Source organism: Atlantibacter sp. RC6 (assembly GCF_014193285.1).
GTDB lineage: Bacteria > Pseudomonadota > Gammaproteobacteria > Enterobacterales > Enterobacteriaceae > Atlantibacter.
Genome location: NZ_JACHZE010000006.1, coordinates 1 through 57,671, shown reverse-complemented (window position 1 = coordinate 57,671; position 57,671 = coordinate 1). Strand labels below are relative to the sequence as shown.

The window sequence follows — 57,671 nt, the reverse complement described above, 5'->3', positions numbered from 1 at the left end:
TGAAAGGGTTGCCAGAACTCCTGTAAGGAAGGTGAACCGTGTTGCAACACGCGTCTTTGATTGAACCTGGCGTGCTCAACCCCGAGCAGGCGTTTTTAACCGATGATAGCCGGGTGATTTTGCGCTTTGCCGCCGATGCCCTGACGGCGGGGATGGCGTCGGCACTGGTGACCCTGGTGGAGATCCGCGGCGGCGCGGCGCGTTCGCTGGGCGCGCAGATGGCGGTGCGTGAAGATGGGCAGTATTGCGGATTTGTTTCTGGCGGTTGCGTGGAGTCTGCGGTGGCTTATGAGGCGATGGAAGCGATGCTGGCTGGCGAGGACCGGACGATAAGTTATGGCGCGGGGTCGCCGTATTTCGATATCGTGCTGCCGTGCGGCGGCGGAATTACGCTGACCGTTCATATTTTACGCGCCGTTCAACCGCTACTGGCGGTGCTTAACAGACTGGAGCAGCGTCAACCGGCGGGGCTGCGTTATCGCCCGGATCAACAAATACTGGCCAGTAGCGAGCATCGGCCAACCGGCTGGCACGGCGCGGAGTTTGTGGTGAGCTATCGCCCGCGCGCGCGGGTCATGGTGATGGGTCACTCTCTTGAAGCGCAGGTGACGGCCAACCTGGCCCAGGCCGCGGGATTTGACGTCCATACCCTCGACAATCCCCAACCCGCGTTACCGCTAATCGATGCCGATACGGCGGTGCTGTTGCTTTATCACGATCTGCATCGCGAGCTTCCGCTATTGCAGGCCGCGCTGGCGGCCCAGCCGTTTTATATCGGCGCGCTGGGCAGCCGCTGCACCCATCAAAAGCGGGTAGCGGCGCTGGCTGAAGCAGGCTGGAGCCCGGAGGATATCGCGCGAATCAAAGCGCCCATCGGGATCTTCCCGAAAGCTCGCGATGCTCATTCCCTGGCGCTTTCGGTGCTGGCTGACGTGGCGGCGGCGCGCCATGCAGGCTGAGGGCGTTATCACGCCGCCGGTGGTGATTATTCTGGCTGCCGGTAAAGGGCAGCGGTTTCGCGATTCCGGCGGGCAAGTGCATAAGCTGGACGCCCTGCTTGATGGCAAAACGGTGCTGGCGCATGTGCTGGATGCGGTGAAGGCGGCTGGTTTGCCGTGGCATCTGGTCAGGCCGCAAGGCGGGACCGGCGGGATGGGGGAGTCAATCGCGCTCGGCGTAACGGCAACGGCGGGTGCTTCAGGATGGCTGATCCTGCCGGGAGATTTACCGCTTATTCAGCCTGATACACTACGGCGTGTTGCCCTTGCGCTCAGCGAGAAGCCGGTTGTGGTGCCGTATTATCAGTTGCAGCACGGCCACCCGGTGGGGTTTGGTCGTGATTACTTTATGGCGCTGAGCGCGTTGCAGGGGGATAAGGGTGCAGGAGGCATCGTGCAGATCGCGCATCAGCGCGGCGAAGTTGTATCACTGGCGCTTAGCGACAGGGGCATTGTTGAGGATGTCGACACGGCAGGGGATTTGCGTGCCATTCAGCACAGGCACGCCGCAACACCGACAATAAACCCGGCTTAATGCGCCGGGTGGGTCGTTATCTCACCGGCATACGGTATTCAATCATGCCGCTTTTCTTCGCAATCCAGTCATATAACCGCTGACCGCGCAGGTTGGTTTCATGGGTATGCCAGTAGAGATGGGCGGAGTGGCGTTTGCGAGCCTGTTGCTGCACATACTCGATAAGCTGTTTACCAATCTGCCTGCCGCGCATCTCTTCACTGACAAATAAATCCTCCAGATAGCAGTAGTCCGTTTCTGCCCAGGTAGAACGATGGAACAGATAGTGGACCAGACCGACAATTTTGCCATCGCATTTCGCCACCGCGCCGAATATCGGCTCAATCGGATTGAGAAAGCGGCTCCATGTCAGGCGAGTGATGTCGTCTGAAATATCTACGCGATAAAACAGCTGATAATTTTTCCATAACGGTAGCCAGTCGGCGTAATCCTGTTGGCTAACAGGCTCAATCGTGACGCGGGATACGGTTGGGTTATTCATGGTTATCCTTTTCTTTCGTTTGCTGTGATGACGGCTATGTTAATGGCGATTGTGGTTCCAAATAAGTGACACTTTTTGTATTTTTAACGGATCCACTTTTCTTCTCACGAGCTTCGCCATGAAAAAAACTGACGCTCCCGTGTTTCACGAGCTGTTGCTGGAAAAAGGCGTTATTAAGGACCAGGTCTATCATGCGCTGCGTAACGCCATCCTGGATGGACGGCTTGCTGGCGGCTCGAAGATCCCCTCAAGCCGCGCAATGGCGGAAATGATGGCGATTTCCCGCAATTCTGTGATTGCCGGATTCGAGCGGCTAATGGACGAAGGTTATCTTGAGACCCGCAAAGGGGCAGGAACGTTTGTCGCCCGGAGTATTCCGGACCGGCTTATCAACGAACATTATCCGAGAGTGTTGCATAACACGGTAACTCAAGTGGAACATACCCCGGTCAGCGATGGCGGAATGGAGCGGCTGTTTGCCGTTGGCGTAGGCTGTACCGATCTTTTCCCTCATGACCTGTGGGGAAGGTTGCTTGGACGAGTTTGGCGGCAGTCGCGGCGGGAACTGAGTTTACACACCAGCCCGTATGGCTACCTGCCGCTGCGCCGGGCGATCACCCGCTATATCCAGGCAACGCGGGGCGTTAATTGCCATGAAGATCAGGTGATTATTGTCAATGGGATCCAGCAGGCGCTGGATATCGCCGCTCGCGCTTTATTAACAACAGGCGATGAAGTCTGGCTGGACGATCCGGGTTATAACGGGGCGCGCGGCGTTTTCACCTCTGTGGGCGCAACGGTATGCCCGGTCAGGGTCGACAGCGATGGTATGGATATCGACGACGGTATTGACCGCTATCCCCAGGGGAAGTTGGTGTATACCGCCCCCTCTCACCAGTTCCCCTTAGGCGGGACGCTGAGTCTGCCGAGGCGTCTGGCGCTGCTGGAGTGGGCGAATGCGCATAATGCCTGGATATTCGAGGATGATTACAACAGTGAATTTCGTTACGCGGCACGGTCATTGCCGGCGTTGCAGGGGCTGGATACACATCAGCGAGTCATTTACGCCGGCACCTTCTCTAAAATGATGTATCCGGCGTTCCGGGTGGGTTTTTTAGTGGTTCCTCAGGCGTTACGCGAGCGTTTTATTACCACCCGCTATTATGCCGACCTCTGCAACGGCTATCTCGAACAGGCGGTATTAGCGCGATTTATTGAAGAGGGGCATTACGCCGCCCATGTGCGCCGGATACGTAAAGCCTGTTATGAACGCAAATCTGCGCTGGTGGCCGCTATCGAAAACGCTTTCCCACAGCAAATGACGGTGCATCCCACGGATTCAGGCGTGCATCTGGTGTGTTGGTTAAACAATGGCCTGACGGCTCGCGCGGTGCAGGACAAGGCACAGCAACTGGGGATGGGCATTCAGACGCTTGAGCGCTACTGCCAGCGGCCCCTGTCCCGGGAAGGGATCTTGCTGGGCTTTGCTAACCATCCGCCCGAAATCTTAACAGCAGGAATTCGCCGCCTGGCAGAGGTGATCTTACGTTAGTTACAACATACATTAAGCTGCGAACAGATAACTGAACGCCAGCTCAGTACCTTTATTTGTCAGGCAAGTAAGAAAGGGCAGAGTGAGCCCTGATTTGCGGCTCACTCTGAGGGGGAAATTAACGGCTGCTCCAGCGATGTTTAAGATAATCAACGGCCTGGCGCGTTTGCGGTTGTTCCAGATACGCTTCCCGGAACAGAATGGTGCCGTGGATATGCGGGTCAGATTCGTTCATATCGAGCTGTTTTTTCAGCTCCGGTACGCCGCCTTGCACCGTCCAGTCCGGTTCGTTTTTTGACGGTTCGCCCACTTTATACAGCGCAACGCCAATATACAGGCGGGTGTTGGTGGGTTTAACAACGTCCGACCACCATTTCGCCAGTACCCCATAGCGGGCCGCATCGCGGGCGAAGGGCCAGTAGATTTGTGGCGCGATGTAATCCAGCCAGCCTTTTTGCACCCAAAGACGGGTATCGGCGAAGGACTCATCATAGGCCGCTGCGCCACGGGTATCGGAACCGGCGGGATCGTGCGAGCGGTTCCGCCAGACCCCCGCAGGGCTGACGCCAAATTCGACGTTCGGGTTCAGCTGTTTAATGGTGCGGGAAACCTGCTCGATAAGCTGCGCCGTATTATGCCTGCGCCAGTCCGCTTTTGAGGCAAAGCCCTGACCGTACTGGCGCCAGGTCGGGTTATCATTCAGCGTGGAGGCGGGGGTTTCGGTATAGAAATAATCATCGAACTGCACGCCGTCCACCGGATAGCGCGCAACCACTTCCGCCACAATACTGGTGATCCAGTCGCGGGCTTCCGGAATGCCCGGGTCGAGCACAAAGCGGTCGCCCGAGGTGCGTATCCAGTCGCGATGCAGCACAAAAATGCTGGCAGGATTTAAGGGCAGGGTGCGGTTAAGCTCATTAACCGTTGAACTGCGGGTATTGGTGGAAACCCGATACGGATTAAACCACGCATGTACTTTCATGCCACGCTGATGCGCTTCATCGAGGATAAACTGCAGCGGATCGTAACCGGGATCTTTGCCGATCTCACCGGTCAGCATATCGGACCATGGCAGGATTTTTGATGGCCACAGCGCGGTGCCGTCGGGTTTAACCTGGAAAAACACCGTATTGATACCCATGCTTTTCAGGTTATCCAGCTTGGTGGTCAGCGCCTGCTTTTGCTGGCGAATCCGCGCATCCGGGCTCAGATTGACCGAGTTCACCGGCGGCCAGTCCAGGCGGGACACGGTCGCCAACCAGACGCCGCGCATCGGTTGCGGGTTTTGCCCTGGCTTATCAGGCAGCGGCTGCTTTGCCACTGGCGGCAATGGCGTAACCAGTGACTTCGGCGGCTCGGAGGAACAACTGGCGAGCAACAGCGCGGCGACAATAATTTTTACGCCCGCGAAACGGGGAAAGCGACGAGTATTGATGATGAGACACTCCCTTTATTCTGATCGTCATTTACGTGGCTTCAGGCGGTACAGAACCCGCCAGGCGAGTCAGTATATACCTGACTTGCGCGCAGCGGCAGCTTATCGCAGCCGGTTGATATTGTTGTTTAACTGAGACTGGATATCGCGCAGCGTAGCGCGGGTAATTTGCCCCGGCAGGAGGTGTTCAGCCATCCCCGCAAAGCCGGTTGCGACATCGGCAATGCGCTCAATGATCTGGCTGATTTCTGTTTCTGCCAGTTCAGCTTCCTGAGTGCCTAGCGCCAGAAGATGCTGACGATGAATATCCAGTGCTTCGCCCATTACATCCATCTGATGATATCCACCGGGCCCATCGCAATACGTAACATCAAAGGCGGGGGCCAGTTCCCACATCCCGGTTGACGACATTCGGTAAGCGAAGTTTTTAGGATGGTCGTCCCGGTTGTTAAAGATGACGTTAAATACCACGCGCTCAAAGGCGCGCGCGGTTTCACGCACATCATTGGTGCAAAGCCGCGTGGCGCGTAAAAAATTAATGTAATCCAGTGAACCCGCTACCTGGTAGTTGGCGCCGGTAAACGCCGCGAGACTTTGCATCGGGACCCGCAATCCCTGGTTTCGGTCAAACCTGCGCGTGGCAAAAGCTGACTGCCCGCCAGGCAAATCAAAATATTCACTTTCTGATGTGTCGATGCCGCACTGGCGCAGGCAATGGGCATAGACCATTTCAATCGCGCACACTTCCGGATGTTCATTTCTGGCAGGAAATTTTATCAGCCAGGGCTCCAGCCCAGCCGTAGAGGCTGTGGTGAAATGGCCTGTGGCGTTATCACGATATAATAGCGCTTTCGGTCTGGCGCCCTGCGGGGAGCCGCCCATCTGTAACAATCTGGACAGAAATTCTCCGCCTTCACCATCAAGAACTTCCTGTACTTCGCCAGCCAACTGGCTTAATGGAATATCCTCCGTTGCGCTTAACGCTTCAGGCTGGACAGGGACAAATGACATCGCACCCATGGCATTCTCGCCAATATAAGTGAGCCTCTCCAGCGGGCTGATTCGTGCCGGATTTAACCCGCGTTGCCTGAACAGGCGATCCATGAGCAGCATCCCCCAGCCGTCAGGGAGCGAATCGTACACCGGGCCCGGCAGCCCGAGTTGATGTGCGGGAAAATCGCGCCGCAAACGGGGCCCGTTTAACGGCAGAGAGAGAAGGGAGAGCTCCAGACCTTTTTCCAACGCAGTCTGGCTGTACTCGAACATAATTAAGGGGCGGCCAGTAAGGGCGGTTGTGATCGCCAGCGTACCCCAAAGCCACCGTTCACCCCATCCCTGATAATAAACCTCGACACTAGCCGGCATCATGATTCCTTTTCTTGATTCGCTGACGGTTAAGACTCTCTTCATAGCGGCGTAAATCGTCAAGACTTTCCAGCTTTGGTTGAAACAGTTGTTCCAGTTCCTGAAGGCGGCCCAATACCATCGCCACGCGCACGACGCTTTCGAAGCCGATGTTTTTGCCGGATTCGAGATTGGATACCGTGTTGACGCCTACGCCCGCTCTGGCGGCGACCTCAGACTGTGTCATTTGCCGGGCAATGCGCTCCTGGCGTAAACGTTCACAAAGCAGCTTAACGATTTCACCAGGCTTCTGGAGAGATAAATCCATTTTAATGGGTCTTATAGGTAAAAAACGCAGATAACACACATTATAACAGATTTACGATAAAGCCACATCAGGCTTGCGTGTGGTGCTCGCGACGAAAATTGTCCAGAGGGATGCCCTGAAATGTACTACGTTCAGTAAAACAACGTTTACCGGAGAACACATGAAACCTTTAGCGCTTTTGGTGTTAACGAGCCTGACGCTTTCGGGCTGCGGCGCCAATAATACCGCGCCAGCCACGGCGATCCCGGGGGGAAAAACGTCCACAAGCCTGCGCACGTTAGAAACCGGCGCGCAAGTTATTCAATCCCGTCCGCCGGTAGAGGCAATAAGCGCCTATCTGGATGGTTTCCACTTTTATAGCGGGGATAAAGATGGCCAGATGGAGGCGCATCACTACGTGACGGTACTCAATGACGATGTGATGCAGGCGGTGATTTATGATGCGAACACTCACGATGCCCGGCTGATGGGCGTTGAGTACATCATTAGCGAACGTCTGTTCAGAACGCTGCCGCCGGACGAGAAAAAGCTGTGGCACAGCCATCAATATGAAGTGAAATCGGGCAGTCTGATTGCGCCGGGTTTACCGGCGGTAGCGGACAAGGCGTTGATGAACAAAATTGTTAACACCTATGGGAAAACCTGGCACACCTGGCATACCGATCGCGACAAAACGCTACCGCTCGGCATTCCGGCGTTAATGATGGGATTTACGGAGGAAGGGCAGCTTGACCCCGCGCTGCTGGCCGACCGGGATCGGCGGTTTGATGTCAATACGCAGGAGATTAAACAGCAACGACAAGATGTGCTGGCACGGCCGGTCGCAGAAGGCGCCAATGCCTGGGAGCGCGGCGACGTTATTCAACTGAAGCGGGTAGAGGGCCCGGGTGAACACAGGCATGGTGAAACGCATCAGTTCGGATTATCGGAGCAAACGAAAGACGCTGAAAATTGATCTCGAAAGCTAAGATGTAAAATAAAATCATCCAAATTACGGCGGTATACATCTGGCTGGCTCCGCGCTGTTTGCGGGGCTACGCCACTGAGCCATCAGCAAGATAAGATGAATCTGACCAAAATTATATTACCTGAACGGCTGTGAGCGAAGACTCAATCAAAAGAGGATGTGTACAGGCTTTAAAACTTCTCAGGAAGCTTGCTGATAGTAATTAATTTCCCTCTGTTCATTTCAATGAATCCGCCTTCTTTCAACGCCGCCAGGATACGCATCACTCCGCTACGGGATAGATGCGTTTTCTCCCGGATATAACGCTCAACGGTGGTATTCTCCCTTATAAAGGGGGGCTCGTTGATTAACTCATACAGTTGAGCACGGATAAGGTCATAGGCGGACGGGGCGGATAGTTGTTCGCCGGAGTGAAAAAGTTTACCCGCCAGCCCCATCATATACTTTGCCAGTGGTTCCCAAAGTTGATTAGCGTTGATTATGTTATAAACGGCTTCCGTTTCCAGAATGACAACCTCACACAGCACCTGTGTTTTGATATAGGCATCCGTTTCCTTTTTGTGCGTATTACTTAGACCAAGCAATGCCGGCCCGGAAACCGTAGCAATTAGCCTGTCATCGCTACTGCGGTAAACCGCACCGCTTCCTTTAAGGATGACATAGCAAAAACGTTTATTGCCCACATGAAAAGATAAACGACGTCGCGGGAGAATGCGCTTTATTTCTGCATCGCGCGTTAAATATTCAATCAATTGAGGAGCAAATTCTGACGGATGCAAAATTAAAGAAGGTGAAATATGCGTAGTCATTTTTATACCTGTCAAAAAGGCTTGTGCTTTGACGGTAAGTATAATGTGACTTCAGAATTTGCTCACAAAAAGTAACGATCAGAGGGTCAGAACTTGAGCGGTAACTCGTTGATTGCCACCAGAACCCCACGGTTCAGCTCGATGTAACCCGCATCGCGAAGTTCAGCGAGAATGCGCATTATGCCGCTGCGGGACAGGTAGGTGCGGCTTTGGATGTAGTTGGCGGCGGTAATATTGTTGCGAATACGCTCCGACTCGTTCATCAGTTCCTGAAGGTGAAAACGGATTATCTCGAAGGATGACATTTGTGAAATCAGTGTGCAGTGCTCGTAAACACGCGACGCTGTGTATATTAGCAGCTTGCATAAGCTCTCCCACAGTCCAAGACTCTCAATCAGCAAATTAAATCGCTCAAGTGGTAATCGAGTCATTATGGCATTTTCATTTATACGGATATAGAGATTTTCAGCCTGCGAAAACTGATTGCTGACGCCCAGAACAAACATTGCCCGTTCAGAATTGAGAACCATTCCATCACCACGACGATTAAGCGTAACGCTGCCCTGATGAAGTAAATAGCAGACCCGATTTTTACCGGAACGATAACGTAGGATTTCGCCTTTATTGGCCTGGAATACCGTCCCAAACGGCGCGATTTCTTTAATTATTTTTTCAATGTCTGAGGTAGGCTTACACGCCTGCACAAATTTCCCACCCATAGTTTCCATGGTGGTGATTTTTGTATTCATGGCCTTAACTCCAGGCAACCTATTTTGGCAAAGAGATAAGGTAGTAATTATCGGCCTGATAAAATAAGAAATAAATAATCCTTTGATGTCAAAGTAGACTGCATTAGTAACATATATGCAACACGGTTGGTGTGGTCTAAAAATATCAACCACACTTGTTAAATCAATGTGAATATTACAATCTACGAGTGGATTAAAAAGATATTGTATAAAAAAATGTATTTCTATAAATTTCACTCAGCAAGAGAAGGAATGGAAAGAAGTGTCGCTTAAGGCAATTCTCATTCTAATGATTGCAACACTGGAAATGAAATGATTGGTGAAAAACATCTCTGGGTATTTTTCGCTACAGGATGTTATTACCTGAGTTTCAGAAACTTATAAACTTAATAAAGTTAATAGAGTAATAAGGAATTTTTTTCATGAAAAAGAATATTATCGCTGCTGCAATCGTAGCTACTGCTGCACTGTCTATGTCTAACGCTTTTGCTACAGCTGGCATCGTGAACTTCAACGGTGAAATTCTGGATACAGCGTGCACCGTTGATGTAGGTTCTCAGAATCAGACCGTTGATCTGGGTCGTTATAACCGTTCTGAGTTCGTCAACGCAGGTGATGTGACTGCTGCTAAGAAATTCAGCATCGTGCTGAAAGATTGCCCGGCTTCTGTAAGTTCTGCATTCGTACGCTTCGACGGTACGCCTGATTCTTACAACTCTGATCTGCTGGCTATCGACAGCACAGTAGCGGGTGCTGCAACCGGCGTTGCTATCCACCTGATGACTGCTGATAAAGCTCACCTGCCGCTGCACGGTTCTAACGGCTACAGCTATCTGCTGTCTTCAACGACTGATAACACCCTGGATTTCTACGCACAGTATAAATCTACCACCACTGGCGTTACTGCTGGTCCGGCGAACTCTGTCGCCAACTTCTCTGTGGTCTACAACTAATTTTCCTGCTGGAAAATATATAAGGGCCGGTTTCCGGCCCTTTGCTATCGAGGTATAAAATGAACTTTCTGAGTAAATCTTTAATTGCCTGTGCAGTTATTCTTGCGGGCGCTTCAGCAGCCAATGCCGGTGCGGTCATTGGTGGAACGCGTGTAATTTATGATGGCAATAAAAAAGAAGCCTCTATTAGCGTTAATAATCCTGACTCAACGCCATATTTAATTCAGTCATGGGTGGAAACGTTAAACGGGCCAACTGAGAAAGCACCTTTTATTATCACACCGCCATTATATCGCCTGGATAAAGATCAGCAGAACGTTGAGCGTATCGTGCTTGCGGGTTCGTTACCCCAGGATAAAGAGTCACTGTTCTGGCTCAATATTAAAGCCATTCCTTCTGCGCCCCGTAAAGACAATACCTTACAGATCGCAGTGAAGACCCGTATCAAACTGATCTACCGCCCGGCGGCGCTTAAAGGCGTTGTTCCTGATGATCAGGCGGATAAATTAACCTGGCAGCGCGCCGGTAATCAGCTGCAGGTAACAAACCCAACCAATGTCGTGATGAATTTCAATGAAATAGACGTCAACGGTAAAAAGCTGGAAAACGTTTCGTATGTACTTCCGGGATCAACCGCGCGGTTTGATTTACCGGCAGGCGTCAACGGTGGGGCCGTTACGTTCAAAATAATTAATGATTACGGCGGCATCGGTAAAGCTCATAACGCCTCTTTGTAATAATCGCTGATGTCAAGGATAGATGCCCGGTTCTGATGGAGTAATATATTGATGAGTAGGAATAAACATAAACTAAAATTCAAACCTGCACGTCTCGCTTTATTAATCGCTTTTGCTCTTGAGGCCGTTTCCCATGGCGTCTACGCGCGCGATTATTTCAACCCGGAGCTAATCGAATTAGATAATCCGGGTATGAACAAAGCCGACCTTTCAGCATTTGAATCGGGTTCGCAATTACCTGGCACGTATCGTGTCGATGTCATTGTCGGCGAACAGATTGTTGACACCCGCGATATTCAATTCAGTACGGTCAAGGATGACAAGGGCGAGGAATCATTACAGCCATGCCTGAGCGTGGAAGAGCTTAAAAACTGGGGGGTTAAGACCGAGCAGTTTCCTGATCTGAACACCAACGGGCAATGCGCAAAACTGTCTGCCATTCCGCATGCCAGTGCCGAGTTCCTGTTTAGCGCCCAGCGTCTGGTGCTGAGTATTCCGCAGGCCGCAATGTCACCGCAGGCTCGCGGCTATGTTCCGCCAGAAATGTGGGACGAAGGGATCACTGCCGCAATGCTGAACTACAACCTGAGTGGTGCAAACAACTGGGCGCATAACGGTCAGGGCAGTAATACCAACAGCCAGTACGCGAACCTTCGCCCTGGTATCAACATTGGTCCGTGGCGGTTGCGCAATTACACAACCTGGAGCCGGGACAGCAATGGCAAAGACAAGTGGGATACCGTCTACACCTACGCTCAGCGGGCGATTATTCCCTTTAAAGCGCAGCTTACCGCCGGTGACAGTTCGTCCCCGGCAGATGTTTTTGACAGTATTCCGTTCCGCGGCGCCCAACTTGCTTCCGACGACGACATGATGCCGGACTCGCTGAAAGGTTATGCGCCAGTGGTGCGCGGCATTGCGCGAACTAACGCGCAGGTAATTGTTCGCCAGAACGGCTATCAGATTTATCAGAGCTATGTGGCGCCGGGTGCGTTTGAAATAACCGATATGTATCCGACCGGTGGCTCAGGGGACCTCTACGTTACCGTGAAAGAGAGTGACGGTAGCGAGCAACACTTCACCGTCGCATTTGCGTCGTTACCCGTGTTGCAACGTGAAGGGCGCTTCAAATACGCGGTCACCGGTGGTCAATATCGTTCCTACAATGGCGATGTAGATAAAACCCCGTTCAGCCAGCTCACCGGGATTTACGGTCTGCCTTATGGTTTGACGCTTTATGGCGGGATGCAGGAGTCCAGCAAATATCAGTCGCTGGCGCTGGGTATCGGTAAAAACATGGGCGATTTGGGTGCTGTGTCTACGGACGTTACCCAGGCGTGGTCGAAGCCTCAGGATTTACCAAAGAGCAATGGTCAATCCTGGCGCGTTCGTTACAGTAAAAACTTTATTGAAACCGGAACTAACTTTGCCATCGCCGGCTATCGCTACTCAACCAATGGTTACTACGGAATGCAGGAAGTGCTGGATTCCTATGGCGATGACACTGCATTGCAGGACCGCCGCCGTAACCGTGCCGAATTGACGGTGAGCCAGACTATTGGCCAGAGCCTTGGTTCGTTAATGCTCAGTGCTGTACGCGAGGATTACTGGAACAGCGGAAGGACCATGGAGTCCTATAGCGTCGGGTATAACAACTCGTGGAATAGCGTGAACTATGGGATTACTTATACCTATAGTAAGAACGGCAATATGTATAGCAATGGGCACTCCGTTAGCTACAACAAAGATCAGCAAATTGCGCTGAACATCAGCGTGCCGTTGGATAAATTCCTGCCGCGCACCTGGGCTAACTACAACATGAATACCAGTAAGAACAGCGGCACCACGCACAATGTGGGCCTGAACGGTTCGGCGCTGGAGAATAATGCCCTGAACTGGAACGTACAACAGGGTTATGGCACCGATGGCGTAGGTTATTCCGGTAATGCTAACGCCGATTACCGCGGAACCTATGGAGAAGTGACCGCGGGTTACAGTTATGACAAGGTCAGCGATCGCCTGTATTACGGTCTTCAGGGCGGCATTCTTGCCCACGCCGACGGTGTGACCTTCTCGCAACCGCTGGGTGAAACCAACGCGCTGGTGAAAGCCCCAGGGGCAAAAGGGGTGAGCATTCAGAACCAGAGCGGGGCGAAAACCGACTGGCGCGGCTACACCGCGGTAAGCAACCTGATGCCATACCGCAAAAACGATGTGGCGTTATTAACTGACACGCTGCCAGATGATGTAGAGCTGGAATTAACCAATAAAACCGTTATTCCAACGCGCGGTGCGGTGGTGCGGGCAGATTATGTCGCCAACGTGGGGATGCGTGTGTTGATGACGCTAAACCACAGCAATGGGCAGCCAGTACCTTTTGGCGCAATTGCGACCGTGAAAGGACAGAATACCAATAGCTTTATTGTCGGTGACCAGGGTCAGGTTTATCTGACCGGATTAGCCCCGAGCGGCACTTTGCTTGTTAAATGGGGAGAGGCGTCCTCGCAGCAGTGCCAGGTAACTTATTCTCTGCCTGAAAAAAGTGCCAATAATGGTGTTCTGTCAGTTAATCAAAATTGCCATTAATTAATGCGCAGCGACAGATAGCGCCATTTCGTCAGTCATATTTTGTATAAAAGGTTTGGGTATGCAAAAAAGATTTTTTTGTGCCATGTTACTACTCCTTATGAGTATTAGCTCTGGGGCCTGGGCAGCCAGCTGTATTGTTCAGGGGAATACGACTTTACAAAATCTCCCTTCGATATTGTCAGTACAACGAGATGCGCCAATAGGCGCGCCTCTCTGGTCAGGAAGTGTTGGCACCATTGGGGCAAATTGTACCGAACCCGGTGACGGTAGTATGTGGATGGCCTATTTATGGTATTGGTCTCATAAAACAGTAACCAATAATATGATGCCTACATCTGTGGCAGGGGTTGGATATAAGGTAAGAATTGTTGAACGCTCTGGTGGTTCCGCGACAACGCCTGCTTCCGGGTATGTTAACCTCTACGGCGGATGGTGGCCTAAAAATTTATACGGCGGTTCGGTTCTGGCCGATGTTTATTTAGAAATATATAAAACTGGTACTATTACTCCCGGCACAATAACCGGTGAAGCCTATTACCTTGGCTATTCTGAGGTCTATGATAACGGAACCTCGGGGCCATTTGATTTGGCCGTGATTAACTTTCCGGCGGTACAGGTTGCAGTCAGAAAATGCTCAATAAGCACCACCAATTTAACATTCCCTATTGGAAATGTTCCTGTCGCAAGCTTTGGTAGTACCATCGGATTTATTCCTTCTGGTGCAAATAATACACAAAACTTAGGCTTATCGTGCGACCCTGACGCTAATATAAATGTTTCATTGCAAGGAACGACTAATCCAGATATTTCCACAACCAGTGTTCTGGCATTAACAGGGCAGGGAACAGCAGGGGTCGCTTCAGGTGTGGGTGTGCAATTACTGTACGGTGGTTCGCCACTGCAATTTAATACACCGATGGTATTGAAAAGGTCCACAGGGGGGCAAGAAAGCCTGCCTATTACCGCCCGTTATTATCAAACCAAAACGAGCGTGTCGGTAGGTAGCGCCAACGCTTCGGCGACACTGAATTTAACGTACCAATAATTTATAAAAGGGACTAAATAAATGACAGTGAAAATGAAAATGAAAAAATTATCCAATATCGCGGGAACAACTATTGGATTATTGATGGTAATGCACAGCGCTTATGCTGCCGATACCGTCAACCTGAATATCACCGGAAACGTGGTGGCCTCACCCTGTGTGGTTAATGGCGGCGTTGGCAATATCGACGTGGATCTTGGCAATATCCAGGCGACCACGCTGGCTGCGGCGGGCTCTTCCTCTACGGAAATCCCATTCGATATTAAATTAACCGCGTGCCCAACGGGCACATCCAGCGTAACGGCAACCTTCGCAGGGACCAGCGATCCGGTGGCTGGCGTGAATTACTATAAAAGCACGGGGACTGCAGGGAACGTGGCGGTAGCATTAATCCAGGCCAGCAATAGTAGCCTGAAAGGCAATGGCTCCACCATTACTCAAGCTGTGCAGGCCGATCGCACCGTGACTATGTCCATGAAAGCAAAAGCTTATTCAAGTGCAGGAAGTGCCACACCAGGGACCATCAAATCCGTTGTTACGGCAACATTTACCTATCAATAATAAGCGCAACGCCCCGGTTTACCGGGGCTACAAGGTGATATTTATGTTAAAGCCCAGCCTGAAAATAGCTTTCTGTTTAGCGTTATTCTCTGCTGCTGTGCAGGCAGACCCACTGATTTCAGTTACAGGAAATGTTGTGGCAAGTCCCTGTACTGTCGATACCAATACGGTGAATAAAACCGTTGATTTAGGCTCGCTGCAACGTCTGGATTTGCAAAACGCGGGTGAGGGCGGCGACTGGCATGATTTTGAACTGTTGCTAACAAATTGCCCGTTAGGAACAGTCACTGTCAAGGCACAGCTCAGCGGCACACCGGCCCCCGGGGACGCGACTGCATGGCAAAACAGTGGTAGCAGCGGCAACATGGCGCTGCGGATTACCAGCCGCGATCATCTCACCATAATTGCGCCAGGGAGTTCTCTGACCAGTAACGTTAATACCAGTAACCGTACCGCGTCATTTTTACTGTCGGCGAAAATGTTTACCCCCCAGGGCAATGCTGTTGCGGGTACCTTTCAATCAGTAATGAACGTCGACTTTACCTGGCAATAACCCCCATGAAATTGAGTAAAGCATAATCCATAGGGTTTTATATGACTTGTTGTTTACCGCTCGAACAAGCGGTGCTGGGTATACGTTTTCAGCCAATTTATTCACTGATAGACAGGCAAATTGAGGCATGGGAAATACTCAGCATATTGCACCCTGACTTAAATCATGAACACTATTTCGCTTCGCAACCTGATGATGTGTACATGAACTTACTTTACTGGCAATTACATATTATTGCCAAAATGAAAAATAAACGCCGTTATTATTTTAACATTCCCGCCAAAATGCTTTGCAGTGCACAGGTTGTTGAGCGGATTGCCGTTTATTTACGTCAGGGTATTGTTATCGAGATTCAGGATCCCTATGGGTTAATTCAGCTTTCACCTGATGAACGTAAACGGCTATATCAGAATATCGAACGAATACGGTCTCTGGGAGCTGAAGTTTGGCTGGATGATATTCTGCCTGAACAAATCACGTATTTAACTGATGAAATAAATCTCTTCAACGGCGTTAAAATTGATAAGAGTTTGCTTCTTAGCAACACTTACGGAGAAGACAGTTTACAGGGCCTGATATCTCACTGTCTGGCCAGGGTAAAGTTAGTTCTCGTCGAAGGTATCGAGAATATTCGTCATTTCAAACTCGCTGAAGGTACCGGATGTCATTACCTTCAGGGATTTATGTGGCCAGAGCAAAAGTTTAAGCTTCGTTATACGGCGGTGTCAGATGATTAGCATTTTGATAAAAGATTCCAATTCTCTTTTTAGTCATGGTTTGCAAGTTTTCTTAAAGGAATTATTTAAAAGGGACTTTTCTCAGAAAGTAAGTTTCGTCGTTGACTACACGCCCGAAAATATAGCGGCAGCCGATGTAATTGTCCTTTCGCTATGTCGCGGTGAAAGATATACCTGTTCCCCTGAACTTCGTTCACGCAAAAAGGGGATTATCATTGGTCTCATTAATGAAGAAGAAGCCGTTGGGCCATCACCTTCATGTTTTGAAGATATTACGTATATTAACCGCGGTAGCTCTTTATCTGAGATGGCAGGTAAAATTGGCGCGGTCTGGAAAAAATGGCTGGCTTCCGCACAGTTTAAACAATGCTTTTCGTGTGTAAGTTGCAGCTGCCGCCAGATGTCGAGCCGACAACTCCAGATTATGGCGCTTTACTATAAGGGCCTGACGGTCAAACAAATCGCGTTTAAGATGGGGTTGAACCACAAATCTGTTTCCGCCTATAAGTATCAGGTAATGAATAAGTACAATTTACGCAATGATACGGAACTGCTGGCTTTTCTCAATGTGTTGGCTAACAAAAACGCCAGCACGATGAGTTTCCGTCATTTGCTTGAAAGCTGACGGAGATGGACGAACCTCTGGCTCTTGACTGGCACTCAGTTAAGGAAAGGGGTATACGCACTGTGTCACTCCCGGCATGGCTGATTCCCCGCGAAGTAAAATCTGCAGCGACAAATTCGTTAAATCTTACCCTCAAAGCGAAGCGCGGGATGACAGCGTAAGGTTTTATCGCTAGCATAGCGCGCTCGCACCGAAACCCTGTGATAAACCGGCTTTCCTGGAGTAATGAGAAACCGGGCCTCAGCGCAGGCGGGAGGGGGGAAATGCGCTGGCAGGCAAAACCCATTGAAAAGATTCACTGTGAACAGCTCTGTGGATAAAAACGTAATTTAACATAATATACATTATGCGCACCGAGGAAGATTTATGTGGATTTTGCCGTTTCGCCACGCTCAAGCAAGGGCTGGTCATTCCTATTCCTTCATTCCGAATAAGCTTTCCTTAAATCGTTAGTTCACGCAGCCAGACGCACACTGGATGATTGATGTGATCTAATAACAAAGGAATTCTTCAACATGCACCTGTACAGCACCGAGCAGCTGATTAACTGGCGACGTGAATTGCATCAGAATCCGGAACTCTCTAATCAGGAATTTGCCACCACACAACGAATCACCCGCTGGTTGCAGCAAGGCGATATTCGTTTGCTGCCCCTGAAACTGAGCACTGGCGTGGTGGCTGAAATTGGCCAGGGCGAACCGCTTATCGCGTTGCGTGCCGATATCGACGCCTTGCCCATTGATGAGAAAACCCAGCGCCCCTGGGCATCACAAACGCCTGGCGTGATGCACGCCTGCGGTCACGACGTGCACACCACCGTGATGCTCGGTGTGGCTCATCGTTTGAAGCAACAGGAAGCGCGTCTGCCTGGCCGGGTACGAATTTTGTTCCAGCCCGCTGAAGAAACCTTTAACGGCGCGCAGCAGTTAATTGATGCCGGCGCGCTGGATGGCGTACAGGCGATTTTCGGGATGCATAACGCCCCGGACCTGCCGCTTGGCGAATTCCGCACCTGCGGCGGCGCGCTGTACGCCAACGTCGACCGCTTCGTTATCCGCATTCAGGGCAAAGGCGCGCACGCCGCCCGTCCGCATGATGGCGTGGATACCATTGTCATCGGCAGCCAGATTGTCACGGCGTTGCAAACCTTGCCTTCGCGCATGTTCAGCTCGCTGGACTCGGTGATCGTCAGCGTCACGCGCTTCACCGCCGGCAATACCTGGAACGTGCTGCCGCACACTATTGAGCTGGAAGGCACTGTGCGTACCCACGACGCCGCGATTCGTGAAGCGGTGCCGGAGAAGATCCGCGCGCTGATTCAGGGCATCGCTTCGGGTTTCGGCGCAACCGCCGACCTGGAGTGGATTGCCGGGCCACCGGCGCTAATCAATACCCCACAGTGGGCCGAATTCGCTCTTGAACTGGCCCAGCGCAGCGGCTATCGCACTGCCCTCGCCTCACCGCAAATGGGCGGCGAAGATTTCGCGTTTTACTTACACCACGTACCGGGCGTGTTCATTAATGTGGGCAGCGCCAGCGATGCGGGCCTGCACCATCCGGCGTTCGATCCTGATGAGAGCCTTATCGAACCGGCAGTTAATTACTTCACCCAACTCGCCCCCCGCGCCCTGAACGCCGTGGCCGGCCTGTGAAAAAGGATATTCGTTATGACATTTCCCGTTCCCATGCTTGACCATGTGGTGATTAATGTCGCCAGCCAGCTTGATGAAGCCAGCGCGCTGTACCGTCGGCTGGGTTTCCAGCTCACAGAGCGCGGCCACCATACCCTCGGTTCCAGCAACCATTTAGCCATTTTTGATGAGAACTACCTCGAACTGCTCGGTTTTGAGCCTGGCCGTGGCGATAAGCGCCAGGATCTCTGGGAAGCGCCGCTCGGACTGACCGGCCTGGTATGGAAAACCCAGAGCGCGGATGCGGAATATAGCCATCTTGAGCAGCAAGGTCTGGATGGCGAACCGCCTGCCGCGTTTCATCGCCCGGTCCGTCTGCCTGACGGGCAGGAAACCGTCGCGCGATTCAAAACGGTACGCCTGCGCCCGTCGCTGATCCCCAATGGCCGCAGTTTTTTCTGCCAGCATCAAACGCCGCACGCCGTGTGGCAACCCGCCTGGCAGGAACATCCTAACGGGGTGAAAAACATCAGCGAGTTTGTGATTGTCGCGCAAGACCCGGCGGGTTCGGCGCTGGTGTACAGCCGGTTGTTTGGCGAGGCACGTTTCCAGGCCAGCCATGACGGCGCGCTGGTGCTCAACGCCGGTAAAGCGACGGTGCGAATTGCCTCTGAAGAGTATGCCCGCCGCCGTTTCGGCGCGTTGCCGGAAGATTACAACGGTACGCCGCGCATGGCGGGCCTGAGTTTTTTAACGGCCGATTTGCAGCGGGTGAAAGCCAGTTTGCAGCACGGGGATATCCCTTTCCGTGAACAGCCGGATGCCATTATCGTCGAGCCTGACCGCGCCTTTAACCTGGCGCTCCGGTTCCATCGCTGACCCATTAACCGGCGGGATCATGATCCCGCCTTCTCGTTTACGCTTCCCAACGCTGTTCCTGCTCCAGTGTACTCGCCAACTGGCGCAGCGACTGGCGGTCCACTTTATTGGTTGCTGCCCAGGGCAACTCCGCCAGAAACGCGATCCGTCGCGGATGTTGATACGCCGGGCCGTGCGCCAGCGTGTGCTGTTTCAGCGCTTCCCGGGTTACGCTCTCGCCTTCCTGCAAGACCACAAACGCCACCGGCACCTGGCTGCGTTCTTCATCCGGCAGCGGGACTACGCTTGCCTGGCGCACTGCCGGGTGGGATTCGAGCAGTTTTTCCACCTCGCCCGGATAGATATTCTCTCCGGAGCAGACAAACATATCGTCAGCGCGGCCAATAAAGAAGTAGAAGCCGTTCTCATCCCGGCGCATCACGTCGCCGCTGTAGTACCAGCCATCCTGCAAGACCTGAGCGCTTTTCTCTGGCAGACGATGATAGCCCGGCGTGACCGCCGGATTGCGCATCATCAGTACGCCTTCGTCGCCGCTATGGCCATCGGCAAATTTCAGCTCGCCCGCCGCCAGCGGATAGCCCAGCGACAGCGGCGGCGTGGGCAATCCTGCGGGATGCGGGCCAAACACCGCCGGTCCCGCCTCGGTGGTGCCATAACCGTGAGTGATCTCTACGCCGGGAAACGCCGCTTTGATTCGGTTAAGCAGCCCGAGAGTAATCGGCGCAGAGCCGAGCATCACTTTGCGTAACGCGCTGAAATCATAACGATTGATATCCGGGTCGCGCAGCAGGCGCGCGAACATGGTCGGCACGGCGGTGACGATATTAATGCGGTAATGCGCAAGCGCGTGCAGATAGCTATCAATGCTGAAGGATGGCAGTACGACCAGCAATCCGTTGCTGGCAAACACCCGTTTCGCCAGAAACAGGCCATTCATATGGAACAGCGGTTGGGCGACGATATAGCGCGACTGGGCATTATCCGGCTCCACGCCGCCGACCCGCGTCACATCCAGCGCCCAGTACTGGCCGTAATGGGTCAGAGGTACGCCTTTCGGTCGGCCAGTGCTGCCCGAGGTGTACAGCATCATCGCCAGTTGGTCTTTTTCGGGAATAACGGTTTCAAAAGCCTGAGGCGTCACCATCTGGCTGAAATCGCCATCGAAATCCACCACGTCCACCCTGTCCTTCAACAACTCGGCACGGGCTTCATCGGCAAAAACCAGCTGGATTGCGGCGTCTTCAATAAAATAGTGCAGCGTCTCCTGCGGCACTTTAATGTTCAGGGGCACCGCCACCAGGCCCGCGCGCATAATACCAAAATACGCCGCCAGATATTCGGCGCGGTTGAGCGCGGCGATACCGATAGCGCTGCCCTGGGCGTAGCCGCGCTGCCGGAGATAATGCGCCACGCCGCCGGCCAGCTCATCAATCTGCTGATGCGTGTATTCGCGCGGGTGTTCCGGGTCGCGCAGGTCGATAATCGCCAGCCGCGACTGGGGTAAGGTGCGATCGATCAAATCGCCCAGGTTACGAAGTTGTTGACTCATGAATATGCTCCGACGTCAGCTCAGATGAAAATGACAGGCCACCTGTCGCTCAGAAGTAAGGGATTGCAGGGGCGGCCGCTGCTGTTGGCACAGCGGCTGCGCATAAGGACAACGGGTGTGAAAGGCGCAACCGGACGGTGGCGCAAGCGGGCTGGGCAGTTCGCCTTCCAGCAGACTTTCCCCGCGCGGATGACGCGGATCGGCCACCGGCGCGGCAGCCAGCAGAGCCTGAGTATAGGGATGCGCGGGCGCGGCCCAGATTTGTTCCGTCGGGCCGCTCTCCACCACTCGGCCCAGGTACATCACCATCACCCGGTGGGCGATATACTCCACCACCGACAGATCGTGGGAAATAAACAGATACGCCACGTGGGACTGCTGCTGGATATCACGCATCAGGTTGATGACCTGCGCGCGGACCGACACGTCCAGCGCTGAAACCGGCTCGTCGCAGATCACGATGCTCGGCTCCAGCGCCAGCGCCCTGGCGATACCGATACGCTGGCGCTGGCCGCCGGAAAATTCGTGGGGGAAGCGCGTTGCCGCCGAGGCGGGCAGCCCCACCACTTCCAGCAGTTCGGCGATCCGCGCCTGAATGGCGTCGCGTGACCACCCCGCCACCTCCAGCGGCCTGGCAATCGATGTCCCGACACGCTGGCGCGGATTGAGCGAACCCTGCGGGTCCTGAAACATCATTTGAACGTGGCGACGGAAAGTCAGCAGTTGGCGGCCATAGCGCGACAGAACGTCGTCGCCGTTGAGCCGCAGTTGCCCTTGCGCCGGGATCAGCCGCATCAGGGCTTTACCGAGCGTCGACTTCCCGCAGCCCGATTCCCCCACCAGGCCGACGGTCTCCCCGGCGCGCAGTTGCAGACTGACCTCTGACACCGCGTGCACCCATCCTCCGTTCACCGGATAACGGACCGATAAGCCTTCAGCTTCAAGAAGCGTGTTCATGGTATTCCTCAGCATAATTGTCCGGAGCGGTAATCAGGCAGGCCGCGCGATGCGCGGGGCCGAGCGCGTTAAGATGCGGCACCAGTTCGCTACAGGCCTCGCAGGCCAGCGGGCAGCGGTTGCGAAATGCGCAGCCTGACGGCAGCGCGGAAAGCGGCGGCACCCGGCCCGGAATGGCATACAGCCGCTCGCCGGGCTGGCCGCTTTTTGGCGTCGAACGCAGCAGCCCCCGGGTATAGGGGTGGCCCGGTTGTTCAAACAGCGCCAGCACGTCGGCCTGTTCCACGATGCGTCCGGCGTACATCACGGCCACGCGCTGCGCCATGGCGGCCACCACGCCGAGATCGTGGGTAATCAGCAGCAGCGCCATCCCCGACTCCCGCTGGATATCGCGTAGCAGTTGCAGGATCTGCGCCTGGATAGTGACGTCCAGCGCGGTGGTCGGCTCATCGGCAATCAGCACCCGTGGCTGGCAGGCAATCGCCATAGCAATCATCACCCGCTGGGACATGCCGCCAGAAAGCTGATGGGGATAATCCCCCATCCGCCGCGCCGCATCGGGGATTTTCACCCGCTCCAGCAGCGCCACCGCCCGTGGAAACGCCTCCCGGCGGTTGAGGCCCAGGTGCAGGCGCAGCACTTCCATCAACTGGTCGCCGATGGTTTTCACCGGGTTCAGGGCGCTCATGGCATCCTGGAATATCATGGCGATATCCCGGCCCCGCACCTGCTGGTACTGGCGGTGGTTGAATTGCGTCAGGTCCTGGTTTTCGAACAGGATCTCCCCGCGAGAAACGCGCGGCGAGCGGCTGGTCAGCAGGCCCATAATCGCCAGCGCGGTCATAGACTTACCGCATCCCGATTCGCCAACCAGCGCCAGGGTTTCCCCGGCGTGGAGATCAAATGACACCTGGTTTAATGCGGTCACATCCCTGCCGCCGCTGCGCAGCGTAACGCTAAGGTTATTGACTGACAGTAGCGCCATCATTCACGCTCCCTGAGTTTCGGATTTAGGGCGTCGTTAAGCCCGTCGCCCACCAGGTTGAGGGCCAGCACCGCCAGCATGATCGCCACGCCGGGCACCGCGCAGATATACCAGGCGGAACGGATCAGCGTGCGCCCTTCCCCAACCAGCCGTCCCCAGCTGGCCAGGTTCGGGTCGCCAAGCCCGAGAAATGACACCACCGATTCGTAAAGAATGGCCCCGGCGATAACCAGCGAGGCCATCACGATCACCGGCGGCAGCACGTTGGGCAGGATCTCTTTCAATACGATTTGATGATCCGCCATGCCGCTGGCACGGCAGGCCAGCACAAATTCGCGGTCGCGCCAGGAGAGGAACTCGGCGCGGGTCAGGCGGGCGATGGGCTGCCAGGAAACCAGCGCCACGGCAATGATAATATTGCCCATATGCGGCCCCAGTACCGAGACCACCGTCAGCACAAACACCACGTTGGGGATTACCTGGAACAACTCCGCGATTCGCATCAGGGTTTCATCCACCCAGCCGCCAAACCAGGCGGCGGCGGCCCCGATACTGACGCCAATCAGCGTAGCGGCCAGGCTGGCCGCCAGGCCAATCATCAGGGTTGCCCGCGCGCCGTGAACAATCAGCGCCGCAATATCACGCCCTAACGAATCGGTACCCAGCGGATAGCGCCCGTCGGTAAACGGCCAGATTTCCGGCATCGCGACAATCCGCAGCGGATCTTTGGGGTAAAAAATCCCGGCGCTCAACGCCATCACCACCATTACCACAACGATCAGCGCGCCGCACACCGCACCGGGATGGCGCAAAAACTGCCGCAGCCAGTGCGGCAACGTAATACGCATTGAGCGGCGCAAACTTGCCAGATTTTCACTCATCGGGCGCTCCTTACACGCGGGTCCAGCCGTGAGTAAGTGACGTCGACAATGATATTAATCACGATAACCAACAGCGCGCTGAGCACCAGAATGCCGAGGATCAGCGGATAGTTACGGCTCATCACGCTATCAAGCAGCACTTGTCCGAGGCCGGGCCAGCTAAATACCGCTTCGATAACGATACTGCCGCCCAACACGGTGCCGAGCTGTAATCCCAGCAGCGTCACCACCGGCAGTAGCGCATTGCGTAAGGTGTGGCGGATAACCACGGCGGCGCGGCTCAGCCCTTTGGCCTGCGCGGTACGCACGTAGTCCATCTGCGCCACTTCCAGCATTGAGGCGCGCATTACGCGGGCGTAAGTGGCGGCATAGAACAGCCCGAGGGTGATCGCCGGTAGCGCCAGATGGTGGAGTATATCCAGCACCTGTTCCCAGGGTGACAACGTCACGCCAATCGATGCCATTCCTCCCACCGGAAACCAGCCTAACTTCACCGAAAACAGGATTATCAGCATGATGCCGAGCCAGAAACTGGGCGCCGCAAAGCAGACCACCGCCAGGGTTGAGATCAGCGTGTCCCAGACGCTGTTGACGCGAATGGCCGCCAGTACCCCGGCACCGACGCCGACCAGTACCGCCAGCGCAATGCTGGCCAGCATCAGGATCAGCGTGGCCGGGAGATGGGCCATAATCACGTCAAACACCGGCATGTTCTGGCGGAACGAGAACCCTAAATCGAGCTGGCACACCGACCACAGATAGTTAAGCAACTGGGTCAGTACCGGTTGGTCCAGACCATACAGATGGCGCAGCCGCTCAATCATTTGCGGATCGGTGACCTGCTGCTCCGCTGTCATCACGTCCAGCAACGAGCCCGGCACCAGGTTCATCAGCGCAAAGTTAATCACAATCACGCCGAACAGCAGCGGAATGCCCTGCACGACACGCCGCAGGATCAGTCTCAACATCACATCACCCCGCCAGCCAGATATCGTTCAACGCGGTGCCCTGCACATTCGCGTCGGTAGTGAAGTTGCGAACCTCCTTGCGCGCCAGGGTGTAGGACTGCATTTCAATCAGCGGCACAATCGGCACGTCGGTGCTGGCGAGGCGGGCAAACTGCTGAACCAGCGTCTTACGCTTCGCTTCGTCGGTTTCGATGGTGATTGCCGCAACCAGTTGGTCCATCTCCGGGCTCTGATAACCGGTGGCATTGCGGAACGCGCCGCCTTTCACAATGCCATCGGAGGTGAAGAACTGGGTCACTACCGGGACCGGCTCCACCGGGGCGGTAAAATTAGAAATGGCGATGTCGTAGTTGTAATCGGTGTAAATGCGTTTGAGTGCCGTGGCGCGGTCCACCGAATCGAGTTTCACCTCGATACCGATATCTTCCAGCGCCTGTTTCAGGTACTGGCCAAGCTTGGCGTTTTCTTCAAACCAGGCGGCAGCCAGCAGATTTACCGTGAAACGCTTGCCGTCTTTTTCCGGTAACCCGGCCTGATCCAGCAGTTGTTTCGCTTTTTCCGGGTCAAAGGCGTATTTCGGGACATCGTCGGTGAAAAACACCGGATTGCTACTAAATATCGGCGCAACGGCGGGTTTGCCACGCCCAAAGTAAATGGTGTTGAGGATAAATTCCCGGTCAATGGCATGCAGGATCGCCTGACGCACTTCCCGGCGCTTCACGTTTTCACGACGCTGGTTAAACTCCACCGTTACGGCCCAGGCGCAGTTTTCGTAGCCGCGGGTATCCAGCGTGATATTGCCACTCTTCACCAGGCGATCGATATCCCGCGCCGGAACCGGGTTGGAATAGCCCACCTGCATCTCGCCGGTTTCCAGCGCCGCCGTGCGGGAGGCCGCATCGCCCCACCAACGGATAATCAGTTTGTCGAGATACGGCTGGCCTGCGCCCCAGTATTTTTCATTACGGGCATATTCCACATAGCTGCCGCGCACCCAGTTGCCGTACTTCCACGGGCCGGTGCCCACCGGGCGGTTGTTGAGCGGATTGGTGAGGATCGGTTGCCCGGCGTACAGGTGTTTCGGCAACACCAGTTGGTACTGCCCGGCCAGGGTGGACTTCAGGAAGAACGCCGGGACCGGCGCCGAAAACGTCAGCTTCACGGTATGCGCATCGACCGCTTCGGCTTTTTCCAGCGCTTTAAGCGCGATCCCGGCGGAAATGGCTTTCCAGTGCTCGGTGGCGTTGAACACCACGTCATCGGCGGTGAACGGCTGACCATCATGCCAGGTTACGCCCTGGCGCAACGTGATGGTATAGGTTTTAAAGTCTTCTGACGGCGTCACGCTTTCGGCCAGCGCGGGCTGGAATACCAGTTTATCGTCAAGTTTTAACAGGCGTTCGAGGATCTTGGTCGAGGTCTGGAACGGCGAAGAGCCGCCGCCGCCCGGCACCAGTAATGCCTGCGGCTCCAGCCCGCCCCAGGAAACCACCAGGGTGCCGCCGCGTTTCGGGACGCCGCCGCTTTCGCTGGCTGCAATAGCGCGGGTGATCAGGCTAAACCCGCTGATTTTCGCCGCCGCGCCGAGCGCGGCGCCGCCTGCGGCCAGGGTCAATAGCTGGCGTCGTTGTTGGTTAATTGTCATGATGATTTCTCTGAAGTCGTTAACTGCGTGGCGTAACTGGCGCGGCCAATGGCGACCAGTTGCCCGCTCTGATTGAACACGTCGACATCGGCAACGCCCACGCTGCGCCCGGCCCGTCTGACGCGAGCAACCACCTGAAGATCGGTATTGATAGCGGGGCGCAGATAATCGACGCGGAAATTGATGGTAGGTAACCCCTGGCCTAACAGCATGCCGAGCGCGAAGTCGCCCACGGTGTCGATAATTGACGCCAGCGGGCCGCCGTGCCACTGCCCGCAGCCGGCTTTACGCTCAAATTCCGGGCGCATCGGCACGCTGACTGTCAGCGTCTGGGCGTCGTAATCAATGGCGGTAACGCTGAGGTTCAACCAGTGGATAAACGGCGAGGCGGCAAAGTGGCTGGCTAAGTCATCCTGCGTGAGTAATGTGCTCATGCCACCACCACCTTACCCACCACCTGGCGCTGTTCCAGCGAGGCCAGCGCTTGCGCGCCCTGCTCCAGCGGCCACTGGCGGTCGATAATCACTTTGAGCTTCTGCGATTCCACCGCGTCCAGCAGGGCGTGCAGATCTTCGCGCTCCCAGCCGTTGGAACCGAGAATTTGCAGCTCGTAAGTCCAGATGTAGCGCAGGTCTTCCGGCGGATTAAACCCGGCGGTTGCGCCGCAGGTCAGTACGCGTCCCCCAACGCGCAACACCCGCAGGGATTTCACCCAGGTTTCGCCGCCGGTGAAATTCACCACTACGTCCACCCCGCCCGGCTCTGCGCTGCCGCGACGGCGCACCGGTTTGCCATAGCGCTGCCAGACGGCTTTCACAAAATCTTCGTTCTGATAGAGGATCACGTCATCCGCGCCCAGCGCTTTCAGGCGTTCGGCTTTCTGCTCGCTACCGGCGCAGGCAATAACCGTCGCGCCCGCCAGTTTAGCCAGCTGCACGCAGCACACGCCCACGCCGCCGCTGGCCCCTAAAATCAACACTTTCTCGCCGGGCTGGATGCGGCCAATGCTTTGCATCATGCGCCAGGCGGTGCCGTAGGCCACCGGTAAGGCCGCGGCGTCGGCATAGCTCACGCTATCCGGCAGGCGAATTAACTGATGCGCCGGGACGCGACAGCGCTCCGCCAGCCCGCCGTGGGTGGTTTCGCCAATCAGGCCGCCGTTAATCCGGTCTATGGGATCAACCACCACCCGATCGCCGATATTCCAGCCCGCCACTTTGCTGCCAACGGAAATAATTTCGCCGGCGACATCGAGGCCGATAATTATTGGGAACGGCAAATGAATTCCCGGCATCCCGCGGCGGGTAAATATATCGTGGTAATTTAATGATGCGGCCTTAACGGCAATAATCACATCGCCCTCGCCGGGCTGCGGGTCCGGAAAATCGTGCTCTAAAGTAAATTTATCGTTGTCGCCATGTTCCCGTAAAACCAGTGCTTTCATTTTATTCCCCAGAATTTTCAAATAGCTTCGCCGCCTCGCTGGACGCAGAAATAACGGCGAGAAATTCAACCTCATTGCTTTTGCTAACACGTTAATAACAATAATTTTTTAACACCAAACCAGCGGGGATTTAAAATAGAAAAACTACCTTTGGTTATGCGCAAAATGGGATTACGGAAATTATTCACACCAGGCTGACGCAGCGCCCGCCTCCAAACAAAAAGTTTGCCATCAAACAAAAAGTGAGCACTTTTACGTGATCCCGATCGCTTTTTGAACCCTTAACGGTTGTTTAACACCCACCCTTGTCGCTATACATTACAAAAAGTTTTGTTAGCTAACTAAATTTTAGGTTGATATGGAAAACATCACAGAGAATCTCGATTTCATCATCCCGATGATGGAAGGCATCGCCGGGCAGTTTGGCGAAAACTGCGAAGTGGTTCTTCACGATCACGCCCAGGGACTGGAAAGCAGCATCATCGCCATTATTAATGGCCATGTGACCGGGCGTAAAAAAGGCGACCCGAGCAGCAACCTGGGGCTGGAAGTGCTGCGCGGCACCGATGTTAACGGCGACCGCCACAACTACTTCACTCAGACGCGCGACGGCAAAACCCTGCGCTCCACCTCGGTCTATTTCCGTAATAGTCAAAACAAAGTGATTGGCGCGCTGTGTATCAACCTTGATATCAGCGACATTTTGCAGGCCGAGAAAATGCTTAACAGAATGGCGGGCCGCCCCGATAGCGCGCCAGCCCGCCAGGAAGAAGTCAATGAAGTGTTTGTTAAGGACGTCAACGAACTGCTGGATTATTTGATTGCCGAATGCACCACGTTAATCAGTGTTCCGGTAAACAATATGACCCGTCAGGACAAACTCGACGCCATTAAGTTTTTCGACGACAAGGGGGTGTTTCTGATTAAAAAGTCCGGTGAAAAGATTTGTGAGTTTCTGAATATCTCGAAATACACCCTCTATGCCTATCTGGGCGAAATCAGAGGGGATACTCCGCCTGGCGAGGGCGAAAACTCAGGAGGCTAAATGTACACCACACCTTATGTCGCGCTGGACATGGATATCATGGAAAAAAATATTAACGCCATGGTATCCGGGCTGGCCCGTAATAATATTCAGCACTGGCCGCATATTAAGACCCATAAGTCGGTGCGGCTGGCGAAGCTGGAGCAGCAGCTTGGCGCAAGCGGGATCACCTGCGCCAAATTATCCGAGGCGGAAGTGATGGCAAAAGGCGGGATCACCTCGATTCTGCTGGCCTATCCGCTCATCGGCGAAGATAAATGCCAGCGGTTTGCCGATCTGGCTCGGCAAATCAATATTCGCACTATTATTGATAGCCTGGCCGGAGCCGAGGGGCTTTCACAGGCGGCCGTAAAAAACGATTTGCAATTTAACGTCGATATCGCCATCGATTTTGGCGCGCATCGCGAAGGTATTCAGCCTGACCAACTGCTGGACTTTGCCAGGCAGGTTGCTGCCCTGCCCGGCCTGAATATTAAAGGGGTATTTACTTACGCGGGCACCATCTATCAGTACCACCAGGAAGCGGATATTCGCAAGGCGGCCCGCGAAGAAGCCGCGCTGCTGATTAACAGCCGGGATCTGTTAAACGCCAACGGCTTTTCGATTGATATTTTATCCGGCGGCTCCACGCTCTCCTCTTTTTACGCCGATGAATTAAACGGCATTAGCGAATCACGCGCCGGGAATTTTATTTTTGGTGATATGAATGCCATCAACGGCGGTATTTATACCCCGGAAGATTGCGCCCTGACAATATGCGCCACCGTGGTCAGTATCCCCCTGCCCGGCTACGCCACCATTGATGCCGGAACCAAATCCCTGACCTCGGATGTATCCAGCGTGGCAGGCTCTTACGGCCATATTCAGGAATACCCGGAAATGCAACTGGTGAAACTGAATGAAGAACACGGCTATTTACGTTACGACCCGGAGAAAACTGCGCTGAATATCGGCCAGCAGATCCATATTATTCCCAACCACTGCTGCGTAGTGGCGAATCTGGTGGATGAAATATACGCCTTCCGCAAGGGAGAATACCGCGAAACGATTACCATCGACGCGCGTGGAAAAAGTTATTAAAACCTGAGCTGGGTATTTTTATGACAATAAAACAATTAACTGCTGATGAACGGCAGGAGCTGGTTACGCTCCTTTGCAGCCTGATTCAGCATCCTTCGGAAAATCCGCCGGGAAATGAAAACGCCGTCGCGCATTTTATTGCCGACGTTTTACAGCAAGAAGGCATTGAGACGGCGCTTCAGGAAGTGGCGCCAGGCAGGCCAAACGTGATCGCGCGGATTAAAGGGCAACAGCCCGGCAAACGTGTGATCCTCAATGGCCATACTGATGTGGTGCCGTGCGGTGAAGGCTGGTCGGTGGACCCGTTCGCGGCGGTGATTGAAGACGATCGCATTATCGGGCGCGGCGCGGCGGACATGAAATCCGGCGTGGCGGCGATGATGTTTGCCGCCATCCTGATCCAGCGCCACGGTTACGCATTCAATGGCGAGTTAACCCTGCTGTTTAACGTCGATGAAGAGCGCGTCAATCTGGGGATGGAGCACTTTCTGGCGCAGGGCGTGGAAGCCGATTACGCCATCATCGGCGAGCCGACTTCCCTTGAAATCTGCATCGCCCATAAAGGCGTCAGCCGCACCCGGTTGACCACCTTCGGCACCGCCGGGCACGCCGCGAAAGTGCGCGAGCCGGACAGCGCCATCGATAAAATGGCCCGTCTGCTGCCGGAACTGGTGCAGGAGTGCCAGCGGGTTAAGCAGAAACAACACAGCCTGCTCGGTAACGCCTCGATGCTGGTCACCACCATCAACGGCGGCAGCGCGCCGAATATTGTCCCGGCGTCGTGCCATATTGAAATCGACCGCCGGGTGCTGCCTGGCGAAACGCGTCACGATATCAACAGCAGCCTGAACAGCGCGCTGGCGGGCGTTGGCTTGCAGACCGACCGCGATTACTCGCTGGAAAACTATCTGTTTATCCCCGCCTCGGCGATTGAAGAAAATCACCCGCTGGTGGAGCGCGCGTGCGAAGCGGTTAATCAGATTACCGGCAGCGCCAAAAAAACCATTTTCGAGGCCACCTGTGAAGCGCCGTTCTTCTCAGTTGGGCAGCATATTCCGACCATCATTATGGGGCCGGGCGATTTAGCTCAGGCCCATGTGAAAGATGAGTTCGTGCGGATTGAGGAATTACATCAGGCCGCAGAAATTTATTTATCACTGACGCTGGATTTATTGAAATAACCCAACAGGAAAAAATATGACTATTGACGCTCGCTTAGCAGAGCTGGGTATTACACTCGGCGAGCCCACTGCACCCAAATTTTCGTATATCCCGGTAAAGCAAACCGGCAATTTACTGTATACCTCCGGGAATGATTGCCGGGTTAACGGTGAATTAATTTATACCGGCACGCTGGGTAAGGATTTAACCATTGAACAGGGCCAGGAGGCCGCGCGCCAGTGTATCGTGAATATTCTGACCTCGCTAAAAGCCTATCTTGGCGATCTGAACCGGATCGCCGGTTGCGTGAAAATGCTGGGGTTTGTGCAGAGCGCGGATGATTTTAAACAGCAGCCGTATGTCATGAATAGCGCGTCGGATTTGTTAATCGCAATATTCGGTGAAAATGGCCGCCATGCGCGCTCGGCTATCGGTACTAACGCATTACCTTTTGATACGCCCGTTGAAATTGAATTAATTTTCGAAATTAACGATTAATCCTGACATCCAAAAATAACGCCATTATGCTGCGTGATGATGGCGTACTGATAATTATTAAAGGAACATTTATGTCTACTCAAGCAAGCTCTCGCCTGAAGCGTTTGCAAATTATGGCATTATTGTTTTTGCTCGTGGCGGGTATTATTAATTTCCTCGACAGAACCTCGCTGTCTATTGCCAATACCACTATTCGTGAGGAAATGGGCCTCACGGCCACCGAAATGGGATTATTACTTTCGGTGTTTTCCTTCGGCTACGCTTTATGCCAGCTACCGATCGGCATGGTGATGGAGCGCTTCGGCGTTAAACGGGTGTACGGGTTCGGTATTTTCCTGTGGTCTGCCGCCCAGACCGCGCTGGGTTTTGTCGGCTCATTCAGCCAAATGATCGTCGCCCGCGTGGTGCTGGGGATCGGCGAAGCGCCCCACCTGCCTACCGGCGTTAAGGTGGTTAACGACTGGTACAACATCCGTAAACGCGGCGTGCCGATGGGCATTGTTAATATGTCATCCACCCTCGCCCAGGCGCTGGCGCCGCCGCTGCTGATTGCCCTGATGCTGGCCTTCGGCTGGCGCGCGATGTTTATCATCATCGGCGTGGCGGGCATTATCCTGTCGATCCTGTGGATGATTTTTTACCGCAACCGCGAAGATGCCAATCTTTCCCCGGAAGATATCGCCCATCTGGAGGAAGAAACGCCGCCGTCCAGTAAAGAAAAAGTCACCCTGAAGGACTGGGCCGGGCTGTTTAAGCAAAAGTCGATGTGGGGAATGATTATCGGCTTTAACGGCGTGGGCTATATGGTGTGGCTGTTCCTGACCTGGCTGCCGTCCTATCTGGAGATGTCTCGTGGGTTAAGTCTTGAGAAAACCGGCTGGGTTGCGGCGATCCCGTTCCTGTTCGGCGCGGCGGGGATGCTGGTTAACGGCGTGGTCGCGGACTGGGTCATGAAGCGCGGCGCGGATAAAATGAAAAGCCGCAAATGGATGATCTGCTTAGGGCTGCTGTGCGCTGCGGGCTTTACCCTGCCTGCCGCCTATACCGACAGCACCTTTACGGCGGTCGCCTGCATCAGTATGGCGCTGTTTTCCATCCACTTTGCGGGCACCTCCGCGTGGGGCCTGATTCTGGTGTCGGTGCCGTCCCGTCTGGTGACCTCCGTGAGCGGCATCCAGAACTTCGGCGGGTTTATTGGCGGCTCGTTTGCGCCAATCATCACCGGGATGATCCTCGACAGTACCGGATCCTTTACCCTGGCGTTGGTCGCGTCGTCCGTCATCGCGTTTATGGCGTCGCTGGTGTATTTCTTTATGGTCAATAAACCCATCACCGACCCGGCAGCAGTAAACTGATTTTCTCCACGCGGCGTTGTCTGATCGCGCCGCGTGATCTCATACCCGCCCGACCCGCATCGCAATCGGCCAGGAAATGACTCTGGCTTGCGCCGTATCGCCCCACAGCGTTTCAAACTCGCTTAAGAACCGTTCCACGCGCGCCTGCTCTCCGGCTTCTGAGGCTTTGCGCACCGCAGACCAGGTGGAGATATAGCCAACAAAGGCCTCGAAATCCCATTCAACCTGAATTTCCAGCGGCGGCGGCGTTAGTTCGTCAAACGGGAATGCCAGCGTGCGATAGCCTTCATCAACCAGGCGGCGCTCCGGCGGCCAGTACGGGCCAATTTCACCGTCATAGAACTGGCGGAACCGATCGTTAAGCGCGTCGTCAAGCTCCATAATGCCGTAGCTGATGAGCGCGATAATCGCCCCCGGCGCGGCAACGCGGCGTACCTGCTGATAAAACGCCTCCAGTTTGAACCAGTGCGCAGCCTGCGCCACGGTAATCAGGCTAAAATTCGCCAGCTCGTCCGGGAGCTTTTCCGCTGGCGCGGACTGATAGCGGATCTTCGGATGCGGCGCGACGTTGGCAATCTGGCTTTCGCTGGGATCGATGCCGACCACCTGATCAAAGGTTTGCGCAAGCAGCCGCGTTAATTGCCCGGTACCGCACCCGACATCCAGAGCGCGTTGGCGGTCCGGTGCAACGTGCGCAAGGTAGTCGACCAGGGCGGGCGGATACTCCGGGCGATAACGCGCGTAGTTGTCTCCACCGCGATCGAACCAGTTGGTATGTTGCGCCATTTCACGCCTCCTTTTAGCTAAAGCCTGTGATATCAATGAAGTGTATATTATCGAATACTCTCTGGATTAATTCACGGCGCAACGCGCGGAGCCCACATGTTTTCCAGATTTACAACGTTACGGCGCATTCCTTCTGGCGTTTGGGTCGTCGGCGGCGTCAGCCTGCTGATGGATGTGTCTTCCGAAATGATCCACAGCCTGTTACCGCTGTTTATGGCCACGACGCTTGGGGCCAGCGTGGTGGTTATCGGGCTGATCGAGGGGCTGGCCGAGGCCACGGCGCTGATGGTGAAAGTCTTTTCCGGCGTGATTAGCGACTGGCTGGGAAAACGCAAAGGGCTGGCGCTGCTGGGCTACGGTCTCGGGGCGCTGAGCAAGCCGCTGTTCGCTATCGCTACCACCTCCGGCATGATCCTCACCGCGCGCCTGACGGACCGGCTCGGCAAAGGCATTCGCGGCGCGCCAAGGGATGCGCTGGTCGCCGACGTCACCCCGCCGGAGCTGCGCGGCGCGGCTTACGGGTTGCGCCAGTCGTTAGATACCATCGGCGCGTTTCTCGGTCCGCTGCTGGCGGTGGGGTTGATGTTACTGTGGCACGACGATTTCCGCGCCATTTTCTGGGTGGCGGTGATCCCGGGCGTAATGGCCGTTGCGCTGTTGTTCTTCGGGCTGCACGAACCACGCGCGCCGGTGTCCCAAAAGCGCACTAACCCGATCAGCCGCGCCAACCTGCGTCGACTGGGCAACGCCACCTGGTGGGTAATTGCCCTGGGCGGGATTTTTACCCTTGCCCGCTTCAGCGAGGCATTTCTGGTGCTGAAAGCGCTGGAAGTGGATATTCCACTGGCGCTGATCCCGCTGGTAATGGTGGCGATGAACCTGCTTTATTCAGTGACGGCTTACCCGTTTGGCAAACTCTCTGACGCCATGAGCCACAGCCAGCTGCTGCAATGGGGGTTGGTGGTGTTGATCCTGGCGGATATGGTGCTGGCGTTCAGCACCCACTGGTCAGGGGTTTTAATTGGCGTCGCGCTGTGGGGTATCCATATGGGGATGACCCAGGGCCTGCTGGCCGCCATGATCGCCGCCGCCTCGCCCGCTGACTTGCGCGGCACGGCGTTTGGCATGTTCAGCCTGATTAGCGGTGTGGCGTTACTGCTTGCCAGTACCGGCGCAGGCATATTGTGGGAGTTTTCCGGTTCGGCCTCGACGTTTATCGCCGGTGCGGTGATTTGTCTGGCGACGCTACTCTACTTGCGGGTAATGCCGCGTAAGCCGCAGTAATCGCCACGCCCGGCAAATGAGGTTGCCGGGCATGTTGCGTGAATTACAGTTGGGTCAGATCGGTCACGATTTTGTAATTAATATGCTCGGCCTGTTCGGTCACGTTTACATCATTCCCGGTCAGTAAATACGCCAGTGAAAAAGCGAAATCAAATGCGGCTCCCACGCCCTGCCCGCTAAGTAAATTGCCGTCTTTAACCACCGGCAGATCCACATAAACGCCATCCGTGACCGTTTCATAAAATGTGCCGGAACAGACGTAACGCCGCCCTCTCAGCAAGCCGTGCGGCGCAAGTACCTTTGCGGCAGCCGAGCATATTGGGCAAATCAGTTTCCCGGCCTGGTCGTGGCGGCGGATAAACGCTATTGCCTGCGTGTTTTTGGCAAGATTATTGGTCCCCTCCGGGCCGCCGGGGATCACCACAGCATCAAAGTTGTTATCCGCGCATTCAGACAACAAAAAATCTGCCGTAACGGGCAGCGCGTGATAACTCACAACGGTTCGTTGTTGGTCGCAGGCCACGGTGGTCACCTGAACTCCCAGCCGGGAAAGTATATCCAGTGTGATGATCGCCTCTGCTTCTTCAAATCCTGGCGCGAGCAGTAACGCAATATTGCTTTTCATCTCATTCATCCTTATTTGAAATTCACCAAGGACTACTTTGCGACGTGACGAGTCTTAAATGAATCGGGTTTTAAATCCGTTACCCTGTCAGGAGGGAAATTAAGAAATAAGCCCAACTGCATGCATGAATTTGAATAATTCAGTTTCTATAAATACGAAATCTAATAATAACTTATCACGGAGAAATGTTGCGTTAACATTAAATATATCATTAGCTTAAATAGAATTATTAACATCCGCATCCCGTCACTTCACAGTTTCTAATTCATAAGGGTTATAAATATATACCCCTTGATCATAATCAACCTCGCCAAGGCTTAAGCAAATTAAGGTCCCCTTTAGATGCAATGAGGGTACTTATAATGAAAAACAGACTACAAGAGATTTTAAATACACAAATCTCACGGCGGGAGACTGTCACGACCGCCGCAAAAATTGGTTCTGCCGTTGCGTTAAGCAACGCGATTTCTTTGCCATTTTCATCAAGCGCGCTGGCGGCACCTGAAGCAGCCGTGTCAGAAAGCGGTGAAACCGTGCGCCACAGCGCCTGCCTGGTTAACTGCGGCAGTCGCTGCGCGCTGAAAGTGATTGTGAAAGACGATCGCATCGTGCGTATTGAACCTGAAGACGCGATTGATGACGCGGTATTTGGCCAACACCAGATTCGCCCCTGTTTACGCGGGCGCTCCAATCGCTGGCGCGTGTACAGCCCGGATCGCATTAAATATCCCATGAAGCGGGTCGGTAAACGCGGTGAAGGCAAATTTAAACGCATCGATTGGGATGAAGCCACCGCGTTTATTGCGGCGGAACTTCAGCGTGTTAGCGAGAAATATGGCCGAGAAGCCATTTATTACAACTATCAGTCCGGGGCTTATTATCACACTCAGGGAACGCCCGCCTGGAAACGCCTGTTAAATCTCACCGGCGGTTATCTCAATTACCATAACACTTACTCCACGGCGCAAATCGCCAGCGCCACGCCGTATACCCACGGCAAATATGTCGGCAGCCATTTCTCGCAAATCGCCCATTCCGACCTGGTGGTGTTTTTCGGTATGAACCTGTCGGAGACGCGTATGTCCGGCGGCGGCCAGGTTGAAGAGCTGCGCCGGGCGCTGGAAGCGTCAAAAGCCCGGGTGGTGATTATCGACCCGCGTTACACCGATTCGGTGATCACCGAGCACGCCGAATGGCTGCCGATCCGCCCCACCACTGACGCGGCGCTGGTGGCTGGCCTGGCTCATACACTGATTAGCGAAAAGCTGATCGACGAAGCATTGGTCAATCAGTACTGCGTTGGGTTCGACCGCTCGACGTTGCCGGAAAACGCTGCGCCTAACGCCAGTTATAAAGACTACGTGATGGGCACCGGCGATGACGGTATTGAGAAAACGCCGGAATGGGCGGCGCAAATTACCGGGATCCCGGCAACGCGTATCAAGCAGCTGGCCCGGGAAATCGCGGCGGCGCGCGCCTGCTACATCGGCCAGGGCTGGGGCCCGCAGCGCCATGCCAACGGCGAACAGACGGTACGCGCTATCCAGACGCTACCCGCGATTACCGGCCATTTTGGATTACCGGGCACCAATAACGGCAACTGGCCCTATGGCACACCGTATGGCGTACCGCTGCTGCCTACCGGCACTAACCCGGTTAAAGCCTCCATTCCCTGCTATCTGTGGACCGATGCGATCCTCAATCCGGAAAAAATGACCGCCACCACCATGGGCGTGAAAGGCGTCGAGAAACTCAACGTCGGCATTAAGCTGTTTTTCAATCAGGCCGGTAACGCGCTGCTGAACCAGCACGGTGATATCAACCGCACCCGTAAAATCCTCGCCGATGAATCGCTGTGCGAAACCATCATCGTGATTGAAAACCACATGACGCCGAGCGCCAAATACGCCGATCTGCTGCTGCCGGAAACCAGCTATCTGGAAGCGGAAGATCTGGTGGACAGCTCGTATGCGGCGGGCTCCCACAACTATATGATCGCCCTGCAAAAAACCATTACGCCGATGTGGGAAGTGCGCAGCACCTATGACATCTGCGCCGATATCGCCGGGCATCTGGGGCTGCGCGAGCAGTACACCGAAGGGCGTACCCAGGCGCAGTGGGCGGAATATCACTACCAGCAGATACGCGAAAAACGCCCCTATCTGCCAGAATGGTCGGTGGCCAAAAACAAAGGGATCATTGACCAGCAAATCGCCACTGAACGCCAGAGCATCGCCTTTATCGATTTCCGCGAAGATGCCGCAGCCCACCCGCTGGAGACGCCGTCCGGCAAGATTGAGATCTACTCCCAGGCGCTGGCGGACCTGGCGCAAAAATGGACCCTGCCGGAAGGCGATCGCATCCCGGCGGTGCCGGAGTTCTGCGTGGTGAAAGAGTCGCACCTGAATAAAGAACTGACGGCGAAATACCCGCTACAGCTGAGCGGCTTCCACACCAAGGGCCACACTCACTCAACCTACACCAACGTGCTGGCGTTGCATGAAGCGGTGCCGGATGAGGTGTGGATCAACCCGATTGACGCCCGCGCGCGGCAGCTCGCTTCCGGGGATATCGTGCATGTATTTAACGATCGCGGCGTGGTGGAGATCCCTTGCAAGGTAACCAACCGCATCCTGCCGGGCGTGGCGGCGATGCCGCAGGGCGCGTGGACGCGTCTTAACAATGAAGGTGTTGATGTGGGCGGTTGTATCAACTCGCTGACCAGCCATCTGCCGTCACCGCTGGCGAAAGGCAACCCACAGCACACCAACCTGGTTGAGATTAAACGCGCTTAAGGAGTGAATAAAAATGAAACAGTATGGCTTTTACGTTGACTCCTCGCGCTGCTCGGGCTGCAAAACCTGCCAGGTGAGCTGTAAGGACAACAAAGATTTAGATGTCGGGCCGAAACTGCGCCGGGTGTATGAATACGGCGGCGGCAGTTGGGTACAGGAAGGCGATAGCTGGCACAACGACACCTTCAGCTACTACCTGTCGATTGCCTGTAACCACTGCGATCAACCCACCTGTGTGGCAGGCTGCCCGACCGGGGCGATGCATAAGCGCGAGGAAGACGGGCTGGTTCTGGTGGACGACTCCGTGTGCGTGGGCTGCCGCTACTGTGAAATGCGCTGCCCGTATGGCGCGCCGCAGTTTGATGCCAAAGCGAAAGTGATGCGCAAATGCGACGGCTGCCTGGATCGGCTGGAAAAGAATCTGCGCCCGATTTGCGTCGATTCCTGCCCGCAACGCGCGCTGGATTTTGGGCCGATTGACGAACTGCGCCAGAAGTACGGCGTGGAAAACCAGATCGCCCCACTGCCATCGGCCAGTTTCACCCATCCGAACCTGGTGGTGAAACCGCATCCGAAAGCGCGGCCAACCGGCGACACGGAAGGCGCGATTCAGAATTTACGGGAGGTGCGTCATGCATGAGTTACCGCTGGTTTTCTTTACCGTTCTGACGCAAAGCGCGGTCGGCGCATTTATTCTGCTGCTGATCGGCGGCGCGCTGGGCCATATTGAGCCGCGCCGTCTGGCGATTGGCCTGTTCGCCGCGGTGTGCCTGTTCGGCCTTGGCGTGGTGATGGGCATTTTCCACGTCGGGCAGCCGCTGCGGGCCATGAATATGCTGTTCCGCGTCGGGCATTCGCCGATGAGTAACGAGATCGTGCTCTCGGCGGTGTTCGGCACTATCGCCAGTGTTGCGGCGCTGGGCCTGCTGCTGGATCGCGGCATGCGTAAGCTGTTTATTGCGCTGGCCTGGCTGGCGGCGGCCATTGGCGTGGTGTTTGTGTTCGCCATTCCGCGCATTTACCAGTTGCCGACGGTGACCACCTGGAGTTCCTCCTGGACCACCGTCGTTATGCTGTTGACGCCGCTGATCGGCGGCGGCGCACTGGCGGCAGCGCTGGGCGTGCGCCGTCTGGGGCTGATTGTCAGCATCATCGGGATTATCGCCAGCTTCTGTCTGCGGCCGGGCTATCTGTCCACCATCCTGCTGGCCGACGCTCCGCTGGCGGCGGCGCAGTCCGACTGGTTTACCGCCCAGGCGGTACTGCTGGCGGCGGGCGCGTTGGGCGCGCTGGTGTATATCCGCGCCAGACGCGGCCAGGCACTGCTGTTTGCCTGCGCGGGCGTGGTGATTGCGGCGGAACTGATTGGCCGTATCGCATTTTATAATCTCTGGACGTTGCCGATGTAATGCCCTGTCGGGCGGGCTGCGGCCTGCCCGATCGCTGTATCAATGAGGAATGATGTATGTCTTCTGCCGCTGTACTGCCGCGTATTCTGGGCGCGCTGTTTTACTATTCTCCCCAGCGCCCTGAAGTTAAGGCGCTGATCGAATGCCTGCCAACCCTGCCGTCGCTGTATGCCTGGCGCGATCCGCACACCATCAGCCAATTGTGTGAAGCCTGGCCCATGGACGCTGATGATGAACTTGGCTGGCAGTATTCCGTGCTGTTTGAAGGCCAGGGGGAAATGGTCGCGCCACCCTGGGGCTCGGTATACCTGGAAAAAGACAACCTGCTGATGGGCGAAACCACGGCCCGTTACCGCGCGTTTTTACGCAATCACGGTCTGGCGTTTGATGGCCAGCAACAGGAGCCTGAAGATCAGTTTGGCCTGATGCTGATGGCCTGCTCCGCGTTTATCGAGCGTGATAATCCGCACGCCGCCACGGCATTGCTGGAACAATTTCTGCTGCCCTGGGCGCCGCGTTACCTTGAACTCGTGCAGCATAACGCCATTAGCCCGTTTTACGCCCGGCTGGCGCAGGTTACCGAACGGTATTTGCAGGACGTTAAACAGCAACAGGGACTTAACCCTGCGCAATCACGGATTTTCTTCTGATGAACAAAACCGAGCGCTATTACCAGCAATATATGTCCCATCGCCACGTCAGCCGTCGCGGGCTGTTTCGGGCCTTTGTGACAGCGTCACGTAACATAGCGCCGCCCCCTGCGGCTTTGCCGCCGTGGCCGTTGCCGCCTGGCGCGGTAACGACGGCGCAGTTTTTCGCCCAGTGCGATAAATGCCAGCAGTGCGTTCAGGCTTGCCCGATGGGCGTATTGATTGCCCAACAGGAGGGTTTCCCGCAACTGGCTATCGAATATGCCAGTTGCGATGGCTGCGCGGCATGTATTCAGGCGTGCCCGACCGGCGCGTTACAGCCGCAGCCGCGCTTCGATACCCGTCTGCGCCCTGTTTTTACCGATGCCTGCATCCATGGCTCACGGGGATGCGATCGCTGTGTAGAAGTTTGCCCGCAGCGGGCGTGCTCTATTGGCGAATCCGGCCTGCCGCACGCCGACGCCGATCGCTGCAACGGCTGCGGCGAGTGTCTGGTCCAGTGCGACCGCCAGGCCGTGCTGCTGTATTCGGTGATATAACCCCACAATCCAGATGGTTGAACTGTTATTCATTTACTCTATAGTGACGGGCTTCACAAATTATCAGTTAATTACACCATCATGTTGCTAACGCCGCCCTGAGTTACCCCTTAACTCTTTGCACTGAATAACACTCTCGGTGCCTGAACGACATCCCGTCTGCGGATGCGCGTTACTCTGCGTTGCGTTAAATTTTTAATTCACTAAACCTTGAGAAATCACTATGTTGCTGTCCTCGACGCGTAAGGACTGGCTGGGTAATGTCCGTGGTGACATCCTGGCAGGTATTGTTGTGGCGCTGGCCCTGATCCCGGAATCCATTGCCTTTTCCATTATCGCGGGGGTCGACCCCAAAGTCGGTCTCTATTCTGCTTTCTGTATCACGGTAGTGATCGCCTTTTTCGGCGGACGCCCGGCAATGATCTCCTCGGCGACCGGCGCGATGGCCCTGCTGATGGTCACACTGGTTAAAGAGCATGGATTACAATACCTGCTGGCGGCCTCGGCGCTGACCGGCGTGTTCCAGTTGCTGGCCGGCTATTTAAAGCTTGGCAGCCTGATGCGCTTTGTCTCCCGCTCGGTGGTTACCGGCTTTGTTAACGCGCTGGCGATCCTGATTTTTATGGCGCAATTGCCGGAACTGACGAATGTCACCTGGCACGTTTACGCATTAACTGCCGGCGGGCTGGCGATTATCTATCTCTGGCCGCGCATTAATAAAACCATCCCCTCGCCGCTGGTGTGCATCATGGTGATTACCGCCATTTCCCTGTGGCTCAGTCTGGACGTACGTACCGTTGGCGATATGGGTCAGTTGCCGGACAGTCTGCCGATGTTTTTGATCCCGGATGTGCCATTGACTCTCCAAACGCTGTGGATCATTCTGCCCTATTCTGCCGGTCTGGCCGCCGTGGGCCTGCTTGAGTCGATGATGACCGCCACCATTGTGGATGACATGACCGACACGTCCAGCGACAAGAATCGCGAGTGTAAAGCCCAGGGCATCGCCAATATTTGTACCTCGTTTATCGGCGGGATGGCGGGCTGCGCGATGATCGGCCAGTCGGTGATTAACGTGAAGTCCGGCGCGCGCGGGCGCCTCTCGACACTGACTGCGGGCCTGGTGCTGCTGGTGCTGGTGGTGTTTTTAAATCAGTGGGTATCGCGCATTCCTATGGCGGCCCTGGTGGCGGTAATGATCATGGTCTCCATCGGCACCTTCTCGTGGCGCTCGATCCTCAACTTACGCTCCCATCCACCGTCAACCAGCGTGGTGATGCTGGCGACGGTCGCGGTCGTGGTCGCTACTCATAATCTGGCGTTTGGCGTCCTGGTCGGGGTGCTGATTTCAGGGCTCAACTTCGCGATGAAAGTCGCGCGCTATCTACGCGTGGAAAGCGTACAGGAAGGCGAAACCCGGACTTATCATGTACACGGCCAGATCTTTTTTGCTTCTGCCGACCGCTTCGTTGAGCACTTCGACCTGCGTGAAGCGCTGCAAAAGGTGGTGATTGACGTGCGCCATGCGCATTTCTGGGATATCACCGCCGTGGGCGCGCTCGATAAGGTGGTGATGAAGTTCCGGCGCGCGGGCGCACAGGTGGAAATCATCGGGATGAGCGAGGCCACGCGCAGCCAGATCGACCGTTTTGCCATGCACAATAAACCCGACGCCGCGGCGACTCTTGCCTCCGGGCATTAATCTCTGTTAACCCGGGCCTGAAGTCAGGCCCGCTGCAAAAATCCCAGACTTATCATCGCATTAATTATTGCCGCGTTATTTAACAATAACATCCGGGTGCGCATGTCCCCGTTCCAACAGAAATAAGAATTTTCGCAGCGGAGATAAATTTCTCCGCTTTTTTTGTTTTAAATAAAATGAAAAAGCCTGATAAACCGGTTGGCTAGAATGGTAGTCACAGTTAATTAACATAACCTCCTGCTGTATTTAACCAATCCACAACCGCATAATGAAACTGCATTTCAAAACAAAAAGAACGTTGTTTCTTTTGTGATGTAGTTATCAGATAATGCTTAAATGCGAGTGCTAACATATCTCTGCTTTAGTTTACCTTTCCAGACAAACGCGCCTTTTCGGGCATAGAAAAAATAGCTTCGTTAGGATAAAAAAGATGGACATATTATTAGGGTTAGTGAAAACACCCGCAGTAATAATAGCGATTGTGGCATTTCTGGGTTTGTTATTTCAAAAGGCTTCCATTTCTCGATTAATAACCGGCACGTTCCTGTCGTTTATCGGTTTTACTATGATAAAGGTCGGTGGCGGCATTCTGATGAAAGTGCTGACCGCCTTTAGCTCTCTGTTCTCAAAGGCTTTTGATATTGTTGGCGTCGTTCCCAGCAACGAAGCGATCATGGCGGCGACCATTGATAAATTAGGCGCGACGGCAGCATTAATTCTGCTGTTCTCGATGATTTTAAATATCCTGCTGGCGCGCTTTACCCGTTTTAAATTTATTTATCTGTCATTGCACCTGGTGCTGTTTATGGCCTTTGCCCTGACCGCGGTCTTAATGCAGTTCGGTTTCACGAATTATCAAATGGTGATTATTGCCTCGCTGTTTATCGGCTGCTATATGGCGATTTCACCCTTTATTCTTAACCGCTTTAGCCGTGAGATTATCGGTTCTGACGAATACGCGATTTCCCATGCGGCTATCTCCTCGTATGTGATTGGCTCTTTTATGGGCAAATGGTTCGGGAATAAAAGCACCGATACCGAACACCTGAATATCAGCAATAAATTCGATTTTATTCGCGAGCCGAACATTGCCACCCTGTTAACCATGTTGGTGCTGCTGCTGATCTCCTGCATTTTCGCTTCTCAGCCGCAAATTAAAGACGCGATGACCATGGTGTATGGCGCAGGCGCTGGCGACAAAAATGTGGTGATCTTTATCCTTGAGCAGTCCGCCATCTTCGCCTGCGGCCTGTACCTGGCTAAAGCGGGTGTGAACCTGTTTACCGCCGAAATCGTACCGGCATTTAAAGGCTTTGCCCGCGTGTTTGCGCCTGGCGCTGTGCCTGCGGTAGACGTGATGGTGCTGTTTACCAAAGCCCCTAACGCCACGTTAATCGGCTTCCTGATTAGCTTTATGGTTGAGCTGGTTTGCATCGTGATTTTCCCGTTCGTCGGCCTGCCGATCATCGTTCCGGGGATCATGGCGAGCTTTATCACCGGCGGCGCGGCGGCGATTTTTGGTAACGCAACCGGTGGTTTCCGTGGCGCGGTGATTGCCAGCAGTATCAACGGCCTGCTGCTGTGCGTCCTGCCCGCGCTGACCTTACCGATTTTCTCCCAGCTCGGGGCAAATGGCGTCACCTTTGCCGACCCGGACTTCACCATTCCGTCGTTGATCCTGGATTACATCCTGCGTTTGTTCAGCTTTATCTAAACAGTAAAACGCCTCTTTATGAGGCGTTTATCCCGTTATCCCTCGTAACGATTGCACTCCTGGTTGATAAAAATTGGCAGTCACTTTATATTCGGCTCATAATCTGAGCCGAATAATTTTTTTTCGGCTCACTTCCGGAGAGCAATATGACAAATTCACCCTGGATCTGGGCGCAACCTGACTGGCCGCATTTTCACTGGCAGGATGAAGCGCTTTTGCCTCTGACACGCGCTATCCAGCGTAAAACCGGCGTTTTGCTGGGGAAAACCTCAGCAACGGATAACGAGACGCGTCAGGCGCTGGATAATTTGCTGGCCAATATCCTCGCGTCCAGCGCTATCGAAGATGAACGGTTGAACGTTCAGTCGGTGCGTTCATCGCTGGCGCGCCGCTTAGGGGTGAGCGATGAAAAGCCCTGGCCGACCAGCGATCGCTCCGAGGGACTGGCCGCCATGATGTTCGATGCCATTGATAACCGACTCGAACCGCTGACGCTGGCGCGCTTATACCAGTGGCACCAGTGGTTGTTTGCCGAACAGAATTCCTGGCTGGGATGCGTGATTGTCGGCACCCTGCGTAGCGATGAGCCGATGCAGGTTGTGTCGGGGCGGATTGACAAACCGCACGTCCATTTTGAAGCGCCGCCGCGTAACGGGCTTGAGGCGCAACTCACTCAGTTTATCGACTGGTTTAACCAAAGCCGCGATGATGCCCTGCTCGATCCGCTGCTGCGCGCGGCAATTGCTCATCTGTGGTTTGTTACGCTACACCCTTTTGATGACGGCAACGGCAGGATGACCCGCGCCCTGACCGATCTGGCGCTGGCTCAGGCAGATAACCAGAGTATCCGGCTGTATGCCATGTCGGTAGCGATCCTCGAAAGACGGCATGATTACTACCGCATCCTTGAACACACGCAAAAAGGCCCGCTGGATATCACGCCCTGGCTGGTCTGGTTTTTAGAAACTCTGGATGCCACGCTCGATCACGCGCTGGATTCTATCCAACGCACGCTGGTGAAATCGCGCTTCTGGCAGCGGCCCGCCACGCTGGATATTAGCCCGGAACAGCACAAAGTCCTTAACCGACTGCTCGACGGCGGAGAAAGCGGATTTGATGGCGGCATCAGCGCCAGCCAGTACCAGAAAGTGGCGAAGGTGAGTAAAGCCACGGCAACCCGCCATCTCGCGCAGTTGGTTGAAAAAGGTCTGCTTGAAAAACTGCCCGGCGGCGGACGCAATACCCGCTATCAAATAGCTCGCGAGGCGTGAGCCGAACAGGTGTGGTATTCGCCTCATTTTGTGAGCCGAATAGGGAGAGGATTCGGCTCATCGACTTTTTAACGCTGCGAAGCGTTACAGCCGCATGGCCTGAGTCAGGCTTTATTAAAAGCATCTATTTGTATGTTGTAACTAATAACAGACTAAAATAAACCTGGCCGTAGCCAGGTTGATATTATTTAGCAGAGCGGTTTAACGGCAGTACGCATACCCACAGACAGGATCTGCTCCAGGTCCGCCGTGACCTGATCGGTCACCCCGGCAACCTGATTCAGGTTCTGGCCCCAATGTTCGCTGTCAGATAACACGTTTTCAACCAGCTCACGTACCGATAAGGTCTTCGCGTTGACCGCGCTCCACCCCTGCTGATAACGCTCCAACCAGTGCGCATCGTCCTGCAACGGATAAGTGACACCGTCACGCTCGCCGCGATAGAAGGCAATCAGTGCCGCCAGCGCAAACGTCAGGCGCGCCGGTAACGCCCCACTCGCTTTCTGGCCAGCCAGTAACTGCGGCAGAATACGGGTGCGGAATTTGGTCATGCCGTTCAGGGCAATCGACAGCAACTGATGCTTGATGTACGGGTTGCGGAAGCGCCCTACCACGGCTTTGGCAAACGAGGCCAGCTCATCCGCCGGTAAATCCAGCACCGGGATGATCTCTTCAGCAATCGCTTTCTCAACGAACGCGCAGATTTGCGCATCGTTCATCGCTTCGCCCACGGTATCGATACCCGCCTGATAAGCCACCGGCACCAGCGCGGTATGCGCGCCGTTCAGAATGGCGACTTTACGCTCTTTGTACGGCTTGATGTCATCAACGATCAGCACGTTCAGCGCCAGCTTGTCGAGACGCAGCTCCTGCGCGAGGGATTTCGGCCCCTGGATCACGAACAGATAGAAATGCTCGGCGGTATCCAGGAAGCTGTCGTGATAGCCAAGCTCCGCTTCGAGGCTGGCAACTTCGTCACGCGGATAACCGGTCACAATACGGTCCACCAGCGTAGAGCAGAACGTATTGGCCGCCTTCAGCCAGGCAACGAATTCCGCGCCCAGTTCCCACTCCTGCGCATAGCGCAGCACCAGTTCCTGCAACGCATCGCCGTTATAGTCGATAAGTTCGCATGGAATGATGATCCAACCTTTGTCGGTGGCGCCGTGGAAGTGGGAGAAACGTTCAAACAGCAGACGCGTCAGTTTTGCCGGATAGCTGACCGCCGGCGCATCGTCGAATTTATCGCCCGCGTGGTAGCTGATGCCCGCTTCGGTGGTGTTAGAGAACACGAAGCGAATATCCGGATTGTGCGCCAGCGCCAGGTAGGCGTCGTAGTCGCGGTAGACGTTCAGTTCGCGATTCACGCTGCGGATTAAACGCGCGTCGCTAACCGCTTCGCCCTGCTCGTTCAGGCCGCGAATAATGGTGGTGTACAGCCCGTCCTGGGTACTCAGCGACGGCGGGAAATCGCTGTCGATAGGACGCACGATGACCACACCGGCGTTCAGGTCGGTATGTTCGTTAAGGAGATCAACTTGCCAGTCAACAAAAGCGCGTAAAAAGTTCCCTTCACCGAACTGGATAATACGGTCTGGATACTGCGCTCCGGGAAAATCGCGACGGTTCAAAGTTTTCACAATAGGTTCCTTGGTGGATTTAATTATCAGTCAACCTAATCATTAGCCACCCTAACCTAACAGAAACATATAAATCTAAAACCCCGTTTTGATCAAACTGGGCCAAAGTATTCAAAAATTTTATGCAGGACTAAAATAATTTTAGAGAAAGGCTTTTTAAAACAAGCGAGAAGCGACGGGCTCAGCGGGCAAAAATGCGATTTTTCCCGTCACGTTTGGCGGTATACAGCGCGTCATCCGCGGCTTTAAGCCATTCGGTGGCAGAGGTCATCTCGCGGGTGGCGAAGGCGATACCAATACTGAGCGAACAACGATAAAGAACGCCGTGATCGGCCTGGAGCAGCGCCGCCTGGGCCATAATCGTCTGACCAATAGCCGTGGCCTCCTCCATCGAGGTGTTCGGCAGCAGGACCACAAACTCATCGCCGCCCAGCCGCGCCGGGGTGTCCTGCTGACGGGTGAAGCGGCGCAGGATTTCCGCCACCGCCACCAGCATAGAATCACCGACTTTATGCCCGTAGCGATCGTTCACGTCTTTAAAATCGTCGATGTCGATAAACATCAGCGCCGACAGCCGATGGCGTTGATTGATCTTATTCAGCTCATGATGGATCCGCGGCTCCAGCAGGCGGCGATTAGCGATATCAAGCAGTGGATCCATCATTGCGATGCGCCCCAGCTCGGCGCTTTTTTGCCGCAGCTTGATGGCGATAGTATCGGTCAGCGCGCTGACCGCCAGTACATAAATAGCGATGAGCGGCAGCGTGGCGTACGCCGTGCGCTGGCTGATTAGCGGCTCAAACGGCATACCGCGCGCTATCCAGCACGCCAGGAACCCGACAATCAACGCCGCTGCGGCTTTACGCAGCAGTTCCACCCCACCCGCAGCCAGGCGATCGGAAAGCAAAATAGCCGCAATGGTGACCGAGGGCAGCGGATTGGCCGCCATCATGGCGATCCAGAACCCGCCCGCAGCGGCATCCAGCACCAGGCTGTGATGCTCAACGATCAGCGGCTGGCGGGCGCGGCGAGCCAGTAAATAAGCCACGCTCGGCCAGATAAAGGCATTCGCGCTCAGCAATAGCAGCCAGCCATGATCGCGATGTTGTTCAGATAAAACAGAGAAGATGGGAATAAAGCAGAGAAATGTGCCTAACATGCGCATGAAATACATACGGCGGATAAATTTCAGACCGGCAACGCCATCACGACTATTGATATATTCACTCAGTGGCATTACGCGGCTTTTCCGATATAAATCCACTAACATCTTATAAATGTTATTTTTGTGTAGCAAGTTATTTTATTAATAAAATCATTGAATTGGCAAAAACACGTTGCGCTAAAAATAGCAACTACCAATAATGGCAGCGCGCTATATTGTTTCGGAAATAACCTTAGCGGAATCGACACCCGTCTCTGTTGTTGAGGTCACCTGGTTACGTCCGCTCTTTTTAGACCGATAAAGATGACGATCGGCGACGGGCATCAGGCGCGTAAAGCCGTCGATCACGCCGGGCTCGCTGCAAGCCTGATGGCTAAGCCCAATACTGATGGTGATAGACAGGGTTTTCTCCTGCCAGCTAAAAGGATAGTCGGCAATACGCTGTCGCAGCAGCTCGGCCAGTTCCAGCCCCTCTTTTAACGACACCCCCGGACAGACCACCACGAACTCTTCCCCGCCCATGCGCGCCACCAGCCCGTGAGTCCCCACGGTGCGGATTGCCCGCTCGCCAAACGCGGTCAGTACCGCGTCGCCGCATTCATGCCCATAGCTGTCGTTAATGCGCTTAAAGTAGTCGATATCAATCAGCATCACGCACAGGGAGCCGTAGCGAGTATCCGCGAACGGCGGTTTTTTCAGGGTTTCCAGCAGCCCGGAACGGGATAACGCGCCGGTAAGATAGTCGTAGTTGGCGCGGCGCGATAGCTGGCGCATCAGGGCATTAATGGAGGCGACGCTGGTCGAAACCATCAGCGGGCAAAGCGCCATAATCGCAATGCCCAGACGGGCGGAAAAAAGCTGCGCGGTTTCCAGCGGCGCGGCGGTATTGAACTGGATGGTGGAATTGCCTACCAGCACGATTTCCGCGACGCCGGTTATCAGCATCACCAGACAGGTGACCGGCAGCGAATAGCGAATGGCGCACCAGATCAGCGCCGCCAGCGGGAACGCCAGGCTCCCCGCCCCGCCAATCAGTACCGAGGCGCCCACCGAGCCCACCACCGCCATAAATGGCCACAGCATATCGGGGCTAACCAGGGTTTTACCGCGCGGCCGGCGCACAGTCAGCACCCAGGGTAAAATCAGCACCCCGGTTGAGAATTGCTCGCTAAACCAGTCGGCAAACAGCGGCCACAGTTTATATTTATCGATGCCAATAGACGCCAGCGTTCCCACCAGCGCGCACAGCACCGAGGCGATCAGGCAGTAAAGAAACAGTTTTAAAACGTTAAGCGGCGGCCTTTCGTCACCTTTGACCTGCCTGGCATCCCGCCGCATCAGCATGGCGAAGGTCACGATAAACACCATATTGGAGAGATTGATCGCCAGCGACGCCACGCCCCAGTTGGTGGTGATGGCGTCATACACCAGCATGGCGACATAGCTCAGCAGGTAATAGTGCGGGCGATTAAGAAAGGCATAACGGGCAAACACCCCGGCCATCACCGCATTCAGCAGCCAGAACACGGAGAGTTCGTCAATAAGGCGCAGCATCGCGCCAAAGAAATAAAACAGCGACGTCAGAATGATGATGCCGAAAGCATTAATCAGCGTTCTTTCAGGCCGAAAAAACGGTTGAACGGGTTCAGTCATACATTCCGCCGGTTTGAATAAGTCCCACAGGGATTAAAGCTGATGTGATTGCTGTGAGTTTACTGCATACCGGAGATTAACAAAAAGAATACAGCCTATTAAAAAATAGAGCGGCCAATGTTTTGCGCAAGGATTTCCAGTACCGCGATACCGGCAAGCGAGTTCCCCGCGCCATCCAGTTCCGGGCTCCATACCGCAATCGACATCTCGTGGGGTACAATCGCCACAATACCGCCGCCAACGCCGGATTTCCCCGGCATCCCCACGCGCCAGGCAAACTCGCCGGCGTTTTCATATAACCCGCTGGTCGCCATCAGGGCGTTAATTTGCCGGGTTTGCAGCGGGCTGATAACCGGACGATCGCCATCAGGTAGCGCGCCCTGATTGGCGAGAAATAAAAAGGTTTTCGCCAGTTCCAGGCAGCTCATCTTCAACGCGCAGTAGTGGAAATAGTTTTGCAGCACGCCGATCACGTCGTTATCAAAATTACCAAAAGACTTCATGAGATAAGCGATAGCGGCGTTACGGGCCGAGTGCTCAAATTCGGAGCGGGCGACGCGGGCGTCATAGCTGATATCACTCACCCCTGACAGCATCCGCACAAACTCCAGCATTCGCTGGCGCGGCGCACTCAGGCGGCTTTGCAGCATATCGCACACCACCAGCGCCCCGGCGTTGATAAACGGATTGCGCGGAATGCCCTGCTCCAGCTCCAACTGAACCAGCGAATTGAACGGCTGACCGGACGGATCTTTACCCACGCGCCGCCAGATTTCGTCCCCTTCGTAGCGATCCATCGCCAGCACCAGGCTGAGCACCTTAGAAATCGACTGAATAGAGAAACGCTCGTGGGCATCCCCGGCGGTATAACAGCCGCCGTCCACGGTACAAATCGCAATCCCCAGCTTATTGGCCGGGACTTCCGCCAGCGCCGGAATATAGTTGGCCACTTTTCCCTGGCCGAGTAGCGGCCTGACCTGCGCCAGAATCGCGTCGAGCACCGAATTATCTAATACTAAAGCCACTGTTCCTCTCCCTGCGCCGGGTAAAAATCGCCGGGAGTATACCAGAGTCAGGCAGGCAGGCGAAAACGCGCCACCGCCGCGCTAAGCCGCTTCGACTCCTGGCCCAGTTGACCAGACGCCAGGCTCATCTGCGCCACCAGACTACCGGTTTGCGTCACCACCTGGTTTAAGCTGCTGATGCGATGGGTGACGCGATGAATACGCTCCCCCTGATTCAGCGTAGCCCCGGAAATCTCGCTGAGCAGCCCGGTGAGGTTACCCACCAGCGACATAATCTGCTCAAGGGTATTCTCAAGGCGGGAGACCGCGCCGGAGCCCTGTTCGATCCCCTGGAGCGAATGGTGGATCAACTGCTCAATGGTCTGGGTGGAATGGCTGCTTTTGCGCGCCAGTAATCCGACCTCGCGGGCGACGATGGCGAACCCGCGTCCGTGCTCTCCGGCATGAGCCGCTTCTATCGCCGCGTTCAGCGCCAGAATATTGGTCTGAAACGCCACGCTGTTGATCATGGCGACAATCCCGCGCATCTCCCCGGCGCGGGTAACAATATCCTGCATCGAATGATTCACTCTCTGCATCATCTCCTCTCCGCCGGCGGCCATTTCACGCGCGCTGTCGGCTCGTTGGTTGGCGACCCGGGCATACTCGGTGTTCTGCGCAACGTGGGATTGCAGGGCGTGAATATGACGGGTGACGCGCTCCAGCTCCTGGGTCTGGCGCTGCGCCTGACTGGATAGCGCGTCGTTATCCCGGGTGAGGTTATCCACGGTATCCGCCACCGCGCCGGTGACGGCGCGCATTTCCTGCACCAGCTTCAGCAGCCCCTGCTGCATGGTGTTGATGCTGGCGTTCAGTTCGCGCATCTCGCGGTTACGGGTCAGGGTAACCGGCGTGGCGGTCGAAAGATCCCCCGCCGCCAGCCGATGCAAATGATGGATTAACTTACGCAGCGGCGTGATCACCCAGGCGGACATGCCTAGCCACACGGCCACGGCAATCACCAGCAACATCCCCAGCGCGGCGATAACGCTTTTCTGCGCCATCGCTAATCCGGCGAGGAGCTGCTGGCTGTGTTGCGCGTTACGGGTCTCAATCTGGCTCTGATACTCCGCCCAGCGCTGAGAAAAGTCCGCCTGGAAGGCCTGTACCGGCACGCTGAAAAAGGCGTCAATGCTGTTAGTGGCGACCAGCCCGTCCGCCTGCTCTTTCAGCGCCTGATAAAACGCCTGGTAGCTGGTCAACAAGCTCTGGTCCTGCGGCGCGGCGTTTTCCCGATAGCTGACAAACGCCTGATGGGAGTGGCTCAACGCCGTCCGGGCTTCATCCATCAAACTCTGCCAGCTCCCCTCGGAGCCGGTGGCGGCATCCTGCATAAAATAGACGCCCGCGCGGTTGAGCAAGTCGCTGGCCATCAGCAGCGATACCCGCGCCTGTTCCATCTGGGCCTGCTGTTGCTGAAGCTGCTCCCGGCGCGCCAGATCCCGTTCGGTATCATGGAGCAGCGAGGAAAGCAAAAAGGTGGATAAAATTTGCAGCGTAGAGAAAAGCGCGATCGCACACAGGATCGCGCTCAGTAAGCGGAACTGCACCCGGCTGAACGGAGCGGACAGCTTGCGGAAAATTTCACTTAGATTCATGATTTTCTTCAGTAAAAAGCGTTAACGCCGCGAGTCTACTGAGCGAAAATGACAGAATCATGGCAGTAAAATGACAATCACCCTTTGCGGTTGCGCCATACGGTCTGGGCGTTGCAAAACTCGTGCAGTCCGAAGTGCGATAACTCGCGGCCAAAGCCGCTTTTCTTCACGCCGCCAAACGCCACCCGGGCATCCGATGCGCTATAACCGTTAATAAACACCCCGCCGCATTCCAGGTGGGCGGCAAACCAGCGGGCGCGCTGGTCATCGGCGGTATAGATGGTGGCGCTTAAACCATATTCACTGTCATTGGCTAACGCCAGCGCGTGTTCCGCATCCTCGGCCACCGTGATGGCCGCCACCGGGCCAAACAGCTCTTCGCGAAAGGCAGTCATCTGCGGGGTCACATTTCCCAGCACCGTCGGCGGATAGAAATTCCCCTCGCCGGCAGGTTTTTCACCGCCCAGCAGTAACGTCGCGCCCTGCGCCAGAGAGACTTCAACCTGACGGTGCAGTTCATCACGCAGATCCGCCCGCGCCATCGGGCCAATATAGGTCTCTTCATCCTGCGGCGCGCCCATACGCAGCGCCGCCGCGCGCTCGACAAACAGCGCGGTAAAGCGCGGCGCAATCCCGGCTTCGACGATAAAACGCTTGGCCGCTGCGCAAACCTGCCCGGTGTTCTGATAGCGCCCCGCGACCGCAGCGCTAACCGCTTCCTCAAGATCGGCATCGTTGAGCACGATAAAGGGATCGGAACCGCCCAGCTCCAGCACGCATTTTTTCAGCGCCGCTCCGGCCTGTGCGCCAATCGCCGCGCCCGCGCGCCCGCTGCCGGTCACGGTAACTGCCGCGATGCGCGGGTCGCGAATCAATTCGCCCACGTCGTCATTGGTGGCGTTAATCACGCTGAATACGCCATCCGGGATCCCCGCCGCGTGGGCGATTTCGGCAATCATCTGGGCGCAGCCCATCACTGACGGCGCGTGTTTTAACAGATAGCCGTTACCCGCCAGCAGGATCGGCACCATGCCGCGCAGCACCTGCCACAGCGGGAAGTTCCAGGGCATCACCGCCAGGATGGTGCCAATGGGGCGGTATTCAATCACCGCATCAGGTAGCTGGGTCGATTCCGCCGCCAGCATTGCCGGGCCATGTTGCGCATACCAGTCGCACAGCGCGGCGGACTTGGCGACTTCGCCGCGCGCCTGGCGAATCGGCTTGCCCATTTCGCGGGTTATCAGCTGCGCCATCTCCTCGCCGCGCTCGCGCAGGGCCGCGCCAAAATCGCGTAACCGCTGGGCGCGCTGATCGAGCGGCAACGTGCGCCATTCGCGATACGCCGCTGCGCTGCGGGCCAGGATCGCCTCGCGCTGAGGCGCGCTGACAAAGGGCCAGGCCGCCAGGGTCTGGCCGGTGGTGGGGTCTACGGTAATCGCGTGAGTCTGGGGATTGGCGGTCATCGTTATTCTCTTTTGCAGGGAAACATTGCTTCAGTGTGGGTCGGGATGCTATTTATGAAAAGTGAATAATATTAACCACCTCATTCTTGATACGAGAAAACCATGGATCTGACGCAGCTTGAAATGTTCAACGCCGTGGCGGAGACCGGCAGCATCACCGCCGCCGCCCGTAAAGTGCACCGTGTGCCCTCGAATCTCACTACCCGCCTGCGCCAGCTTGAAGAGGATTTAGGGGTAGAGCTGTTTATTCGTGAAAACCAGCGTTTGCGGCTGGCCCCTGCCGGTTACAGCTTCCTGGAGTACAGCAAAAAAATTCTCGACCTGGTCAGCGAGGCGCGCAGCGTGGTGTCCGGCGATGAGCCCCAGGGGGTGTTTTCGCTGGGTTCGCTGGAAAGCACCGCCGCTGTACGCATACCTGGCGTACTGGCGACCTATAACCAGCGTTACCCGCGCATTCAGTTCGATCTCGCCACCGGTCCTTCCGGCACCATGATTGACGGGGTTCTGGAAGGCACGCTCAGCGCCGCGTTCGTTGACGGCCCGGTGTTGCACCCGTCGCTGGAGGGGTTGCCGGTTTATCGGGAGGAGATGATGCTGGTGGCCGCCGTTGGGCATCCTAAAGTCAGCCGGGCGCGGGAAATCAACGGCGCGAGTATTTACGCCTTTCGCGCTAATTGCTCTTACCGGCGGCACTTCGAGAGCTGGTTTAATGCCGATCACGCCATGCCGGGCAAAATTCACGAAATGGAGTCCTATCATGGGATGCTGGCTTGCGTAGTGGCAGGCGCGGGGCTGGCGCTGATGCCGCGCAGTATGCTGGAGAGTATGCCGGGGCATCACCAGGTCGCCGCCTGGCCGCTGGCGGAAAAATGGCGTTGGCTGAATACCTGGCTTATCTGGCGGCGCGGCACCCGCTCGCTTCAGTTAGATGCTTTTATCGATTTGCTACCCCGGTGCGAATAAATACCCCTGCCCTGGAGAATCCTTCCGGGGCGTCGGCTTTGCTTTCTGTGATTTACATATTCAACACGTTATTTTACCCACTCCGGCATCTTCATTATTACAAACGCGCTAAGCTGTTAACCTGATTAATAAAATTGTCTTTTTTTACAGCATTTCTGCCTAAGAAATGCCGGGGATGATTAAAATATCATCCGCCTTCCCATTTTTCAGAAGACATTCATATGTTGCAGAAAGCAATGATTTCGGAAATCGATATTGAACTCATGACGCTGAATCAGGCGATACGCGATCATTTCGCATGGGCAAATAAGCTGATTGAATTTTCGTTATTTGATGACCGAATGGACATTAGTTTTACCGACCCCAAATCCCACGAGATTTGCGCTTTTGGTCACTGGCTTCGTTTGCAACTTACGTCATCCGAAGAAGATACCGCGACATTACTGGCCATTGAAGCCACCCATGAAATAATGCATGACGCAATGCGGGAAGTGATTAACTGTATCGGAAACCAGCGGACGCTACGCGAGAAGCTCAATAATTATTTTCATGCCCAAATGCATTTTCTGGAAGCCACGGATAAATATAAAACGGAACTCATTTCACTGCGTAATTGCTACGACACCCTGACGGGGTTACCGCTCAGGCAGTTGTTGTATAAGGATTTTTCCCGGATAGCCAGTTTGCGAAAAAATAAGAGTTCAACCTTTTATTTATCGCTGATCGATATCGATTATTTTAAGTCGGTTAACGACTCCTGGGGCCATAATGTAGGGGATATCATTCTTCAGGAATTAGGCCAGTTGTTGGCAGCCAATGTCCGGGCATCGGACAGGTGTTATCGGTTTGGCGGCGAAGAATTTATTATCCTGCAAGAGTGCCAGAATTACCGGGACTTTACCGCCGTGATGTTGCGCATAATGGACCTTATCAGAAAGCACAGGTTTATGATCCCCACCGGGTGCATCAATATCACGGTCACTTGCGGAACCACAACGGTACGTGAGGGCAATGAATTACAGGCCATTATCGACAGAGCCGATAAAGCCATGTATTTCGGCAAGCAAAACGGTAGAGATCAGTGTCGGTTCTGGAGTGAAAACAAAATGATCGATATTGAAAAAACCGTATCAGCGATGGCGATGTGATCATTATCCTGTCCCTGGTGATCAGGGACAGGACACAGGTTTAACGCAGCATTACCTTGCCAATCAGATAAGTCGTCGCCCTTCCCCCGATTAACACTCTGTCGCCGCGCAACTGGCAGCGCAGTTCACCGCCACGCGCCGATACCTGCTGCGCCAGCATCTCGCTTTTCTCCAGCTTTTCTGCCCAGTAGGGGATCAGCATGCTGTGAGTTGAACCGGTAACCGGATCTTCCGCTACCGCCTCGCCGGGGCAGAAAAAGCGGCTCACAAAATCGACATTCTCGCCCCGGGCGGTAATACAGACCATTTTACCCAGCGGCGCCAGGCCATGAATATCCGGCGTTAAGGCCTGCAGGCGCTGCGGATCCTTCATCACCACCAGCCAGTCGCGGGCTACGCGGGTTTCAATCACCTCGCTGCGATCAATACCGAGTTTTTCAAACAGCAAATCCGGCGCGTCGGCGGATTCGGTTTGCCAGGCCGGGAAGTCGAGGGTCAACCACTCGCCTTTGCGGGTGACGGTAAGTTCGCCGACAAAGCGGGTGGAGAATTTGATCTCTGTGTGAGGGTAATCAAGATACTCAAAAATCACATGCGCGGCGGCAAGGGTCGCGTGGCCGCACAGGTTGATTTCATACTGGGTAGTGAACCAGCGCAGCTCGAAGCCGGTATCAGTGCGGACAAAGTAGGCGGTCTCCGACTGGTTATGCTGTTTTGCCATCTGTAATAGCGTTTCATCGGGCAGCCATTCGGTTAAAGGGCATACCGCCGCCGCATTACCGCCGAAGGTTTTATTGCTGAACGCGTCAATCATGTAGAAATCAATTGTTTGCATTGTCGTCTTCCTGGTTGTTGTTGTGGGGACACTATGACATACATGTGGGGATTATGCGTAAGGGGGAATAGTCCGTTCGGTGGAAGGGTTCCGTTCGCTTTGTCCAGTGGAAGGGTTCCGTTCGCCAGGCTACGTTCATCTATGTGGCTTCAGTGACGGCGAACGTGTCAGGGGCGCTCGCCGTGTATGAACCGGTCACATGGGTAACAGGTTATAACAGTACGGTAAACAGCTGACGGAGGTTTATCGTGCCCTGGACTGAGACTGTTACCATGCAACGACTGCAGTTTG

General features: G+C 55.0%; 54 protein-coding genes (1 of these 54 running past the window's edge). 31 read left to right on the top strand and 23 right to left on the bottom strand.

All coding sequences use genetic code 11. From position 1 onward, the window contains the following. The 3 genes in view from paoC to FHW74_RS14310 are tightly spaced (at most 12 nt apart) and all read left to right on the top strand, a layout consistent with a single transcriptional unit that may run on beyond the window. Nucleotides 1-26: the 3' portion of an aldehyde oxidoreductase molybdenum-binding subunit PaoC gene (gene paoC / locus FHW74_RS14320; RefSeq protein WP_183171073.1), read on the top strand. Its footprint begins 2,164 nt before the window's first position; 26 of the gene's 2,190 nt are visible here — the last part of the coding sequence; the start codon falls outside the window, past its left edge; the stop codon is at nt 24-26. 12 nt (nt 27-38) lie between these two features. After that, entirely contained in the window at nt 39-959 is a 921-nt protein-coding gene (locus FHW74_RS14315) for an XdhC family protein (protein WP_370528025.1), read from the top strand. Next, nucleotides 949-1,533 carry an NTP transferase domain-containing protein gene (locus FHW74_RS14310; RefSeq protein ID WP_183171072.1) on the top strand — a complete coding sequence of 195 codons (585 nt, stop codon included), beginning with the start codon at nt 949-951 and terminating at the stop codon, nt 1,531-1,533. The genes FHW74_RS14315 and FHW74_RS14310 overlap by 11 nt, the downstream gene beginning before the upstream one ends. Nucleotides 1,534-1,549: 16 nt before the next feature. Here FHW74_RS14310 and FHW74_RS14305 read toward each other — a convergent pair whose 3' ends face one another. Then, nucleotides 1,550-2,014: a GNAT family N-acetyltransferase gene (locus FHW74_RS14305; RefSeq protein WP_183171071.1), complete on the bottom strand. Its 465-nt coding sequence runs from the start codon at nt 2,012-2,014 to the stop codon at nt 1,550-1,552. Nucleotides 2,015-2,132: 118 nt separating this feature from the next. On the opposite strand from FHW74_RS14305, the gene FHW74_RS14300 reads away from it, so the two are divergent. Continuing rightward, entirely contained in the window at nt 2,133-3,566 is a 1,434-nt protein-coding gene (locus FHW74_RS14300; protein ID WP_183171070.1) for a PLP-dependent aminotransferase family protein, read from the top strand. A gap of 118 nt (nt 3,567-3,684) precedes the next feature. Here FHW74_RS14300 and FHW74_RS14295 read toward each other — a convergent pair whose 3' ends face one another. From FHW74_RS14295 to FHW74_RS14285, 3 genes are all read right to left on the bottom strand, one after another. Then, a complete protein-coding gene (locus FHW74_RS14295) occupies nt 3,685-5,004 on the bottom strand; it encodes a glycoside hydrolase family 10 protein (protein ID WP_183171293.1) in 1,320 nt (439 codons plus the stop codon). Between the two features lie 99 nt (nt 5,005-5,103). Further along, complete coding sequence (locus FHW74_RS14290; protein WP_183171069.1) at nt 5,104-6,366, bottom strand: type II toxin-antitoxin system HipA family toxin; 1,263 nt, start codon at nt 6,364-6,366, stop codon at nt 5,104-5,106. Beyond that, nucleotides 6,356-6,673, bottom strand: a complete 318-nt coding sequence (locus FHW74_RS14285; protein ID WP_183171068.1) for a helix-turn-helix domain-containing protein — start codon at nt 6,671-6,673, stop codon at nt 6,356-6,358. The genes FHW74_RS14290 and FHW74_RS14285 overlap by 11 nt, the downstream gene beginning before the upstream one ends. Before the next feature lie 160 nt (nt 6,674-6,833). On the opposite strand from FHW74_RS14285, the gene FHW74_RS14280 reads away from it, so the two are divergent. Continuing rightward, complete coding sequence (locus tag FHW74_RS14280) at nt 6,834-7,628, top strand: OBAP family protein (RefSeq protein ID WP_183171067.1); 795 nt, start codon at nt 6,834-6,836, stop codon at nt 7,626-7,628. A 182-nt stretch (nt 7,629-7,810) separates the two neighbouring features. Here the strand turns inward: FHW74_RS14280 and FHW74_RS14275 are convergent, their stop codons facing one another. Together FHW74_RS14275 and FHW74_RS14270 are read right to left on the bottom strand one after the other, a co-directional pair. After that, nucleotides 7,811-8,449: a winged helix-turn-helix transcriptional regulator gene (locus tag FHW74_RS14275; RefSeq protein ID WP_183171066.1), complete on the bottom strand. Its 639-nt coding sequence runs from the start codon at nt 8,447-8,449 to the stop codon at nt 7,811-7,813. A gap of 86 nt (nt 8,450-8,535) precedes the next feature. Next, nucleotides 8,536-9,198, bottom strand: a complete 663-nt coding sequence (locus FHW74_RS14270; RefSeq protein WP_183171065.1) for a winged helix-turn-helix transcriptional regulator — start codon at nt 9,196-9,198, stop codon at nt 8,536-8,538. Nucleotides 9,199-9,620: 422 nt separating this feature from the next. On the opposite strand from FHW74_RS14270, the gene FHW74_RS14265 reads away from it, so the two are divergent. The 10 genes from FHW74_RS14265 (at nt 9,621) to FHW74_RS14220 (ending at nt 19,508) form a co-directional block, all read left to right on the top strand. Next, entirely contained in the window at nt 9,621-10,151 is a 531-nt protein-coding gene (locus tag FHW74_RS14265) for a fimbrial protein (RefSeq protein WP_183171064.1), read from the top strand. A 59-nt stretch (nt 10,152-10,210) separates the two neighbouring features. Beyond that, nucleotides 10,211-10,888 carry a molecular chaperone gene (locus tag FHW74_RS14260; RefSeq protein WP_183171063.1) on the top strand — a complete coding sequence of 226 codons (678 nt, stop codon included), beginning with the start codon at nt 10,211-10,213 and terminating at the stop codon, nt 10,886-10,888. Between the two features lie 51 nt (nt 10,889-10,939). Continuing rightward, nucleotides 10,940-13,474 carry a fimbria/pilus outer membrane usher protein gene (locus FHW74_RS14255; RefSeq protein ID WP_183171062.1) on the top strand — a complete coding sequence of 845 codons (2,535 nt, stop codon included), beginning with the start codon at nt 10,940-10,942 and terminating at the stop codon, nt 13,472-13,474. Between the two features lie 61 nt (nt 13,475-13,535). Continuing rightward, a complete protein-coding gene (locus tag FHW74_RS14250) occupies nt 13,536-14,522 on the top strand; it encodes a fimbrial protein (protein WP_255459922.1) in 987 nt (328 codons plus the stop codon). Nucleotides 14,523-14,549: 27 nt separating this feature from the next. Beyond that, nucleotides 14,550-15,083 carry a fimbrial protein gene (locus FHW74_RS14245; RefSeq protein ID WP_312972980.1) on the top strand — a complete coding sequence of 178 codons (534 nt, stop codon included), beginning with the start codon at nt 14,550-14,552 and terminating at the stop codon, nt 15,081-15,083. A gap of 43 nt (nt 15,084-15,126) precedes the next feature. After that, nucleotides 15,127-15,636, top strand: a complete 510-nt coding sequence (locus FHW74_RS14240; protein WP_183171061.1) for a fimbrial protein — start codon at nt 15,127-15,129, stop codon at nt 15,634-15,636. 41 nt (nt 15,637-15,677) lie between these two features. Beyond that, nucleotides 15,678-16,373 carry an EAL domain-containing protein gene (locus FHW74_RS14235; protein ID WP_183171060.1) on the top strand — a complete coding sequence of 232 codons (696 nt, stop codon included), beginning with the start codon at nt 15,678-15,680 and terminating at the stop codon, nt 16,371-16,373. After that, the gene (locus FHW74_RS14230) at nt 16,366-16,998 is read left to right on the top strand and encodes a LuxR C-terminal-related transcriptional regulator (RefSeq protein ID WP_183171059.1); all 633 of its coding nucleotides are present in this window, start codon (nt 16,366-16,368) and stop codon (nt 16,996-16,998) included. The genes FHW74_RS14235 and FHW74_RS14230 overlap by 8 nt, the downstream gene beginning before the upstream one ends. Before the next feature lie 515 nt (nt 16,999-17,513). Continuing rightward, nucleotides 17,514-18,650 (top strand): amidohydrolase, encoded by a 1,137-nt coding sequence (locus tag FHW74_RS14225; protein ID WP_183171058.1) that lies wholly within the window; start codon nt 17,514-17,516, stop codon nt 18,648-18,650. A gap of 15 nt (nt 18,651-18,665) precedes the next feature. Further along, complete coding sequence (locus tag FHW74_RS14220; RefSeq protein WP_183171057.1) at nt 18,666-19,508, top strand: VOC family protein; 843 nt, start codon at nt 18,666-18,668, stop codon at nt 19,506-19,508. A gap of 37 nt (nt 19,509-19,545) precedes the next feature. Here the strand turns inward: FHW74_RS14220 and FHW74_RS14215 are convergent, their stop codons facing one another. From FHW74_RS14215 to FHW74_RS14180, 8 genes are read right to left on the bottom strand one after another with little or no spacing between them, the layout of a single operon-like run. Next, a complete protein-coding gene (locus FHW74_RS14215; RefSeq protein ID WP_183171056.1) occupies nt 19,546-21,057 on the bottom strand; it encodes a class I adenylate-forming enzyme family protein in 1,512 nt (503 codons plus the stop codon). Between the two features lie 15 nt (nt 21,058-21,072). Further along, nucleotides 21,073-22,014: an ABC transporter ATP-binding protein gene (locus tag FHW74_RS14210; RefSeq protein WP_183171055.1), complete on the bottom strand. Its 942-nt coding sequence runs from the start codon at nt 22,012-22,014 to the stop codon at nt 21,073-21,075. Continuing rightward, complete coding sequence (locus tag FHW74_RS14205; protein WP_183171054.1) at nt 21,998-23,002, bottom strand: ABC transporter ATP-binding protein; 1,005 nt, start codon at nt 23,000-23,002, stop codon at nt 21,998-22,000. The genes FHW74_RS14210 and FHW74_RS14205 overlap by 17 nt, the downstream gene beginning before the upstream one ends. Next, nucleotides 22,999-23,880, bottom strand: coding sequence for an ABC transporter permease (locus FHW74_RS14200; RefSeq protein WP_183171053.1), 882 nt, complete (start codon nt 23,878-23,880; stop codon nt 22,999-23,001). The genes FHW74_RS14205 and FHW74_RS14200 overlap by 4 nt, the downstream gene beginning before the upstream one ends. Then, nucleotides 23,877-24,848, bottom strand: a complete 972-nt coding sequence (locus FHW74_RS14195; protein WP_183171052.1) for an ABC transporter permease — start codon at nt 24,846-24,848, stop codon at nt 23,877-23,879. Before FHW74_RS14195 ends, FHW74_RS14200 begins: the two co-directional genes overlap by 4 nt. A 4-nt stretch (nt 24,849-24,852) precedes the next feature. Next, entirely contained in the window at nt 24,853-26,493 is a 1,641-nt protein-coding gene (locus FHW74_RS14190) for an ABC transporter substrate-binding protein (protein WP_183171051.1), read from the bottom strand. Beyond that, nucleotides 26,490-26,927: a PaaI family thioesterase gene (locus FHW74_RS14185; RefSeq protein ID WP_183171050.1), complete on the bottom strand. Its 438-nt coding sequence runs from the start codon at nt 26,925-26,927 to the stop codon at nt 26,490-26,492. The genes FHW74_RS14190 and FHW74_RS14185 overlap by 4 nt, the downstream gene beginning before the upstream one ends. Further along, nucleotides 26,924-27,937 (bottom strand): zinc-binding dehydrogenase, encoded by a 1,014-nt coding sequence (locus tag FHW74_RS14180; protein ID WP_183171049.1) that lies wholly within the window; start codon nt 27,935-27,937, stop codon nt 26,924-26,926. Before FHW74_RS14180 ends, FHW74_RS14185 begins: the two co-directional genes overlap by 4 nt. A 358-nt stretch (nt 27,938-28,295) precedes the next feature. Between FHW74_RS14180 and FHW74_RS14175 the strand changes: the two genes are divergently transcribed. The 5 genes from FHW74_RS14175 (at nt 28,296) to FHW74_RS14155 (ending at nt 33,076) form a co-directional block, all read left to right on the top strand. After that, the gene (locus tag FHW74_RS14175; protein WP_183171048.1) at nt 28,296-28,982 is read left to right on the top strand and encodes a transcriptional regulator; all 687 of its coding nucleotides are present in this window, start codon (nt 28,296-28,298) and stop codon (nt 28,980-28,982) included. After that, a complete protein-coding gene (locus FHW74_RS14170) occupies nt 28,983-30,062 on the top strand; it encodes an alanine racemase (protein ID WP_183171047.1) in 1,080 nt (359 codons plus the stop codon). It abuts the gene before it with no gap. 20 nt (nt 30,063-30,082) lie between these two features. Continuing rightward, nucleotides 30,083-31,243, top strand: a complete 1,161-nt coding sequence (locus FHW74_RS14165) for a M20 family metallopeptidase (protein WP_183171046.1) — start codon at nt 30,083-30,085, stop codon at nt 31,241-31,243. A 16-nt stretch (nt 31,244-31,259) separates the two neighbouring features. Next, entirely contained in the window at nt 31,260-31,721 is a 462-nt protein-coding gene (locus tag FHW74_RS14160) for a RidA family protein (RefSeq protein WP_183171045.1), read from the top strand. 71 nt (nt 31,722-31,792) lie between these two features. Further along, nucleotides 31,793-33,076: an MFS transporter gene (locus FHW74_RS14155; protein WP_183171044.1), complete on the top strand. Its 1,284-nt coding sequence runs from the start codon at nt 31,793-31,795 to the stop codon at nt 33,074-33,076. Nucleotides 33,077-33,115: 39 nt separating this feature from the next. Here the strand turns inward: FHW74_RS14155 and FHW74_RS14150 are convergent, their stop codons facing one another. Further along, entirely contained in the window at nt 33,116-33,862 is a 747-nt protein-coding gene (locus FHW74_RS14150; RefSeq protein WP_183171043.1) for a bifunctional 2-polyprenyl-6-hydroxyphenol methylase/3-demethylubiquinol 3-O-methyltransferase UbiG, read from the bottom strand. 96 nt (nt 33,863-33,958) lie between these two features. On the opposite strand from FHW74_RS14150, the gene FHW74_RS14145 reads away from it, so the two are divergent. Then, nucleotides 33,959-35,146 carry an MFS transporter gene (locus FHW74_RS14145; protein WP_183171042.1) on the top strand — a complete coding sequence of 396 codons (1,188 nt, stop codon included), beginning with the start codon at nt 33,959-33,961 and terminating at the stop codon, nt 35,144-35,146. 43 nt (nt 35,147-35,189) lie between these two features. Here the strand turns inward: FHW74_RS14145 and FHW74_RS14140 are convergent, their stop codons facing one another. Then, a complete protein-coding gene (locus FHW74_RS14140) occupies nt 35,190-35,771 on the bottom strand; it encodes a DJ-1 family glyoxalase III (RefSeq protein WP_183171041.1) in 582 nt (193 codons plus the stop codon). A 362-nt stretch (nt 35,772-36,133) separates the two neighbouring features. Here FHW74_RS14140 and FHW74_RS14135 point away from each other — a divergent pair, with 362 nt between their 5' ends. The 8 genes from FHW74_RS14135 (at nt 36,134) to FHW74_RS14100 (ending at nt 45,851) form a co-directional block, all read left to right on the top strand. Then, complete coding sequence (locus FHW74_RS14135; RefSeq protein WP_183171040.1) at nt 36,134-38,566, top strand: DMSO/selenate family reductase complex A subunit; 2,433 nt, start codon at nt 36,134-36,136, stop codon at nt 38,564-38,566. A gap of 13 nt (nt 38,567-38,579) precedes the next feature. Beyond that, nucleotides 38,580-39,206: a DMSO/selenate family reductase complex B subunit gene (locus FHW74_RS14130; protein ID WP_183171039.1), complete on the top strand. Its 627-nt coding sequence runs from the start codon at nt 38,580-38,582 to the stop codon at nt 39,204-39,206. Beyond that, the gene (locus FHW74_RS14125; RefSeq protein WP_183171038.1) at nt 39,199-39,975 is read left to right on the top strand and encodes a DmsC/YnfH family molybdoenzyme membrane anchor subunit; all 777 of its coding nucleotides are present in this window, start codon (nt 39,199-39,201) and stop codon (nt 39,973-39,975) included. The genes FHW74_RS14130 and FHW74_RS14125 overlap by 8 nt, the downstream gene beginning before the upstream one ends. 56 nt (nt 39,976-40,031) lie before the next feature. Then, nucleotides 40,032-40,625: a molecular chaperone gene (locus tag FHW74_RS14120; protein ID WP_183171037.1), complete on the top strand. Its 594-nt coding sequence runs from the start codon at nt 40,032-40,034 to the stop codon at nt 40,623-40,625. Next, entirely contained in the window at nt 40,625-41,164 is a 540-nt protein-coding gene (gene napF / locus FHW74_RS14115; protein WP_183171036.1) for a ferredoxin-type protein NapF, read from the top strand. The genes FHW74_RS14120 and napF overlap by 1 nt, the downstream gene beginning before the upstream one ends. 223 nt (nt 41,165-41,387) lie before the next feature. Continuing rightward, nucleotides 41,388-42,866, top strand: coding sequence for a SulP family inorganic anion transporter (locus FHW74_RS14110; RefSeq protein WP_183171035.1), 1,479 nt, complete (start codon nt 41,388-41,390; stop codon nt 42,864-42,866). Nucleotides 42,867-43,296: 430 nt separating this feature from the next. After that, nucleotides 43,297-44,580, top strand: a complete 1,284-nt coding sequence (locus FHW74_RS14105) for a PTS ascorbate transporter subunit IIC (RefSeq protein ID WP_183171034.1) — start codon at nt 43,297-43,299, stop codon at nt 44,578-44,580. A gap of 146 nt (nt 44,581-44,726) precedes the next feature. Next, nucleotides 44,727-45,851, top strand: a complete 1,125-nt coding sequence (locus tag FHW74_RS14100) for a Fic family protein (protein WP_183171033.1) — start codon at nt 44,727-44,729, stop codon at nt 45,849-45,851. 188 nt (nt 45,852-46,039) lie between these two features. Here the strand turns inward: FHW74_RS14100 and FHW74_RS14095 are convergent, their stop codons facing one another. The 6 genes from FHW74_RS14095 to FHW74_RS14070 form a co-directional block, all read right to left on the bottom strand. Then, complete coding sequence (locus tag FHW74_RS14095; protein WP_183171032.1) at nt 46,040-47,491, bottom strand: tagaturonate reductase; 1,452 nt, start codon at nt 47,489-47,491, stop codon at nt 46,040-46,042. A gap of 181 nt (nt 47,492-47,672) precedes the next feature. Continuing rightward, complete coding sequence (locus FHW74_RS14090) at nt 47,673-48,665, bottom strand: diguanylate cyclase domain-containing protein (protein WP_370528036.1); 993 nt, start codon at nt 48,663-48,665, stop codon at nt 47,673-47,675. A gap of 201 nt (nt 48,666-48,866) precedes the next feature. Next, the gene (locus tag FHW74_RS14085) at nt 48,867-50,309 is read right to left on the bottom strand and encodes a GGDEF domain-containing protein (RefSeq protein WP_183171030.1); all 1,443 of its coding nucleotides are present in this window, start codon (nt 50,307-50,309) and stop codon (nt 48,867-48,869) included. Nucleotides 50,310-50,407: 98 nt separating this feature from the next. Continuing rightward, on the bottom strand, nt 50,408-51,334 hold the full coding sequence (gene glsB, locus FHW74_RS14080; RefSeq protein WP_183171029.1) for a glutaminase B: 927 nt from the start codon (nt 51,332-51,334) through the stop codon (nt 50,408-50,410). Nucleotides 51,335-51,381: 47 nt separating this feature from the next. Next, nucleotides 51,382-52,971 (bottom strand): methyl-accepting chemotaxis protein, encoded by a 1,590-nt coding sequence (locus tag FHW74_RS14075; protein WP_183171028.1) that lies wholly within the window; start codon nt 52,969-52,971, stop codon nt 51,382-51,384. Nucleotides 52,972-53,048: 77 nt separating this feature from the next. Continuing rightward, nucleotides 53,049-54,434: an aldehyde dehydrogenase family protein gene (locus FHW74_RS14070; protein ID WP_183171027.1), complete on the bottom strand. Its 1,386-nt coding sequence runs from the start codon at nt 54,432-54,434 to the stop codon at nt 53,049-53,051. Between the two features lie 102 nt (nt 54,435-54,536). Here FHW74_RS14070 and FHW74_RS14065 point away from each other — a divergent pair, with 102 nt between their 5' ends. Both FHW74_RS14065 and FHW74_RS14060 read left to right on the top strand, forming a co-directional pair. Continuing rightward, complete coding sequence (locus FHW74_RS14065; protein ID WP_183171026.1) at nt 54,537-55,397, top strand: LysR family transcriptional regulator; 861 nt, start codon at nt 54,537-54,539, stop codon at nt 55,395-55,397. Nucleotides 55,398-55,618: 221 nt separating this feature from the next. After that, entirely contained in the window at nt 55,619-56,545 is a 927-nt protein-coding gene (locus FHW74_RS14060) for a diguanylate cyclase (RefSeq protein WP_183171025.1), read from the top strand. Nucleotides 56,546-56,585: 40 nt separating this feature from the next. Here the strand turns inward: FHW74_RS14060 and FHW74_RS14055 are convergent, their stop codons facing one another. Beyond that, nucleotides 56,586-57,380, bottom strand: a complete 795-nt coding sequence (locus FHW74_RS14055) for a PhzF family phenazine biosynthesis protein (protein WP_183171024.1) — start codon at nt 57,378-57,380, stop codon at nt 56,586-56,588. Nucleotides 57,381-57,671: the final 291 nt, after the last annotated feature.

Bases quoted from the DNA above. Each gene is read 5' to 3' on its own strand.
- FHW74_RS14275 (WP_183171066.1), bottom strand. From the start codon at position 8,449: ATGACTACGCATATTTCACCTTCTTTAATTTTGCATCCGTCAGAATTT.
- FHW74_RS14215 (WP_183171056.1), bottom strand. From the start codon at position 21,057: ATGAGTCAACAACTTCGTAACCTGGGCGATTTGATCGATCGCACCTTA.
- napF (WP_183171036.1), top strand. From the start codon at position 40,625: ATGAACAAAACCGAGCGCTATTACCAGCAATATATGTCCCATCGCCAC.
- FHW74_RS14070 (WP_183171027.1), bottom strand. From the start codon at position 54,434: ATGACCGCCAATCCCCAGACTCACGCGATTACCGTAGACCCCACCACC.
- FHW74_RS14290 (WP_183171069.1), bottom strand. From the start codon at position 6,366: ATGCCGGCTAGTGTCGAGGTTTATTATCAGGGATGGGGTGAACGGTGG.
- FHW74_RS14055 (WP_183171024.1), bottom strand. From the start codon at position 57,380: ATGCAAACAATTGATTTCTACATGATTGACGCGTTCAGCAATAAAACC.
- FHW74_RS14260 (WP_183171063.1), top strand. From the start codon at position 10,211: ATGAACTTTCTGAGTAAATCTTTAATTGCCTGTGCAGTTATTCTTGCG.
- FHW74_RS14110 (WP_183171035.1), top strand. From the start codon at position 41,388: ATGTTGCTGTCCTCGACGCGTAAGGACTGGCTGGGTAATGTCCGTGGT.
- FHW74_RS14140 (WP_183171041.1), bottom strand. From the start codon at position 35,771: ATGAAAAGCAATATTGCGTTACTGCTCGCGCCAGGATTTGAAGAAGCA.
- FHW74_RS14195 (WP_183171052.1), bottom strand. From the start codon at position 24,848: ATGTTGAGACTGATCCTGCGGCGTGTCGTGCAGGGCATTCCGCTGCTG.
- FHW74_RS14310 (WP_183171072.1), top strand. From the start codon at position 949: ATGCAGGCTGAGGGCGTTATCACGCCGCCGGTGGTGATTATTCTGGCT.
- FHW74_RS14065 (WP_183171026.1), top strand. From the start codon at position 54,537: ATGGATCTGACGCAGCTTGAAATGTTCAACGCCGTGGCGGAGACCGGC.
- FHW74_RS14105 (WP_183171034.1), top strand. From the start codon at position 43,297: ATGGACATATTATTAGGGTTAGTGAAAACACCCGCAGTAATAATAGCG.
- FHW74_RS14090 (WP_370528036.1), bottom strand. From the start codon at position 48,665: ATGTATTTCATGCGCATGTTAGGCACATTTCTCTGCTTTATTCCCATC.
- FHW74_RS14280 (WP_183171067.1), top strand. From the start codon at position 6,834: ATGAAACCTTTAGCGCTTTTGGTGTTAACGAGCCTGACGCTTTCGGGC.
- FHW74_RS14165 (WP_183171046.1), top strand. From the start codon at position 30,083: ATGACAATAAAACAATTAACTGCTGATGAACGGCAGGAGCTGGTTACG.
- FHW74_RS14270 (WP_183171065.1), bottom strand. From the start codon at position 9,198: ATGAATACAAAAATCACCACCATGGAAACTATGGGTGGGAAATTTGTG.
- FHW74_RS14135 (WP_183171040.1), top strand. From the start codon at position 36,134: ATGAAAAACAGACTACAAGAGATTTTAAATACACAAATCTCACGGCGG.
- FHW74_RS14190 (WP_183171051.1), bottom strand. From the start codon at position 26,493: ATGACAATTAACCAACAACGACGCCAGCTATTGACCCTGGCCGCAGGC.
- FHW74_RS14250 (WP_255459922.1), top strand. From the start codon at position 13,536: ATGCAAAAAAGATTTTTTTGTGCCATGTTACTACTCCTTATGAGTATT.
- FHW74_RS14210 (WP_183171055.1), bottom strand. From the start codon at position 22,014: ATGAACACGCTTCTTGAAGCTGAAGGCTTATCGGTCCGTTATCCGGTG.
- FHW74_RS14240 (WP_183171061.1), top strand. From the start codon at position 15,127: ATGTTAAAGCCCAGCCTGAAAATAGCTTTCTGTTTAGCGTTATTCTCT.
- FHW74_RS14265 (WP_183171064.1), top strand. From the start codon at position 9,621: ATGAAAAAGAATATTATCGCTGCTGCAATCGTAGCTACTGCTGCACTG.
- FHW74_RS14085 (WP_183171030.1), bottom strand. From the start codon at position 50,309: ATGACTGAACCCGTTCAACCGTTTTTTCGGCCTGAAAGAACGCTGATT.
- FHW74_RS14125 (WP_183171038.1), top strand. From the start codon at position 39,199: ATGCATGAGTTACCGCTGGTTTTCTTTACCGTTCTGACGCAAAGCGCG.
- FHW74_RS14200 (WP_183171053.1), bottom strand. From the start codon at position 23,880: ATGAGTGAAAATCTGGCAAGTTTGCGCCGCTCAATGCGTATTACGTTG.
- FHW74_RS14185 (WP_183171050.1), bottom strand. From the start codon at position 26,927: ATGAGCACATTACTCACGCAGGATGACTTAGCCAGCCACTTTGCCGCC.
- FHW74_RS14220 (WP_183171057.1), top strand. From the start codon at position 18,666: ATGACATTTCCCGTTCCCATGCTTGACCATGTGGTGATTAATGTCGCC.
- FHW74_RS14100 (WP_183171033.1), top strand. From the start codon at position 44,727: ATGACAAATTCACCCTGGATCTGGGCGCAACCTGACTGGCCGCATTTT.
- FHW74_RS14120 (WP_183171037.1), top strand. From the start codon at position 40,032: ATGTCTTCTGCCGCTGTACTGCCGCGTATTCTGGGCGCGCTGTTTTAC.
- FHW74_RS14300 (WP_183171070.1), top strand. From the start codon at position 2,133: ATGAAAAAAACTGACGCTCCCGTGTTTCACGAGCTGTTGCTGGAAAAA.
- FHW74_RS14160 (WP_183171045.1), top strand. From the start codon at position 31,260: ATGACTATTGACGCTCGCTTAGCAGAGCTGGGTATTACACTCGGCGAG.
- FHW74_RS14230 (WP_183171059.1), top strand. From the start codon at position 16,366: ATGATTAGCATTTTGATAAAAGATTCCAATTCTCTTTTTAGTCATGGT.
- FHW74_RS14285 (WP_183171068.1), bottom strand. From the start codon at position 6,673: ATGGATTTATCTCTCCAGAAGCCTGGTGAAATCGTTAAGCTGCTTTGT.
- FHW74_RS14075 (WP_183171028.1), bottom strand. From the start codon at position 52,971: ATGAATCTAAGTGAAATTTTCCGCAAGCTGTCCGCTCCGTTCAGCCGG.
- FHW74_RS14175 (WP_183171048.1), top strand. From the start codon at position 28,296: ATGGAAAACATCACAGAGAATCTCGATTTCATCATCCCGATGATGGAA.
- FHW74_RS14130 (WP_183171039.1), top strand. From the start codon at position 38,580: ATGAAACAGTATGGCTTTTACGTTGACTCCTCGCGCTGCTCGGGCTGC.
- FHW74_RS14235 (WP_183171060.1), top strand. From the start codon at position 15,678: ATGACTTGTTGTTTACCGCTCGAACAAGCGGTGCTGGGTATACGTTTT.
- FHW74_RS14060 (WP_183171025.1), top strand. From the start codon at position 55,619: ATGTTGCAGAAAGCAATGATTTCGGAAATCGATATTGAACTCATGACG.
- FHW74_RS14145 (WP_183171042.1), top strand. From the start codon at position 33,959: ATGTTTTCCAGATTTACAACGTTACGGCGCATTCCTTCTGGCGTTTGG.
- FHW74_RS14170 (WP_183171047.1), top strand. From the start codon at position 28,983: ATGTACACCACACCTTATGTCGCGCTGGACATGGATATCATGGAAAAA.
- FHW74_RS14205 (WP_183171054.1), bottom strand. From the start codon at position 23,002: ATGATGGCGCTACTGTCAGTCAATAACCTTAGCGTTACGCTGCGCAGC.
- FHW74_RS14255 (WP_183171062.1), top strand. From the start codon at position 10,940: ATGAGTAGGAATAAACATAAACTAAAATTCAAACCTGCACGTCTCGCT.
- FHW74_RS14155 (WP_183171044.1), top strand. From the start codon at position 31,793: ATGTCTACTCAAGCAAGCTCTCGCCTGAAGCGTTTGCAAATTATGGCA.
- FHW74_RS14180 (WP_183171049.1), bottom strand. From the start codon at position 27,937: ATGAAAGCACTGGTTTTACGGGAACATGGCGACAACGATAAATTTACT.
- FHW74_RS14305 (WP_183171071.1), bottom strand. From the start codon at position 2,014: ATGAATAACCCAACCGTATCCCGCGTCACGATTGAGCCTGTTAGCCAA.
- FHW74_RS14225 (WP_183171058.1), top strand. From the start codon at position 17,514: ATGCACCTGTACAGCACCGAGCAGCTGATTAACTGGCGACGTGAATTG.
- FHW74_RS14150 (WP_183171043.1), bottom strand. From the start codon at position 33,862: ATGGCGCAACATACCAACTGGTTCGATCGCGGTGGAGACAACTACGCG.